The 57,671-nt window shown below is 51.0% G+C and carries 51 protein-coding genes, 1 tRNA gene and 1 other RNA gene (2 of these 53 running past the window's edge); 15 read left to right on the forward strand and 38 right to left on the reverse strand.

The window, feature by feature from the left end; translation table 11 throughout:
- The 6 genes from tviE to BZK42_RS11515 form a co-directional block, all read right to left on the reverse strand.
- A protein-coding gene (tviE, locus tag BZK42_RS11490) for a Vi polysaccharide biosynthesis glycosyltransferase TviE (RefSeq protein ID WP_080859183.1) crosses the window boundary here: on the reverse strand, positions 1–1,374 show its 5' portion. The gene continues 363 nt to the left of window position 1, outside the view; the window shows 1,374 of its 1,737 coding nt (coding positions 1–1,374); its start codon is at positions 1,372–1,374; its stop codon lies off the left edge, out of view.
- Positions 1,374–3,869: a Vi polysaccharide biosynthesis protein TviD gene (tviD, locus tag BZK42_RS11495; protein WP_143329696.1), complete on the reverse strand. Its 2,496-nt coding sequence runs from the start codon at positions 3,867–3,869 to the stop codon at positions 1,374–1,376. Before tviD ends, tviE begins: the two co-directional genes overlap by 1 nt.
- Before the next feature lie 29 nt (positions 3,870–3,898).
- Positions 3,899–4,939, reverse strand: a complete 1,041-nt coding sequence (gene tviC / locus BZK42_RS11500; RefSeq protein WP_080859185.1) for a Vi polysaccharide biosynthesis UDP-N-acetylglucosaminuronic acid C-4 epimerase TviC — start codon at positions 4,937–4,939, stop codon at positions 3,899–3,901.
- A gap of 2 nt (positions 4,940–4,941) precedes the next feature.
- Positions 4,942–6,219: a Vi polysaccharide biosynthesis UDP-N-acetylglucosamine C-6 dehydrogenase TviB gene (tviB, locus tag BZK42_RS11505; protein WP_016157409.1), complete on the reverse strand. Its 1,278-nt coding sequence runs from the start codon at positions 6,217–6,219 to the stop codon at positions 4,942–4,944.
- A gap of 257 nt (positions 6,220–6,476) precedes the next feature.
- Entirely contained in the window at positions 6,477–7,004 is a 528-nt protein-coding gene (locus BZK42_RS11510) for a Vi polysaccharide biosynthesis protein TviA (RefSeq protein ID WP_046274927.1), read from the reverse strand.
- Between the two features lie 1,383 nt (positions 7,005–8,387).
- Positions 8,388–8,954, reverse strand: coding sequence for a recombinase family protein (locus BZK42_RS11515; protein ID WP_080859186.1), 567 nt, complete (start codon positions 8,952–8,954; stop codon positions 8,388–8,390).
- A gap of 511 nt (positions 8,955–9,465) precedes the next feature.
- On the opposite strand from BZK42_RS11515, the gene BZK42_RS11520 reads away from it, so the two are divergent.
- On the forward strand, positions 9,466–10,665 hold the full coding sequence (locus BZK42_RS11520; protein WP_080859187.1) for a DUF4236 domain-containing protein: 1,200 nt from the start codon (positions 9,466–9,468) through the stop codon (positions 10,663–10,665).
- Positions 10,666–10,686: 21 nt separating this feature from the next.
- On the opposite strand, the gene BZK42_RS11525 is transcribed toward BZK42_RS11520, so the two are convergent.
- From BZK42_RS11525 to actS, 5 genes are all read right to left on the reverse strand, one after another.
- Positions 10,687–10,977: a helix-turn-helix domain-containing protein gene (locus tag BZK42_RS11525; protein WP_080859188.1), complete on the reverse strand. Its 291-nt coding sequence runs from the start codon at positions 10,975–10,977 to the stop codon at positions 10,687–10,689.
- Positions 10,978–11,714: 737 nt separating this feature from the next.
- A complete protein-coding gene (locus BZK42_RS11530; protein WP_080859189.1) occupies positions 11,715–12,029 on the reverse strand; it encodes a hypothetical protein in 315 nt (104 codons plus the stop codon).
- 17 nt (positions 12,030–12,046) lie between these two features.
- On the reverse strand, positions 12,047–13,597 hold the full coding sequence (locus tag BZK42_RS11535; RefSeq protein ID WP_080859190.1) for a site-specific integrase: 1,551 nt from the start codon (positions 13,595–13,597) through the stop codon (positions 12,047–12,049).
- A 109-nt stretch (positions 13,598–13,706) separates the two neighbouring features.
- A tRNA-Gly gene (locus tag BZK42_RS11540) sits at positions 13,707–13,780 on the reverse strand.
- A gap of 79 nt (positions 13,781–13,859) precedes the next feature.
- Complete coding sequence (gene actS / locus BZK42_RS11545; RefSeq protein WP_016157411.1) at positions 13,860–14,618, reverse strand: amidase activator ActS; 759 nt, start codon at positions 14,616–14,618, stop codon at positions 13,860–13,862.
- 166 nt (positions 14,619–14,784) lie between these two features.
- On the opposite strand from actS, the gene idi reads away from it, so the two are divergent.
- Positions 14,785–15,333: an isopentenyl-diphosphate Delta-isomerase gene (gene idi, locus BZK42_RS11550; protein ID WP_080859191.1), complete on the forward strand. Its 549-nt coding sequence runs from the start codon at positions 14,785–14,787 to the stop codon at positions 15,331–15,333.
- An 85-nt stretch (positions 15,334–15,418) separates the two neighbouring features.
- Here idi and lysS read toward each other — a convergent pair whose 3' ends face one another.
- The 5 genes from lysS to xerD form a co-directional block, all read right to left on the reverse strand.
- A complete protein-coding gene (lysS, locus tag BZK42_RS11555; RefSeq protein WP_005123357.1) occupies positions 15,419–16,936 on the reverse strand; it encodes a lysine--tRNA ligase in 1,518 nt (505 codons plus the stop codon).
- A 9-nt stretch (positions 16,937–16,945) separates the two neighbouring features.
- Positions 16,946–18,044 (reverse strand): peptide chain release factor 2 gene (gene prfB / locus BZK42_RS11560; protein WP_100250065.1). Its coding sequence is split into 2 segments (ribosomal slippage): positions 16,946–17,968 and positions 17,970–18,044, totalling 1,098 coding nucleotides; the frame shifts between segments, so codons are not numbered across the junction.
- 217 nt (positions 18,045–18,261) lie between these two features.
- Positions 18,262–19,995 carry a single-stranded-DNA-specific exonuclease RecJ gene (gene recJ / locus BZK42_RS11565; RefSeq protein WP_016157413.1) on the reverse strand — a complete coding sequence of 578 codons (1,734 nt, stop codon included), beginning with the start codon at positions 19,993–19,995 and terminating at the stop codon, positions 18,262–18,264.
- 5 nt (positions 19,996–20,000) lie between these two features.
- Complete coding sequence (gene dsbC / locus BZK42_RS11570) at positions 20,001–20,714, reverse strand: bifunctional protein-disulfide isomerase/oxidoreductase DsbC (RefSeq protein ID WP_047357820.1); 714 nt, start codon at positions 20,712–20,714, stop codon at positions 20,001–20,003.
- Between the two features lie 23 nt (positions 20,715–20,737).
- Positions 20,738–21,634 carry a site-specific tyrosine recombinase XerD gene (gene xerD / locus BZK42_RS11575; protein ID WP_016154346.1) on the reverse strand — a complete coding sequence of 299 codons (897 nt, stop codon included), beginning with the start codon at positions 21,632–21,634 and terminating at the stop codon, positions 20,738–20,740.
- A 113-nt stretch (positions 21,635–21,747) separates the two neighbouring features.
- On the opposite strand from xerD, the gene fldB reads away from it, so the two are divergent.
- Positions 21,748–22,269 (forward strand): flavodoxin FldB, encoded by a 522-nt coding sequence (gene fldB / locus BZK42_RS11580; protein WP_016154347.1) that lies wholly within the window; start codon positions 21,748–21,750, stop codon positions 22,267–22,269.
- A gap of 100 nt (positions 22,270–22,369) precedes the next feature.
- On the opposite strand, the gene BZK42_RS11585 is transcribed toward fldB, so the two are convergent.
- Together BZK42_RS11585 and sdhE are read right to left on the reverse strand one after the other, a co-directional pair.
- Positions 22,370–22,777: a protein YgfX gene (locus BZK42_RS11585; protein ID WP_047357821.1), complete on the reverse strand. Its 408-nt coding sequence runs from the start codon at positions 22,775–22,777 to the stop codon at positions 22,370–22,372.
- Complete coding sequence (sdhE, locus tag BZK42_RS11590; RefSeq protein WP_016154349.1) at positions 22,758–23,024, reverse strand: FAD assembly factor SdhE; 267 nt, start codon at positions 23,022–23,024, stop codon at positions 22,758–22,760. The genes BZK42_RS11585 and sdhE overlap by 20 nt, the downstream gene beginning before the upstream one ends.
- Before the next feature lie 257 nt (positions 23,025–23,281).
- On the opposite strand from sdhE, the gene ygfZ reads away from it, so the two are divergent.
- On the forward strand, positions 23,282–24,262 hold the full coding sequence (gene ygfZ / locus BZK42_RS11600) for a tRNA-modifying protein YgfZ (RefSeq protein WP_047357823.1): 981 nt from the start codon (positions 23,282–23,284) through the stop codon (positions 24,260–24,262).
- Positions 24,263–24,341: 79 nt separating this feature from the next.
- Here the strand turns inward: ygfZ and trhA are convergent, their stop codons facing one another.
- Together trhA and yqfB are read right to left on the reverse strand one after the other, a co-directional pair.
- The gene (gene trhA / locus BZK42_RS11605) at positions 24,342–25,001 is read right to left on the reverse strand and encodes a PAQR family membrane homeostasis protein TrhA (RefSeq protein WP_016154351.1); all 660 of its coding nucleotides are present in this window, start codon (positions 24,999–25,001) and stop codon (positions 24,342–24,344) included.
- Positions 25,002–25,164: 163 nt separating this feature from the next.
- Positions 25,165–25,476, reverse strand: a complete 312-nt coding sequence (yqfB, locus tag BZK42_RS11610) for a N(4)-acetylcytidine aminohydrolase (protein WP_016154352.1) — start codon at positions 25,474–25,476, stop codon at positions 25,165–25,167.
- Between the two features lie 52 nt (positions 25,477–25,528).
- Here yqfB and BZK42_RS11615 point away from each other — a divergent pair, with 52 nt between their 5' ends.
- Positions 25,529–26,257, forward strand: coding sequence for a MurR/RpiR family transcriptional regulator (locus BZK42_RS11615; RefSeq protein ID WP_003838265.1), 729 nt, complete (start codon positions 25,529–25,531; stop codon positions 26,255–26,257).
- 120 nt (positions 26,258–26,377) lie between these two features.
- The gene (bglA, locus tag BZK42_RS11620) at positions 26,378–27,811 is read left to right on the forward strand and encodes a 6-phospho-beta-glucosidase BglA (RefSeq protein ID WP_080859192.1); all 1,434 of its coding nucleotides are present in this window, start codon (positions 26,378–26,380) and stop codon (positions 27,809–27,811) included.
- Positions 27,812–27,905: 94 nt separating this feature from the next.
- On the opposite strand, the gene BZK42_RS11625 is transcribed toward bglA, so the two are convergent.
- From BZK42_RS11625 to BZK42_RS11660, 8 genes are all read right to left on the reverse strand, one after another.
- Entirely contained in the window at positions 27,906–28,649 is a 744-nt protein-coding gene (locus BZK42_RS11625; RefSeq protein ID WP_016154354.1) for an SDR family oxidoreductase, read from the reverse strand.
- 61 nt (positions 28,650–28,710) lie between these two features.
- Positions 28,711–31,584, reverse strand: coding sequence for an aminomethyl-transferring glycine dehydrogenase (gcvP, locus tag BZK42_RS11630; RefSeq protein ID WP_080859193.1), 2,874 nt, complete (start codon positions 31,582–31,584; stop codon positions 28,711–28,713).
- A gap of 176 nt (positions 31,585–31,760) precedes the next feature.
- Entirely contained in the window at positions 31,761–32,150 is a 390-nt protein-coding gene (gcvH, locus tag BZK42_RS11635; protein WP_003026965.1) for a glycine cleavage system protein GcvH, read from the reverse strand.
- Positions 32,151–32,175: 25 nt separating this feature from the next.
- Positions 32,176–33,270 carry a glycine cleavage system aminomethyltransferase GcvT gene (gene gcvT / locus BZK42_RS11640; protein WP_080859194.1) on the reverse strand — a complete coding sequence of 365 codons (1,095 nt, stop codon included), beginning with the start codon at positions 33,268–33,270 and terminating at the stop codon, positions 32,176–32,178.
- Between the two features lie 452 nt (positions 33,271–33,722).
- On the reverse strand, positions 33,723–34,925 hold the full coding sequence (gene ubiI, locus BZK42_RS11645) for an FAD-dependent 2-octaprenylphenol hydroxylase (RefSeq protein WP_016154357.1): 1,203 nt from the start codon (positions 34,923–34,925) through the stop codon (positions 33,723–33,725).
- Between the two features lie 139 nt (positions 34,926–35,064).
- Positions 35,065–36,243 (reverse strand): 2-octaprenyl-6-methoxyphenyl hydroxylase, encoded by a 1,179-nt coding sequence (gene ubiH / locus BZK42_RS11650; protein WP_016154358.1) that lies wholly within the window; start codon positions 36,241–36,243, stop codon positions 35,065–35,067.
- Complete coding sequence (gene pepP / locus BZK42_RS11655) at positions 36,240–37,565, reverse strand: Xaa-Pro aminopeptidase (protein WP_080859195.1); 1,326 nt, start codon at positions 37,563–37,565, stop codon at positions 36,240–36,242. The genes ubiH and pepP overlap by 4 nt, the downstream gene beginning before the upstream one ends.
- 24 nt (positions 37,566–37,589) lie before the next feature.
- Positions 37,590–38,168 carry a YecA/YgfB family protein gene (locus BZK42_RS11660; protein ID WP_016157420.1) on the reverse strand — a complete coding sequence of 193 codons (579 nt, stop codon included), beginning with the start codon at positions 38,166–38,168 and terminating at the stop codon, positions 37,590–37,592.
- A 167-nt stretch (positions 38,169–38,335) separates the two neighbouring features.
- On the opposite strand from BZK42_RS11660, the gene zapA reads away from it, so the two are divergent.
- The 3 genes from zapA (at position 38,336) to BZK42_RS11680 (ending at position 39,506) form a co-directional block, all read left to right on the forward strand.
- Positions 38,336–38,665: a cell division protein ZapA gene (gene zapA / locus BZK42_RS11670; RefSeq protein WP_003026980.1), complete on the forward strand. Its 330-nt coding sequence runs from the start codon at positions 38,336–38,338 to the stop codon at positions 38,663–38,665.
- 41 nt (positions 38,666–38,706) lie between these two features.
- Positions 38,707–38,890: non-coding RNA, 6S RNA (gene ssrS, locus BZK42_RS11675), on the forward strand.
- Between the two features lie 19 nt (positions 38,891–38,909).
- A complete protein-coding gene (locus BZK42_RS11680) occupies positions 38,910–39,506 on the forward strand; it encodes a 5-formyltetrahydrofolate cyclo-ligase (RefSeq protein ID WP_016154362.1) in 597 nt (198 codons plus the stop codon).
- A gap of 381 nt (positions 39,507–39,887) precedes the next feature.
- On the opposite strand, the gene serA is transcribed toward BZK42_RS11680, so the two are convergent.
- Complete coding sequence (serA, locus tag BZK42_RS11685; protein WP_080859196.1) at positions 39,888–41,120, reverse strand: phosphoglycerate dehydrogenase; 1,233 nt, start codon at positions 41,118–41,120, stop codon at positions 39,888–39,890.
- A 271-nt stretch (positions 41,121–41,391) separates the two neighbouring features.
- On the reverse strand, positions 41,392–42,051 hold the full coding sequence (gene rpiA, locus BZK42_RS11690) for a ribose-5-phosphate isomerase RpiA (RefSeq protein WP_016154364.1): 660 nt from the start codon (positions 42,049–42,051) through the stop codon (positions 41,392–41,394).
- A gap of 170 nt (positions 42,052–42,221) precedes the next feature.
- Here rpiA and argP point away from each other — a divergent pair, with 170 nt between their 5' ends.
- From argP to scpC, 5 genes are all read left to right on the forward strand, one after another.
- Entirely contained in the window at positions 42,222–43,115 is an 894-nt protein-coding gene (argP, locus tag BZK42_RS11695; RefSeq protein ID WP_003825477.1) for a DNA-binding transcriptional regulator ArgP, read from the forward strand.
- 226 nt (positions 43,116–43,341) lie between these two features.
- Entirely contained in the window at positions 43,342–45,486 is a 2,145-nt protein-coding gene (scpA, locus tag BZK42_RS11700) for a methylmalonyl-CoA mutase (protein ID WP_080859197.1), read from the forward strand.
- Positions 45,479–46,474: a methylmalonyl Co-A mutase-associated GTPase MeaB gene (meaB, locus tag BZK42_RS11705; protein WP_016154366.1), complete on the forward strand. Its 996-nt coding sequence runs from the start codon at positions 45,479–45,481 to the stop codon at positions 46,472–46,474. Before scpA ends, meaB begins: the two co-directional genes overlap by 8 nt.
- 10 nt (positions 46,475–46,484) lie before the next feature.
- Complete coding sequence (gene scpB / locus BZK42_RS11710) at positions 46,485–47,270, forward strand: methylmalonyl-CoA decarboxylase (RefSeq protein ID WP_016154367.1); 786 nt, start codon at positions 46,485–46,487, stop codon at positions 47,268–47,270.
- Between the two features lie 24 nt (positions 47,271–47,294).
- Positions 47,295–48,761, forward strand: coding sequence for a succinyl-CoA:acetate CoA-transferase ScpC (gene scpC / locus BZK42_RS11715; protein WP_016154368.1), 1,467 nt, complete (start codon positions 47,295–47,297; stop codon positions 48,759–48,761).
- Here the strand turns inward: scpC and srsR are convergent.
- The 3 genes from srsR to argO form a co-directional block, all read right to left on the reverse strand.
- On the reverse strand, positions 48,758–49,654 hold the full coding sequence (srsR, locus tag BZK42_RS11720; protein ID WP_046274941.1) for a LysR family transcriptional regulator SrsR: 897 nt from the start codon (positions 49,652–49,654) through the stop codon (positions 48,758–48,760). The two genes, scpC and srsR, sit on opposite strands and share 4 nt — an antisense overlap.
- Positions 49,655–49,841: 187 nt before the next feature.
- Positions 49,842–50,564: an oxidative stress defense protein gene (locus BZK42_RS11725; RefSeq protein ID WP_029139653.1), complete on the reverse strand. Its 723-nt coding sequence runs from the start codon at positions 50,562–50,564 to the stop codon at positions 49,842–49,844.
- 93 nt (positions 50,565–50,657) lie between these two features.
- Entirely contained in the window at positions 50,658–51,293 is a 636-nt protein-coding gene (gene argO / locus BZK42_RS11730) for an arginine exporter ArgO (RefSeq protein WP_016157426.1), read from the reverse strand.
- Positions 51,294–51,493: 200 nt separating this feature from the next.
- On the opposite strand from argO, the gene dctP reads away from it, so the two are divergent.
- Positions 51,494–52,540: a TRAP transporter substrate-binding protein DctP gene (gene dctP / locus BZK42_RS11735; protein ID WP_080859237.1), complete on the forward strand. Its 1,047-nt coding sequence runs from the start codon at positions 51,494–51,496 to the stop codon at positions 52,538–52,540.
- A gap of 41 nt (positions 52,541–52,581) precedes the next feature.
- On the opposite strand, the gene BZK42_RS11740 is transcribed toward dctP, so the two are convergent.
- From BZK42_RS11740 to BZK42_RS11760, 5 genes are all read right to left on the reverse strand, one after another.
- Positions 52,582–53,442: a small-conductance mechanosensitive channel MscS gene (locus BZK42_RS11740; protein WP_016154372.1), complete on the reverse strand. Its 861-nt coding sequence runs from the start codon at positions 53,440–53,442 to the stop codon at positions 52,582–52,584.
- Between the two features lie 191 nt (positions 53,443–53,633).
- Positions 53,634–54,713 (reverse strand): class II fructose-bisphosphate aldolase, encoded by a 1,080-nt coding sequence (gene fbaA / locus BZK42_RS11745; protein WP_003027029.1) that lies wholly within the window; start codon positions 54,711–54,713, stop codon positions 53,634–53,636.
- An 88-nt stretch (positions 54,714–54,801) separates the two neighbouring features.
- Complete coding sequence (gene pgk / locus BZK42_RS11750; protein ID WP_003027032.1) at positions 54,802–55,965, reverse strand: phosphoglycerate kinase; 1,164 nt, start codon at positions 55,963–55,965, stop codon at positions 54,802–54,804.
- Positions 55,966–56,004: 39 nt separating this feature from the next.
- A complete protein-coding gene (gene epd, locus BZK42_RS11755) occupies positions 56,005–57,033 on the reverse strand; it encodes an erythrose-4-phosphate dehydrogenase (protein ID WP_016154379.1) in 1,029 nt (342 codons plus the stop codon).
- A gap of 287 nt (positions 57,034–57,320) precedes the next feature.
- A protein-coding gene (locus BZK42_RS11760; RefSeq protein ID WP_016157432.1) for a nucleoside/nucleotide kinase family protein crosses the window boundary here: on the reverse strand, positions 57,321–57,671 show its end. Its footprint extends 360 nt past the window's final position; 351 of the gene's 711 nt are visible here — the last part of the coding sequence; the start codon falls outside the window, past its right edge; the stop codon is at positions 57,321–57,323.

The raw sequence follows: 57,671 nt of genomic DNA on the forward strand, positions 1-57,671 counted from the left end.
TAGTATTCTCTCCAGAATCCCCAACTGTTCGGCGCGTTTCTGCGCTTCAGCGCGCAAATCACCATCGCCTACCAGCACAAAGCGTGTGGCGGGGTGGTGCTGTAAATAGCGTGCTGCAAAATCAATCCATGCAAAAGGGTTCTTATCGCCTACAAAGCGGAAAACGCCACCAATAGTCGTGTCCGCATCCTGTGTTTTTTGCGTAAACTGCTGCCAGATTTTATGTGGCACCTCAGAAGAGGGTTCGGTAGATGGCGGTAAGACGCCGTTATATACAACCTGGAAGTGCTTCGCCTCCAACTTTAGCCAGTCGGCATAATGGCGGGTCACACAATGGTTGTTACTCATAAAATCAACGCCAGGCACGACCGCCAGCGCCTGGTAGAGAGGCTCATATTCCGGCTTGAACAGACGCTTTCTCACCACCGGCGGTAAGCCACGTAATCCCAGCTGAATTCTGGGCACGCCAGCAATCAGCGCTGCAAGCGCAATCATCAGACAAGCGCCATCCTGCCAAACGGAGAGATAATCCAGCTTGCGCTCGCATAAGTGGGGGACCAGATGCTTGATACCGTAGTTACACACCGGCGGCAGATGAGAGAGCAATAAGCGCAACTCCGGAGATTCTATTGTCGTATCGTCAAAGAAGTTTCCGGTAATCTTCGCGATTTCAAGCACCTCGACCTGTTCTTCCAGCACTTCTTTCAGGAAAAAGTCTTGCCTGAGTTCCGGTGCCAGGGAGCGAATAATGAGCTCTACCGGCTCTTCTACTTTCAGGCCGCCAATTTTCCCCTGTTGCCGATATTTTCTGGCGATCTCAATAGCCAGCCTGGAAATCTGACGCTCTGCACCGCCGCTACCTAGCGAGCCTGTACAGAGCGCAAGGCGACCAAAAGATCCGACGGGAAGCTGCCGCGGCTGACGATTTCGATAGAACAAGATGGCATGCTTCATTGCAATAATACGGGTGTTGGTCCCCACAGGGATCGCTTCCCCTTCAAGGCGTTCAAGCAAATCGCAGATCTTATTTATTTTGCCTAAATAATTGTTATATTTTTTCTGCACGCCGGTGCTAACCTTTTTAAGAATTAGCTGCGCATCTTTGGCTAGCCCCGTATTATATAAACGACGCGCATACTCATAACGTGCTTCGTCATTGTTTTGTGCAATCAGCGTTTCGTAGAGAGCGTATGCACGCGCCGTTTCATTGAAATCATGAAGAAATTCTGCTTTTTTTAGCATCGCTAATGAAGTTAAAGCCTCAGCCGGTAATTCGCTGTCAATTAACGCAACAGCTTGCGCAAGCTTCTTCTCTTGTTTCAATGTTAAAAGCGTTTTCCCTAGCGCAGCTAACTTTTCTTCCTGCATAATCATTACGACTTCCCTGATGTATTTTTTTGTAATGCGGTTATGCAGGTCGAGATCTGCCTTGTCACCGGCTCCGTTGGTCCATTCACTTTCTCCAGTCGCTGCCAATACTGCAAAGCCTGGGTGTAGTCGCGTAAATGCATTGCGTTTAATGCGGCATATTTCAAGGCATAGGCATTTTCACTATCAAAAACGAGTAATTTTTTCGCATAATCTAGATGTTCATAAGACGCGATAGTGCTACCGCCATCCTTCAGTGACTCATTAAATAATCTGATAATTTGCTTATATTCACGCATCAGGCGAGAAACATCAGGATCAATTCGTTTCAGGCTAATCAATACAGACAATGCTTCATCCAGACGCCCTTCAGTTTTCTTCTGGCGTACATATTTAAGGGCTCTGGTTGCAACATTGCGACACTCTTTCTCAAACAGCTCGTTCATCGAGGCATTCTGGAATGATGGAGAAATGCTCATGACGTTAGCAATCAAATCAATGAGGAACGGAATGTCGTTAATATGACGTATACTGCGTAACATAATCGACTGCAGGCTGGTAATATTCGAATTACGAATCAAGGTCATATGGGCCAACGTGCACGCGTCTTTCCAGGCACCAAGATTCACCAGCGTTCTTGCACAATATACGGTGCTAACGGGATCGAACTCCAGAAGCGGCCACACTATTTTCGCCCCTGCCAGGATATTTTCATAATCCTCACGCTCATACATTTCTCTTAATTTCTCGCGCCATGCCATTTTAACTTCATTATTAAAACGAGAAATACGTGCATGGGGATAAACCATAAATGCAGAGTAGCTGTAGACCAGCGAAGTACTCAGTGAGACAAAATCATCAACCGAATGTAGCGACAGCGCGGTATTGTTCCATGCCTCAAAAACGTCGTGGAGTTTATCTTTATACGAGGTGCTAAGCGCCTGATGATAGCTCATATTCTTGATGCAGAAAGCCGTGCGGATAACGAGACCGGTATCATGAATCGTCGACAATACCGTCAGCGCAAATTCTGACTCATGGCGGAGTAGCTGCTCGAGTGCATGCATGAAAATCAATTCATCACTGAATTTGATTGCCAAAGATAACGCTGTTTCCATAAACGCATCATTTAGGCGCTGCGATTGAATGCCGGCATGGAAAGCTTCGGAAAATGCGTTGCCATCATTGAAATATTGCGTGCTGCTCAGGAAATTAACCCATCCGCTTTGGGTTTCAGGATTCAATAACAGTACACGTTTCCAGTATTGATATGACTTATTAAACAGCTGTAAAGCATCGGCTGAGCCGGCGGCAACGGTAAGGACTTCTTCATCTTCAATTTCATTGGAAAGCATCATCTCGGCCGTCGATAAGGCTTCCCGCCAACGCGCTAATCCATGTAGAGACCTCAGCCGACAACGTAATGTACTGTCTGTCGTACCGATAATTTTCTCAACATCACTAATATCCTGATAAGCCTGTTCATAATAACCTAAACGGCTGAAGATTACGGACCGAAGTTGGATTAGAACAGGCTCTTGCTGCTGATTTCTTAATGCGGCAAAAAGTTGCTGTGATGCAGTAATAATGTCGCCATCGGCAAGCAGCTTAGTGATCGATAGGGTAATCTCACGTATTTGGTCCTGTTTCTCTTGTCGCCCCTCATCAAGATGATGATTAGTCTTATTGATCACTCCCTTAAAAATAGCCGCAACGATCGCGTCACCAAACATGTCGGTATAATGAGTAAGATCGTCGCCATTTTTTTCCAGGGCTCTTTTCTGTCCCCACTTTTCCATCAAATTTGTCGGATTAACGCAGGGAATATCCATCCTGGTGGCGATGGTCTCGACATTTTTAATCAATCGACTGCGGGACTGAATGACGGTTCCAGCACGAGTCACGGCATCAACATGGGTCATAAACATAACGCGATCGCGACCAAGCAGCTGAACGATTTCCATCATGTCCTGTTCGATAGCATGCTCATCCATCTGCTCAACATTGATATTGCTTAATAAGGCACGATCGTCTTCCGACATTCCGGCAAAACAGGGATCGTCTTTGAGATAGGCCAGCAGTTTGTGTTGATTTCCTTGCGTGGCCAGCGACCAGTACACACGCGCCCGCTCTGTTTGGCTAAAAAACTCATAGAAATGACGAGTTAAATAATTTATTTGTAAGCAGAACCCATAGGCCATAATCTTCTTCTGACTTGAAATCTCAACGATATAGAAATCAGAACGACTATGAACGTCGGTGTTTGAATAATTTACGGCAGGTCTAAAAATAAAAGGCCGGACCTTTTCAGGAATATCTATCAAGCCTAAAATAAAACGAACCTGCTGTAATGCCTCGCTGCTCGTATGCGTAAAACCATATATCCTTTTAAAATTAGCCTTGAAATTAAAATAAGGCTGAGCTCGTTTTACCGGACTCACAATACGGCAACTACCAATGGCTGTAAGCGTAAACATCCCTGACGATTTCATTAAATTCATCCACGTGAAAGGAAAGTGAGTAGTTTTACTCAGGAATACAAAGCAGTCTTTTTATCGATATACCATTTTAGAGTCTGCTTAAGTCCTTCTTTGATATCAAACTCAGGCTCATATGAAAGAAATGTTTTTATTCTGGTAATATCTGCCTGACTATGCTTAACGTCACCGTCACGAAAATCTTTATAAATTGGTTCAGCACTAATTTGTTCGTCCCGCCATAAATTCAACCCATCGCGGATGAGATAATAAAGCTCATTTAGCGAAGTTCTGTCTCCAACAGCCACATTATAGACTTTATTTTTTGAGGTTAAATCATTAGTCGTTGCTGATAATAAATTGGCCTGAATCACATTTTCTATATAGCAAAAATCGCGGCTTGTTGAACCATCGCCATTGATATAAATTGGTTCATCTTTAAGAAGCGATAGTATCCAGCGAGGAATGACTGCAGAGTATGCTCCGTTAGGGTTTTGGCGGCGGCCAAATACATTAAAGTAGCGCAGGCCAATAGTGTTAAAATCATAGCTGCGAGCAAACACCTCGGCGTACAATTCATTGACGTATTTTGTAACCGCATACGGGCTTAATGGCCGGCCGATCCGGTCCTCAATTTTAGGTAAATCGGGATGGTCACCATAAGTACTACTGCTTGCGGCATAGGTGAAACCAGATACATGTGCATCTCTCGCCGCCGTCAACATATTTAAAAAACCATCAATGTTAGCGCTATTTGTCGTGATAGGATCCTGCAAGGAACGTGGTACGCTTCCCAGAGCGGCCTGATGTAAAACGTAATCGACATTCTCACAAACAGCCTGACAATCGGCAAACGACCGGATATCCCCATGAACAAAGGTAAACCGCGACCATTGTTCTTCACTGACAGCGGCACGCACATCCTCTAAATTATGTTGATAGCCAGTTGAAAAGTTATCCAACCCAATTACTGTTTGATTTAAATAGAGTAGTTCTTCTAATAATCCGGAGCCGATAAAACCTGCTACGCCAGTAATAAGCCAACGTTTTGGTTCAAGAACGAGTTGTATTTTTAATTCATCATAGGCTGTCATGATTATAACCTCACATCTGACTGCTCAGGCGAAAGGATATACTTCAAATCATAAAGCACATGTTTATCTTTTCCAAAGCCACGAATATCAGTACTCCCCATCTTCTTAAACTGCTCATGGCCAACGGCAACAATAATGGCATCATAAGAAGCAGCCTTGATTTCCGATACAGGTATAATCCCATATTCCTCTTCGACTTCCTCAGCATCCACCCAAGGGTCAAAAATATCAACATTACAGCTGTAATTGCCCAACTCTTTTACAACATCGATAATGCGGGTATTCCTGATATCCGGGCAGTTTTCTTTAAAGGTGAACCCCAGAATCAGAACGTTAGAACCCTCAACATTAATTCCTTTTTTGATCATGGCTTTGATCAACTGTCCCGAAACATAGTTACCCATATTATCGTTCAGTCGACGACCCGCGAGGATAATTTCCGGATAGTAACCGATGCCCTGAGATTTATGAGTGAGATAATAGGGATCGACGCCAATGCAGTGACCACCAACCAGTCCCGGACGGAATGGCAGGAAGTTCCATTTACTTCCCGCTGCTCGCAGCACGGCTTCAGTGTCAATCTCTAATCGGTTAAAGATAATCGCCAATTCATTTACCAGCGCGATATTGAGATCGCGTTGGGTATTTTCAATCACCTTTGCCGCTTCCGCGATCTTAATGCTTTCCGTTTTGTACGTTCCTGCCGTGATGATCTGTCGATAGATCTCATCAACCAGACAGGCCGTTTCTGCAGTTGAACCTGAGGTAATTTTCTTGATAGTTGTCAGACGATATTTTTTATCGCCGGGATTGATGCGCTCTGGGCTATATCCGACAAAGAAGTCTTTGTTAAATGTCATCGCTGACATACGCTCAAGGATCGGCACGCATTCTTCTTCAGTACACCCTGGATATACCGTAGATTCATACACCACGATATCCCCCGGCCTCAGTACTTTGCCAACAGTTTCACTTGCCATAATCAAAGGGGTGAGATCTGGTTGCTTATAATCGTTGATCGGCGTCGGGACGGTAATGATGTAAAAATTGCATTCTCTGATTTCATCAATTGATGAGGTAAACGTCAGATGGCGAGCATCACGTAGCTCTTCTTCTGTGGTTTCGAGATTGACATCGATCCCTTCTTTTAGCTCGAGTATACGTTTATGATTAACATCAAAACCAACCACCTGACGAATTTTCCCAAATTCAGCAGCCAATGGTAAGCCAACATACCCGAGTCCAATAATGGCAATTTTTACATCATCTTTGCTGATCATTACTGATAAGTCCCTTATTTAATAATTATTAACTTTATATAAATCCCAGATGTTTTCTGGAACGCTACCGCCCCTGACGTTCTTAGTCAGCGTATCTATTCTTATCGAAATCACGACAGTTTCTAGTCTAAGCAAGGCTAGAAATTTTATATTTCCTAATTTTAGTTAAATGGAAGTCGTATGCAGTATCCGTTCTAAAACAACAATTAAAGATCGGATCTTTAATTGTAATTCTTAATGAGAAAACGCATAGCATTTTATTCTGGCAATAGAAGATATCGAGGGTCTCGCACGCCAAATTTAAGGGCGATCTCTTTTCTCCAACGATACAATGTTGACGGCGAGTTCATAAATCTATCCTGAAGCTCCTCCATACCGCTTTCGGTTAAGAAGTACTTCATCTTCATGATATCTTTGTTGCTAATCTTAAAGTTACATTCCCTTCGCCCTGCCGTTATCTTGTCACCATTTCGTCGATATAGGCTTATTTTCTTAATCATCTCCGACACAGATGTTGAGGTATCGAAAACAGCAATAACATTTTTGATATTATCCAGCCAAAAAAGAGCCAAAGGCATCAACCGTGAGCTGGAAATGATGATTATGATTTTATTGATATTTTTATTCCGTGAGAAAAAAACCAAGGTGCTACGTAAGCTATATTGATTAAGATTCACGAATAAATAATTTCTTTCGTTTGTAATCAGTGACATTTCATCAATAACACTAGCGACACCACCCCCAAAATAAATATCATTAGGTGGCCAGAAATGTTGATACTTCATGAAGCCTCCATAACCTCAAAAAACTCTATTTCATCCATGGAAAGGTAAGTGTGTACTTTTAAGCACACCGACCCTCTAAAAAATACCTAACAATCGAGTAATTGATTTTATTAATATTGCTAAATACATGAGATGAACTTTTACACAACAAGGATGTGATATCAACCCCTCGCCATTCATAGCTAAAAGCTATCAATCACTCATTCTTAGATTTGAATTACTAATGGATACCGGCATTTCAATACGATTATTGGTTGTATTATTAGCACCACCTGTGAAACCGCACTTTCATCTTTTATTCAAAATGAGAAAATTCTCAAAACACAATGAAACATTTTCTTACAAATTACCAGCATACATACTGGGGTTAAAGGTAGCCTGACTGAATTGTCACCCATATATCTACCTTTAAATTCGTAGCTATACCGTGTGAGATTTTAATCAGTACAACTGAAGTCTATCTAACTATATTTGCTATATTTTTCAACAACAATGCCAGAATATACACAAGGCTAACGAGCCCCCCGGCATAGCAAGCATTCAAAATGGTACAAAGTACTAAACTAACTCGTATATTTTTGTGTATCTACATAATTTCGTGACCGGATAATGAGAACAAAACTAGTCACCTTAAGAAATTATTACTAATGATAAAACTACTGAAGATATTTTTAACAAAATAGATGTCCACCATGTTTATCCAGGTAAGATCCTACCAAGTCTAAACCATTTAAAACCTGTTACTACCGATTAGAGAAAATTGACCTACAAAAAGAATACATTACTTATTTATGAAGAATGACCAATCTTATATCGTGTTCAAAAAAGATAACTATTGAATTATAATCTAACAATTAACTACGTGACCTATATTAGCGTTGATATATTTTCAGACAGACAATCAAACATACTCCTTAAAATTTCTTAAATAAATTCAATTGATTGATAGTTGATTTTTTGTACCACGGGAGAAATGCGATATTTAAGACACCAGTATCGCGAATTGAAAGGATTAACCAGCATATACAAAGCTCTACTATCCGAGAGCGTCAAAGATTTCTCTTTGGCCCCTGTGGATAGTTAGTTTCATATGAGGTATCTGAGGTATCTCCCGCCAGGGGAGCCTATCGTCTCCCACAATCGCTTTAGCCTGCATAGTCGTGCATTGAGTCCGTATGACCGTTAAACAAAGAAACACATTGAGATTACGAAGAATAATTGAATCAGGAGAGTCTGTGAGAAGTAAGTCGTGGAGCGGGCGAAGGGAATCGAAGTATCGAAGACAATCGGTCACTAACCATTTGATTCTTAAGCACCAAGGAATCCCTTGGGTTACATAGTAGGTTACAGTTTACTTGGTGATGTGTCTACGTGTTCTATTCCTCATTTATGCCAATGGCGCTTCACAGTGCGAACAGAGATGCCCAGATGATCGGCAGCCTGAGCCTGAGAAAGTCCCATAGCCTTACACTGTTGAACGCTCTCGGTTGTCTCAGTGGCTTCAGGTCGCCCCAGCTTAACGCCCTCCGCTTTCAGGCGATCAAGGGATTCCTGAGTACGCTCCCTGATTCTGTTCTTCTCAAATTCAGCAAAGACGGAGAACATTCCTAACATCATTTTGCCTTCAGGCTTGCTGAGATCAGGGACAGGTAAATCGAGGCTAATAACTTTCACGCCCATAGACCCTAAGCGTTCTACGGTAGATAACACATCGATAGCATCACGACCTAAGCGGTCAATCTTAAGAACAATCAGTTCATCCCCCGCTTCCAGTTTGTCCACCAGCTTACTGAACTCCTTACGGCTTGCTGTAGGAATCCCCCCTGAAATGGTCTCGCTAACTACACGACTGGTTGATACATCGTAGCCACGCAGACGGATAGCACTGAGTTGGTTCTCTGTCGTCTGTTCGCTGGTGGATACACGGCAATATATAAACTGTCTGGTCATGATGAACTCTTTAGGTGACATTTAAAGTGGGGACATCATAGTAATGGTGACAATTAATATCAACCACTACTTTATGACACCATAGAATGACCCTTAGCCTTAGTGACATCTAACGGATGTTTGTTGGCACCAAAAGGAATAGGCAGGCTTAATATCAGGAAATAAAGGTAGCCATGGAGACCACCTTAGGGCATACGGGGAATTCAGGAAGAGAGCGACTTTCATGGTATCCACACAGAAATTTTTGACAATTTTTCATAAGCGTCAACTGTCATCACAATACTCACTGCATGTTAGATTTGCTCATCATCAACATATTTTCTATGGAAATTAAATCAGTTGAATGTGAAAATCGCTTACGAAGAAGCGCGCTCGCCACTGTATTTACCTGAAGCAATAAACAATGACGATAAGCCAGTACGTGGGACGGGCTAAGGATTAGGCTTCTGTATCTGATTGATGTTAAGGAAAATTCTAACTTTGGTACGCATAACTATACAGGGAATACTTTATGCCTCTCCGCTTCAGACAAACCTTTACTCTTTTCCCCGGCGTTCGCCTCAACATTGGTAAGCGAGGAATAAGCGCGAGCATCGGTGTACCGGGTGCAACTGTCAATATTGGTCAAAGAGGAATCAGAGCGACAGTAGGATTACCTGGTTCTGGTTTGTCATATACAACACCGACCTTACCATACGAAGACAAGCACTCAGCTACCAATCTACTGAATCCGTCTTCTTCAGAGCCTCATTTTGATTTACCAGAGGCAGTGCCAAGCAACATTCCATCAAACGCTAAGATTTATATGCCCCAAGCTGGGATGAATGAAATTTCCAGCGCCTCGGTTGAAGTTCTGACAAGTACATCGCTTTTACCGCTGCGGGATTTGATCGCCAAAGCCCGAGAACAAAAGGCAGAGGTAAAAGCCGATTTACAAGAAGCACTCGCTGAAGAATCAAAACAAAAGAGCGAATTGGTTCGACGTAAATCAAGTCTCTTCCGCTGGTTTTACAAGCGCCGAATTGCAGAACTTGAAACTGAACTTCCTCAAACCCAAGCAGAAATTTCTCGCCTGGTATCTTGGGAGGACAACACTAAAATTGCTATCACCTTCGAAAGCAGTGATGCCTCACAGCGGGCTTATGCCTCAATGGTCCGTACATTCGACGCATTAAGATCGAGCATAAAAAAATGGGATATTACTGCGGATAAGGCTACAGACCAGTTTGCCGAAAGGACGTTAGCCACGAGGTCTGTTAATCGCCACCCTGTTACTTTCGATTTCAGTTCAACTGACCTCATTCAGTTTACAGGGCGTGCATTGCGGTTTGAAAACGTCAATGGTGACGACATCTTGCTTTATCCGGGTGTTGCTGTCATACCACGCCCCGATGGGGCATTCGCATTAATTGACTTACGGGAATTACAAATTACTGCAGAACATCGAGGATTCCATGAGGAAGATGGTGTTCCAAGTGATTGCAGGGTCGCTGGACATACATGGGCTAAAACGAATAAGAATGGCTCACCAGACCGTAGATTTAAAGACAACTATCAAATCCCCATATGTATTTATGGGAATATTACTTTTCAGTCTCAAACTGGAGTGACTGAAGAATACATGGTGTCGAATGCCGATGCAGCCGTAGCCTTCGCAGAAGCAGTCAAACGCTATCAGGTTTCGCTCACTGAGTCAGAGGCTTTGGTATGAGTTTAACTCTTACATTTTCCATTAACCTATTTGCGGAAGTGCCTTAAGAACAATAATAACCCGACTATCTAACATTTGGTCTGGGACAATTCGATTCTTCTGGTCACGCTTACCACAAGCGCTATTGATTATAAACTCACCATCATAGCGCTCACTCATATAGCTTTGGATTGCACCATCACGGCGCTGATATACACGTTCAAACCCTACAGACTCAATGATACCATTAGCACGGAGGGTGATATAAAGTTGTTCACGAGTCAGGCCAACAGCTTTGGCTACCTGAACAAAAGTCATTGCTTGAATAGACATAATTGATTCTCCTTCTATGAAAGTGTCTTTTCATCTGCTCCGAAAGGGCAAAGGCCAACCAGTCAGCGGATTTATGACCTCGCCAACAGACAAATAGACACGTTAATAAAGACTGGATTAAGATGATTTAAGTGATGCTTTCGGGCATCGATTGGGAGTCGTTAATCATAATCTCTCAAAAGCATGAGTCACCGACAACAGTAGGGATACTAATAAGATTAATAATGAATATCTTTATGAATTAATTACTTGTGTAAGTATAGTCGTATCCGATACCTGAGCGTATATCGACAATTCAATAGTGACATGGCTGTCCGGGGCATCGCTGCCATCCCTCATATCTGGCTGACTAAGCTCAGACGGGGAATCACTGAGTACCTTTTGGTCTGGCACTAACCTTTCTATTGATTAACATGGGTACCACCCCATGCTGTCACCAGATAGACCATTTCGATCACCCCTTCGGGCACTGGCAAAGATATACGCTGCAAGCCTCAGTATCCTTAAGGCCGGGCTCGGATGCCCTAAGGGAAAGCACTAAGCTCTCCCTATAGTGTCGGGTATTAAAATCGTACTAAGCCCAATGGTGATGACAATTGTTTCACTTATTGAGACTGGATTCGATTTCACATAGTTCCCTATAGTGTCCAGTATCAAAATCACCCTATTCCCGATAGTGATGACAATTAATACATCTCCCTATAGTGATTGGTATCAATTATTTTTAAACTCACTGACTATTTTTTACTATTGATACATTGATAAGTCACAGAATCAATACCTTCAATCGAACCGCCATTTTCCATGTATGAACCATCATCCAATGCTCTTGCAGTATCAAACTCCCATCCCTGACATATCACACTCGCTCTTGCCTGAGAGTCCTCTCCAAATTTCGGACTCCACCATATCGGAGTGGAAGAAGTATAATGATAGGCCATAGTTACCGTGCCTTCTGACTTATTCGCATCAGCGGTATACATTGAAGGATTCATATTGCACCCAGATAAAGCAAACACAGACGCTGTAATAAAAGCAATTTTGATATTCATTTCATCACCATTAACATTTAATTAAATAGAACTTTTTTTAGTATATTTTCCAAAGTCTCGACTTCGACATCCTTCGCGTATCTGTCATAGGTTATTGACCCTGAGCTATGACCAAGGACTGCCTGAGCGTATGCCAGTTCAACGCCTTTCTGCTTTAACTGAGTGGCAACTGTATGTCTAAACGAGTGGAACGCTAATCCCTCACGGTCAGCGATTACCTTGGGTAGCAGTGTTCTGTTAAACCACTTGCTGACTTGTTCACCGTAACCATTCTTCATCAAGCGAAGACCATCAAAGACCATCGCTGAATCGCCACCAGAAGCGCCCCTACGATCTTCTACGAGGCTCATGAAGTCAGCCAATACAAATCCATAGGCACCATCAACAAGCGGCACAGAACGCTCGCTGTGTGGGTTCTTGATGGACTTGCCATCCAGACCAGATTCATTGATATGGATATAGACCGCTCCGTTCTCAGTGGTCTTGATATCGCTCGCCTGTAGCTGTGCCACCTCATTAAGCCGAGCACCAGTGATAGCAGCAATAACAGGCACAAAGTAGTGGTAGGGTTTGCCCGATGGTTTCTCAGCGTACGTCTTTGCGGCATCAATAAGCTGACCTACCTGAGTCGCTGAAAACGCCCTACGAGCGTCTGACGCTTTACGTGAAGGAGTCTTGAGTTCAAGCCCTTCGGTGAGATTCCTCTCAAGGAGACCATTACGGACAGCCCATTTGAAGACAGCAGACATCTTGACCAAGTATTTATTATTGATGGTCACGACATCCATACAATCAGACTTATCAAGGCGAGCCAGCAGGTCAGACAATGTGGCATCTTTGAAACGTTGCTTACGATTCTTTGGGATTTGCTGGAGAACATCACGGACAGCGATCATATCTGCTCGTGTGGCATTGGTGAGGTCATTCAGGCCAAGGTGATTGAAGATTTCAATGAGGGTTGAATGAGATGCCCTATTCTCAGATAGGGTTGCTGGCTTCCAGTTCTGTATGTTCTCTCTTTCGTATTGCTCAATGAGATCACTAAGGATTATAGGATTGCTGGTGGATGACAATACAGATTGACGGTCACACACAGTCAAATGCGAATCATTATCAATATAGTCAAGTAGCGGCCTATTGTTCCCTTCAATCCTCGCTATACATGCCTTGAGGACCCCCATTGCTTCCTCAATGTAGCGGTGCTGGTCGATGGTCAAAGGTTCGCTGGCTACAGCATCAGACAGGTGTTGACCAAGTTCGGCGTACTGGTCTTTATACAAATCTCTCATATCAGTCTGGAACAGGTCTGAACGTCCCATAGACAGTTCCCACTCAGCGATGTCCCTGAGGTGTTCCCTCATATCCTCGTAGGTCATATCAGGGTTATCAGCATGGATGACCTTGAGTGCCGCTTTGATTTGCCGTGAGTGTGACATAGCCGTTCTTCGGTCTCGAGTATGCAAGGATAGTGAGATCATTTTATGACGGTTTTTCAACCGGAAATAATAGATACCGTTTCGCTGGTAAAGATAAACATTTGTCGAGTGAATAGTATTGCTTTGAATCATGCTTGTAAGCCCATAAGGGTTACACAGTAGGTTACAGTCAGCTACTGTAAGGAGGCGTTACGCCGTGTCCTCAAGGGATTCAATGAGATAGGTACTGAAAGAATGGTCGTGGAGCGGGCGAAGGGAATCGAACCCTCGTATAGAGCTTGGGAAGCTCTCGTTCTACCATTGAACTACGCCCGCATTGGAGTGCGTAAGGGATTATAAACCTTACGCTCTTCTTGGCAAGGGACTAACTGACTGATTGGCGATTAATTCACCGTCAGCATTTTGGCTTACTGCCCTGCGGTGGCAAATAACGCAGCGGATCGATAGCCGTCGCCCGATAGCGGATCTGGAAATGCAGCCGCACCGTGGTCGCATCTGAGCTGCCCATCGTCGCGATCTTCTGCCCGGCTTTCACGTTTTGACCGTTGTTCACCAACATGGTGTCATTATGCGCATACGCAGTGATGTAGTCCTCACTGTGCTTAATCATAATGAGATTACCGTAACCCCGCAGCTGATTACCGACATAAACCACCTTCCCGGCTCCGGCGGCATAAATCGGCGTACCACGCGCAGCTGAGATATCAATGCCTTTATTGCCGCCGTCCGCGGTTGAATAAGGCAGAATCACTTTACCGCTGGCAGGCCACTGCCAGCAGCGCTGCCCTACCGGAGGCCAGGAGGATTGCGGTACGGACGAAGATGGTCTGACCGCCGCCGTTTTGGTTGAGGATTTCGTCGTTGTTTTGCCAGAGCCTGAACTGGTTTTCGCGCCGCCGCTGACCTTCAGCTTTTGCCCCACTTCAATGGTATAGGGCGGTGAAATATTATTCAGGCGTGCAAGCTCTTTTACGCTGGTCCCGGTGGCGCGCGAAATACGGTATAGCGTATCTCCCCGCTTCACGGTATACACGGAGCCGGAATAACTTCCTGTATCAGACGACTTGCTCCCGGAACAGCCTGCTAACAGCAGACCGACACACAGCAGCATCGCGATACTCAGGCCATTTTTCTTCAGGCGTCCTGCACTCAAAACAATACCTCGCAACATTTTCAGACGCTTTATCATAGCAGCCAGAAACCGGATGCCAAATCATATCGCGCAACGAAGCGTCGACTCTGGCATTTCACACCCTCTGTTAATCATTCTGACTTAATAGAGCATATAATGTGAATGCTTAAGATTGATGGTGGACGCTATGCGACAGGAACATGTCATTTTATTGAATGAGCAGGGCCAGCCCTGTGGAACACTGGAAAAGTATGCGGCGCATACCGCCACAACCCCCCTGCACTCTGCTTTCTCATGCTGGATATTTAACGAGCAGGGTCAACTGCTGGTCACCCGCCGTTCGCTGCACAAAAAAGCCTGGCCAGGCGTCTGGACCAACTCTGTCTGCGGTCACCCGCAATTGGGTGAAAGCACCGAAGCCGCTATTATCCGCCGGGCTTGCTTCGAGCTGGGTGCAGATATCGACTCGCTCAGCCCCGTGTATGCTGATTTTCGTTATTGCGCCACGGATCCGAGTGGAATAGTGGAAAACGAAGTATGCCCGGTTTATGCCGCACATATCGTCAGTGAGCTACAGCTAAACCCAGATGAAGTGATGGATTCCCAGTGGAGCAATCTTGAGGATGTATTGAGCGGGATTGACGCGACGCCGTGGGCTTTTAGCCCGTGGATGGTAATGCAGGTTTCTGACGTTAAGGCGCGAGAGTTACTGCGTAAGGTTGCCAACGGGAATTGATTGCCTGACGGGGCTACGCTTATCAGGCCTACATAACGCATCGTAGGCCTGATAAGGCATCAGCCGCCATCCGGCATTTCACATATTATTTAACCGGGCGCATTGCCGGGAACAGGATTACGTCGCGGATAGTATGGCTGTTTGTGAACAGCATAACCATACGGTCGATACCAATGCCCAGGCCCGCAGTCGGCGGCAGACCGTGTTCCAGAGCGGTAACATAGTCTTCGTCGTAGAACATCGCTTCGTCGTCACCTGCATCTTTGGCGTTAACCTGATCCTGGAAACGCTGCGCCTGATCTTCTGCATCGTTCAGCTCGCTGAAGCCGTTACCGATTTCACGTCCGCCAATGAAGAATTCGAAGCGATCGGTGATTTCCGGATTTTCATCATTACGACGCGCCAGCGGAGAAACTTCTGCCGGGTACTCGGTAATGAAGGTCGGTTGAATCAGGTGCGCTTCTGCAACTTCTTCAAAGATTTCGGTCACGATACGGCCCAGACCCCAGCTCTTCTCAACTTTGATACCGATAGATTCCGCAATCGCTTTTGCAGAATCGAAGTTATCCAGATCGGCCATGTTGGTTTCCGGACGGTATTTCTGAATCGCTTCGCGCATCGTCAGTTTTTCGAACGGCTTACCAAAGTCAAAGACTTCTTCGCCGTAAGGCACTTCAGTCGTTCCCAGAACATTCTGCGCCAGCGTACGGAACAGCGATTCGGTCAGTTCGATCAGATCTTTGTAGTCCGCATAAGCCATGTAGAGTTCCATCATGGTGAACTCTGGATTATGGCGAACAGAGATGCCTTCGTTACGGAAGTTACGGTTAATTTCGAATACGCGTTCGAAACCGCCAACCACCAGGCGCTTGAGGTACAGTTCCGGCGCGATACGCAGGTACATGTCCAGATCCAGCGCGTTATGATGGGTGATAAACGGACGCGCTGCCGCCCCGCCAGGGATCACCTGCATCATCGGGGTTTCTACTTCCATAAAGCCACGACCAACCATGAACTGGCGGATACCAGCCATAATCTGTGAACGCACTTTAAAGGTATTACGGGATTCATCGTTAGAGATGAGGTCCAGGTAGCGTTGACGATAGCGCGCTTCCTGATCCTGCAGACCGTGGAATTTATCCGGCAATGGGCGCAACGCTTTCGTCAGCAGACGCAGCTCGGTGCAGTGGATAGACAGCTCACCGGTCTTGGTCTTGAACAACTTACCTTTCGCGCCGAGGATATCGCCCAGATCCCATTTTTTGAACTGCTCGTTGTAGACGCCTTCCGGCAGATCGTCGCGAGCAACGTACAGCTGAATACGGCCGCCAACATCCTGCAGCGTAACGAATGATGCTTTACCCATAATACGGCGGGTCATCATACGGCCAGCAACGGATACCTCAATGTTCAGCGCTTCCAGCTCTTCGTTTTCTTTCGCGTCGAAGTCAGCATGCAGTTGGTCTGAGGTATGATCGCGACGGAAATCGTTCGGGAAGGGGATCCCCTGCTCGCGCAGGCTCGCCAGCTTCTCACGGCGCGTTTTCAGTTCATTGTTAAGGTCGGCTACCGCGTCAGCGCCCTGTACGTGTTGTTCAGACATGTTGGTTCCTCATAACCCTGCTTTCAAACTTGCTTCGATAAATTGATCCAGGCTGCCATCCAGCACCGCCTGCGTGTTGCGGGTTTCAACCCCGGTACGCAGATCTTTGATGCGGGAGTCATCAAGGACATAAGAACGAATCTGGCTACCCCAGCCGATATCTGATTTAGTATCTTCCATCGCCTGTTTCTCGGCATTCTTCTTCTGCATTTCCAGTTCATAAAGCTTCGCTTTCATCTGCTTCATGGCCTGGTCTTTGTTCTTGTGCTGGGAACGGTCGTTCTGACACTGCGTCACAATCCCGGTCGGGATGTGGGTGATACGCACCGCAGATTCGGTACGGTTAACGTGCTGACCGCCCGCACCAGAAGCGCGGTAAACGTCAATACGCAGGTCCGCCGGGTTGATATCGATATCAATATCATCGTCAACTTCCGGGTAGACAAACGCAGAGCTGAACGACGTATGGCGACGACCGCCGGAGTCGAATGGGCTTTTACGCACCAGGCGATGTACACCGGTTTCGGTACGCAACCAACCGTAAGCATATTCGCCAGCAATTCTGATGGTCACGGATTTAATACCCGCCACTTCACCTTCAGATTCTTCAATAATTTCAGTCTTAAAGCCGCGCGCTTCAGCCCAACGCAGGTACATACGCATCAGCATGCTTGCCCAGTCCTGTGCTTCCGTACCGCCTGAGCCAGCCTGAATATCGAGATAGCAATCTGCGCTATCATATTCACCGGAGAACATACGACGGAATTCCAGCTGGGCCAGCTTATCTTCCAGCGTATCAAGTTCTGCTACGGCTTCGTTAAAGGTTTCTTCGTCGTCGGCTTCTACAGCCAGTTCCAGCAGGCCGGAGACATCTTCCAGGCCCTGGCTCATCTGATCAAGCGTATCAACGATGGCCTCAAGGGAGGAACGCTCTTTACCCAGCGCCTGCGCGCGTTCGGGTTCGTTCCATACGTCCGGCTGTTCCAGCTCGGCGTTTACTTCTTCCAGACGCTCTTTCTTGGCATCATAGTCAAAGATACCCCCTAAGAACGTTAGAGCGCTCCGTGAGGTCCTGAATGCGGTTATTTACCGGATTAATTTCAAACATTGTCTGATTTCTTTTATTGGACTAGTCAAAATGCGGTTATAAGAGCGGGATTGTAACTAATCCACACCCTTTTTTATAGCGAATATACACATCATCCTTCAAGCTGCCTCTTTGTTGGCTGCGCGATTTCGCCCCAGTCACGTACTACTCATACGCTCATGGAGACTCATCCACTTGCCGCCTCAATGCAGCTTGAATGATTTTGTGTAAAGTGACGCTAAAGTGGCCAGATATTATCGATTATAATCTGCAGGCTGCGGTTGCCGCGAAACTCATTAATATCCAGTTTGTAGGCAAGCTGAACTTCGCGAACACCGTTATCCGGCCAGCAGGTGGTATCAACGTTAAACGCAATACCGTCCAGCAACGGTCCACCACCGACGGGCTCCACCATCACCTTCAGATGACGCTCACCGACCAGACGCTGCTGGAGCAGACGGAAATGCCCGTCAAACAGCGGTTCCGGGAACATTTGTCCCCACGGTCCGGCATCACGCAGCATTTGCGCGACCTCCATGGTCATCTCCGCCGCGCTCAGAGCACCGTCTGACACCACTTCGCCCTGCAGTAAGGCGGGGTCCAGCCACTCGGTTACCAGTTCGCCGAAACGCTGCTGGAAACGCTCAAACTGCGCCTCTTCCAGCGACAAACCCGCCGCCATAGCGTGACCGCCAAACTTGAGGATCATACCTGGATGAAGAGTGTCCAGCCGCTCCAGCGCATCGCGCATGTGCAGCCCCTGAATCGAGCGCCCGGAGCCTTTCAGCGTACCGTCACCGGCCGGGGCAAACGCAATTACCGGACGGTGAAAGCGCTCTTTAATACGCGATGCCAGAATCCCCACCACTCCTTGATGCCACTCGGGATGGTACATCGCCAGACCGCCCGGTAGCGTATCGCTACTGCGCTCCAGCTTTTCACACAGAGTCAGCGCTTCCGCCTGCATACCCTGCTCGATCTCTTTGCGCGTCTGGTTGAGTGCGTCCAGCTCATTGGCCAGCACGCGTGCTTCACCAATGTTGTCGCACAGCAACAGCGCCACGCCAACGGACATATCGTCCAGACGCCCCGCTGCATTCAGCCGTGGTCCGAGGGCAAAACCTAAATCACTGGCAGCCAATTTGAGTGGGTCGCGATTGGAAATCTCCAGCAGCGCTTTTATACCAGGGCGGCACTTTCCGGCACGAATACGGCTTAAGCCTTGCCACGTCAGAATGCGGTTATTGGCATCCAGCGGGACCACGTCGGCCACCGTGCCAAGCGCAACCAGATCGAGCAAATCCGCCAGGTTCGGCGGCGCAATTCCTCGTTCATCAAACCAGCCTTTGTCACGCAGGAAGGTGCGCAGCGCCAGCATCAGATAGAAGGCCACGCCAACGCCAGCCAGCGATTTAGACGGGAATTCACAATCGTGCAGGTTAGGATTGATGATCGCTTCAGCGCCCGGCAGCGTGTCCCCTGGCAGATGGTGATCGGTCACAACGACCGGGATCCCCAGCGTTCTGGCATGTTCAACACCCGCGTGGGACGAGATGCCGTTGTCGACGGTGACAATCAGTTGAGCGCCACGGGCATGGGCCTGATCAACGACTTCCGGGCTTAAGCCATAACCATCTTCAAAACGATTAGGCACCAGGTAGTCCACGTTACTGCAGCCCAACGCGCGCATCGCCAGAATGCTGAGCGCGGTGCTGGTCGCGCCATCGGCGTCAAAATCGCCGACCACGATGATTCGGGTTCCTTCGCGAAAAGCGTTATAGAGGATTTCAACCGCTTTTTCGACACCGTTCAAATGCTGCCACGGCAGCATGCCTTTCACACTACGCTCAAGCTCCTGCGCGCTGCGCACGCCACGGCTGGCGTATAAACGGCGCAGCAATGGCGGCAAGTCGGCAGGTAGCTCGGCGGTCTCGTCGGCTTCACGCCGACGAAGTTGTATCTGTTGTTTCACGCGAATTATTTACCGCTGGTTTGTTTTGCATGTGCGTCGAGGAATTCTTTCATCTCTTTCGGGCCCTGATAGCCAGGCACTACATAGCCATTGCTCAGCACAATCGCCGGCGTACCGCTGACGCCGAACTGTACGCCCAGCGCGTAGTGGTTAGCGATGTCCACATTACAGGTCGCTGGCTTCACATCTTTGCCAGCCATGGCGTCGTCAAAGGCTTTGTTTTTGTCCTTCGCACACCAGATAGATTTCATATCCTGCTCGGCCTGGCTTTCCAGTCCCTGACGAGGGAAGGCCAGATAGCGTACGGTAATCCCTAACGCATTGTAGTCTTTCATCTCTTCATGCAGCTTGTGGCAGTAGCCACAGGTGATGTCGGTGAAAACGGTAATGACGTGTTTTTCCTGCGGCGCTTTGTAGACGATCATCTCGTTTTCCAGCGCGTTCAAATGCTTCATCAGCAGTTGGTTGGTGACGTTTACCGGGCTTGCACCGCTCACGTCATACATCGGTCCCTGAATAATATGTTTACCGTCTTCGGTAACGTACAACACGCCGCTATTGGTCAGTACAGTTTTCATGCCCGCAACCGGAGCAGACTGAATCTCGGTACTCTTAACACCCAGCTTCGCTAATGACTGGCGAATCGCCGCATCGTCTGCATGTACCATGCCGGAAAACGCCGTCGCCAGCAGGGTGAACATCATAAAACGTTTTTTCATAACCTATCCTTTCCTGTCAGCACTCACGCTCGCGGGTGATGCTGTTGATGTAGTTGCCGCAAGCGCTCCGTTGCGACATGAGTATAAATCTGCGTTGTCGAGAGGTCGCTATGCCCCAGTAGCATCTGCACCACGCGCAGATCAGCGCCATGGTTGAGCAGATGTGTGGCAAACGCATGCCGCAGAACGTGCGGGGACAGCTTTTCGCTGTCGATTCCAGCCAACACAGCATAGTGTTTGATACGATGCCAGAAGGTTTGACGAGTCATCTGTTGCGCCCGCTGGCTGGGAAACAGCACATCTATTGATACACCGTTGAGCAACCACGGACGCCCATGCTCCAGGTACGTTTCCAGCCAGTACACCGCCTCCTCACCTAACGGGACAAGGCGCTCTTTATTACCTTTACCGATCACCCGAACCACGCCCTGACGCAGGCTGACGTCACTCATCGTCAGCCCCACCAGTTCAGACACGCGCAGGCCTGTGGCATACAATACTTCCAGCATAGCTTTGTCGCGAAGTTCCAGCGGTTGTTCTATCAGCGGCGCCTGCAGAAGTCGTTCGACCTGTGCTTCGCTGAGATCTTTGGGCAGACGCTGCGGAAGTTTAGGTGATGCAAGCGAGGCGCTGGGGTCATCTTCGCGATATTTTTCACGGTACAGATGCTGAAAAAAACGCCGCATTGCACTGAGCAAGCGTGCGGAACTGGTGGCTTTATATCCCCCATCCATCCGCTCAGCCAACAATGCTTGCAGGTCATCACTCTGCGCGGTCGCAAGCGAGGCGCCGCGGTGATGTAGCCATTCAACAAGCATGGTCAGATCGCGACGATACGCACTTAGCGTGTTTTCCGCCAGATTTCGTTCCAGCCACAGGGCATCAAGAAACTGCTCGATGCGCGCCAGATCCTGTTCCACTCGCGCCCCTTATTTCACTCTCATTTTTGATGCATTATGCCTCATTGTGCCGAGAATTCGGCGATTCTGTTACACTACCCGCAACGCTACAGCAGAATTGAGATGTTTACGTCATGAACATGGGTCTTTTTTACGGTTCCAGCACCTGCTATACCGAAATGGCAGCAGAAAAAATCCGCGATATCCTGGGTCCCGAACTGGTGACACTGCACAACCTCAAAGATGATTCCCCGACCTTAATGGAGCAGTATGACGTGCTCATTTTAGGCATCCCAACCTGGGATTTCGGTGAAATCCAAGAGGACTGGGAAGCGGTCTGGGAGCAACTGGACGACCTCAACCTGGAAGGCAAAATTGTTGCGCTTTACGGTATGGGCGATCAGTTGGGATACGGTGAATGGTTCCTGGATGCGCTGGGTATGCTGCACGATAAACTGGTCACCAAAGGCGTAAAATTTGTTGGTTACTGGCCAACCGAAGGGTATGAATTTACCAGCGATAAGCCCGTCATTGCCGATGGACAGCTGTTTGTTGGCCTGGCACTGGATGAAACAAACCAGTACGATCTCAGCGATGAACGCATTCAGGCCTGGTGCGAGCAAATCCTTGGTGAAATGGCCGAACACTGGTCCTGATAACCATTTTGCCGGATGTAGGCGTAAACGCCATATCCGGCCTACATGCCGCACCGAACCGTAGACCTTAACGCTGCACGCCATCAGGCATTCATCAGCATTATCCCTGCCTCGCCTGTTGCAGTATTAACCGCCGCAAATCCCGCCACTCCGCGTCATCCATACTGTCTGCCGCCAGCCACAAATGCTGACGTTTTCCGGCATCGGAACGTAAACGCAGCATCATGCCTGTTTTGACCATCCAGGGTGCGCTAGCAATAGTCCACTCTTGCCCTTGCCAGCGCAGACGACCGTCCATCAACAGCCGAATCTCGCCCTGACAGGCATTGATTCGGCGCTGGCTACGGACGCTATCGAACACCACCAGAGAGAGCAGAACCAGCCATAATGGGGTGTAGCTCAATGGCCAGGGCATCAATAAAATAAATACCGCGACCAGCCCATGAATGAGCAACGAAAGCCATTGCGCGCGCCATGAAACGCGTAAATCAGATTGCCACTGGACCACGTTCCCGATTCCGTGTCTGGATAAGTCGCACCATCTGCTCTAGCTGAGCATCAGCCGGTTTCCCATGATTCATCAACCAGTTAAATAAGTCTGGATCATCACATTCTAGCAGACGGATAAAGATACGTTTTTCTTCATCACTTAAGCTGTCATATTCATGTTCGAAAAACGGCATGATCGAGATGTCCAGCTCACGCATACCGCGACGGCATGCCCAATGAATACGTGCTTTGTTGTTAATATCCATGTTCTTCTTCCTGTCTCGCGAAAACGAAGTATCCCGCTATTGTAACGTGTTTTTCCCTCATATTTACGGGAATATCAGCAAACGGAAGCGTGCTCGCTAAATAAAACCACATTAAGTCAAAGGATTCAGCATTTTTGGATGTCTCCTCGCAAAGCTTAATATATGGCACAAATAGCCTGTTTAAACCGCTTGCAATGGGCCATAGCTCTTTTACCATTAGTCATTATCACTGCGTTAAGCAAATCAGGACATTAATTATGGCTTTTATATCTTTTCCTCCTCGCCAGCCTTTCGCGTCAACGCGCTTGCCTCTGACGCTAATGACGCTCGATGAATGGGCGCTCGCCACCATCACCGGTGTCGACAGTGAGAAGTATATTCAGGGTCAGGTCACAGCGGATGTCAGCCAGATGACCGAGCATCAGCACGTGTTGGCAGCACATTGTGACGCCAAAGGTAAAATGTGGAGCAACCTGCGTCTGTTCCGCCAGGGTGACGGTTTTGCATGGATTGAGCGCCGTAGTCTGCGCGATGCGCAGCTCACCGAACTGAAAAAATATGCGGTCTTCTCGAAAGTGGCGATTGCCCCGGACGACGAGCGCGTACTGCTGGGCGTCGCGGGATTCCAGGCGCGCGCAGCGCTGGCCAATATCTTTAGCGAATTACCAAACAGCGATAAGCAGGTCATTACTGAAGGTTCTTCCACCATATTGTGGTTCGAACATCCCGCTGAGCGTTTCCTGCTGCTCGTTGATATTGCAACGGCGGAAACCCTGGTAGAGAAGCTGCGCGGTGAAGCGGAGTTAAATAACAGCCAACAGTGGCTGGCGCTGGATATCGAAGCAGGTATTCCGGTGATTGATACTGCCAACAGCGCACAGTTTATTCCGCAAGCCACCAATCTGCAGGCTCTGGGCGGGATCAGCTTTAAAAAAGGCTGCTATACCGGTCAGGAAATGGTTGCTCGCGCAAAATTCCGCGGAGCCAACAAACGTGCCATGTGGACGCTGGCAGGTGCGGCCAGTCGGGTACCGGCGGCAGGTGAAGACCTGGAGCTGAAAATGGGTGAGAACTGGCGTCGTACCGGCACCGTACTCGCCGCAGTGCAACTGGCGGATGGACAGGTACTGGTGCAGGTTGTGATGAATAACGACATGGAAGCCGACAGCGTGTTCCGCGTTCGTGACGACGCGAAAACGCTGCATATCGTACCGCTGCCGTATTCGCTGGAAGAGTAAATCGTCGGGTGGTGACTTTATCTTACCGGGTCGCGCGTTTTAAAGACCCGGTAAGCACAGCACCGCTGGGTAATGATAATTACGCCTGCCCCACGTACAGGTAGATCGCCAGGAAATGGCAAACGCTGCCACCCAGCACAAAGCCGTGCCAGATCGCGTGGTTGTATGGAATGCGCTTACAGACGTAGAAAATAACGCCCAGCGAATACACCACACCACCAACTGCCAGCAACGTCACACCACCCACCGCCAGCTTAACCGCCAGTTGATACACCACAATCAGCGATAGCCAGCCCATCGCCAGGTAGGTTACCAGCGACAGAACCTTAAACCGGTGCGCAATGGTCAATTTGAATAAAATACCGAGCAGCGCCAGGCTCCAGATAACAATCATCAGTCCACGTGCCAGCGGCGAATCCAGCCCCACCAGCAGAAATGGCGTGTAGGTCCCGGCAATCAGCAGATAAATCGCGCAGTGGTCGAACTTTTTCAGCCAGACTTTCGCTCTTTGATGGGGGATCGCGTGATATAAAGTTGAGGCAAGGAACAGCAGGATCATGCTGCCGCCATACAGGCTATAGCTGGTTATCGCCATGGCGCTGGCGTTGGTATCCACTGCCTGAACCAGCAACAATACCAGTCCGACAATCCCAAACACCAGCCCGATACCGTGACTGATGCTATTGGCTATTTCCTCTGCCAGCGAATATCCCTGCGCAATTAATGGCTTCTGAACCATATTTTACTCCCGAGAAACGAACACTATCGTGATTGCTCCTCTAGCGTAACTGAGAATGGTTCCAGTGAACACATGTTAGCTAAAATATTTGCCAACTAAATAATAATCAATAAAAATCATGACATTATATTTTAATATTCAGCTAACAGGCGTACCGTTAAAATCAAAGACATTTAAAATCAATCACATAAAATTGTGTTTGATCCGGGTAAATCTCGGCAATCACGTGTTTAAGTTCTTCTAGCGTCATGTTTTCCTGGCGAGCATGTTTCTCCGTCAGCGTATCCAGCGTGACGGTTGAGGTGCCAACAACCTCAATCGTGCAGAAGTACCCCTCATCTTCGAAGCGCCCAACCCGTAGAATGTCACCGGCTTTGAAGTGTGATTCGGACTCGTCACGAATCGTAATGGTTTTGCGTCCGGCCAGAATGTCATCCTGGAAACGCTGAAAAAAAGTGATGTCATTTGGCTGCATGTTATTATTCCCTGTAGATGAAGTCTGATGAGTGAGTTTTGCCATTGTGAGTATGTTCTCCCACGCTGCCATCGCCAGTCTCAACAATCTTGAGATGCTGGTCTACAACTATGTCATCAAAAACCGTGACAAAGTCATGTACATGACCATTCGCGAACTGGCTGATGCCGTGGGCGTTTCCACCACCACCGTACTGCGCTTTTGCCGCAAGCTTAAGTGTGAAGGTTACTCAGAATTTCGCGTACGCTTCAAATTATATTTAGAGCAGAATGAACCGCAACAGGCTAATTTCGGTGCCAGCGAAATTATCAGCTTCTTTAAAGGCGTCAATAACGACGAGTTCGACAAACTACTCGATCAGGCTGTTGATATTATATTATCTTCCGAGCGTATTATATTCGTCGGGGCGGGAACATCCGGAGCCCTGGCAAAATATGGCGCACGTTTTTTCTCAAACGTCGGAAAATTCAGTAACCACATCGATGACCCTTATTTCCCGGTAACTAATGATATGGCCAGAAACGCGCTGGCGATCGTGCTTTCCGTTTCTGGAGAAACCGAAGAGATCCTACGCTTTGCCAGCCAGTTCAGTCTGCATAACTGTAAGGTTCTGTCGGTCACCAGCCATGAACATTCGCGCCTCGCGAAACTTGCCGACTTTAATCTCTCCTGGCATGTTCCACAGACACGCATTGCCGGGGTATACGATATAACCACGCAGATCCCCGTTATTTATATTCTGGAATCACTCGGTCGCAAGCTGGCGAAAAGAATAGCGTAAAAAAACAATCTGTTTTTTTGATGTAACAAATCACATTAACGCTATTTTGTTATATCGTGACATTTATCTTTCCTTTGTTAGACTCAAAATCAGATTGTATTAATTTGAGACTGAGCGCAGATGAAAAAACTTACCTTACCAAACGATTTTTTATGGGGCGGCGCGGTTGCGGCGCATCAGGTTGAAGGCGGCTGGAATAAAGGTGGCAAAGGGCCCAGCATTTGCGACGTACTGACCGGGGGGGCACACGGCGTTCCGCGAGAAATCACTCAGGACGTCGTGCCAGGTAAGTACTACCCCAACCACGAAGCCGTCGATTTTTACGGTCATTACAAAGAAGACATTAAGCTGTTTGCCGAGATGGGCTTCAAATGCTTCCGTACGTCAATTGCCTGGACCCGTATCTTCCCCAAAGGGGACGAAACCCAACCAAACGAAGAAGGGCTAAAATTCTACGACGACATGTTTGATGAACTGCTGAAGTACAATATCGAACCGGTCATCACTCTTTCCCACTTCGAAATGCCTCTACACCTGGTTCAACAGTACGGTAGCTGGACCAATCGTAAAGTCGTCGATTTCTTTGTCCGTTTTGCTGAAGTGGTCTTTGAGCGCTACAAGCACAAGGTCAAATACTGGATGACCTTCAACGAAATCAACAACCAGCGTAACTGGCGTGCACCGCTGTTTGGCTATTGCTGCTCCGGCGTGGTGTATACCGAGCATGAAAACCCGGAAGAGACTATGTACCAGGTGCTGCACCACCAGTTTGTGGCCAGCGCTCTGGCGGTGAAAGCCGCACGTCGCATCAACCCTGAAATGAAAGTCGGCTGCATGCTGGCAATGGTCCCGCTATACCCGTACTCCTGTAAGCCTGAAGATGTGATGTTCGCGCAGGAATCGATGCGTGAACGCTATGTATTCACCGACGTTCAACTGCGCGGCTACTATCCATCTTATGTACTGAACGAGTGGGAGCGCCGCGAATTCAATATTCGAATGGAAGCTGGCGATGAACAAATCCTGCGTGAAGGTACCTGCGACTATCTCGGATTTAGCTACTACATGACCAACGCGGTAAAAGCGGAAGGTGGTAGCGGCGATGCAATTTCCGGTTTTGAGGGCAGCGTGCCGAACCCGCACGTCAAAGCATCCGACTGGGGCTGGCAGATTGATCCGGTCGGCCTGCGTTACGCCTTATGCGAACTGTACGAGCGTTATCAGAAGCCGTTGTTTATCGTTGAAAATGGATTTGGCGCTTACGACAAAGTGGAAGAAGACGGCAGCATCCACGACGACTACCGCATCGACTATCTGCGCGCCCACGTCGAAGAGATGATAAAAGCGGTAACGTATGACGGCGTAGATCTGATGGGCTACACGCCGTGGGGCTGCATCGACTGCGTCTCGTTCACCACCGGCCAGTACAGCAAACGCTACGGTTTTATCTACGTGAACAAACACGACGACGGCACCGGCGATATGTCGCGTTCGCGTAAGAAAAGTTTTGAGTGGTATAAAGCGGTGATTGCCAGCAACGGCGAGAATCTGTAATTTTTTGCCGGATGGCGCTGCGCTTATCCGGTTTACGGGAACTGAACCTGTAGACCAGAGCAGACATTTACGCCGCCATCCGGCAAGCAACGCATTACTTCCCGCCGGCCAGCTCCAAAAAACTGCCCGTGACGTAAGACGCCTTCTCACTCAGCAGCCAGGTTATCGCCTGCGCGACCTCTTCCGGCTGTCCGCCGCGCTGCATAGGCAACATGGATTTCACGCGATCCACCCTTCCCGGCTCACCGCCTGACGCATGCATTTCCGTGTAGATAAGACCGGGTCGCACGCAGTTCACGCGTATCCCCTGCGCCGCAACCTCCAACGCGAGGCCGGTGGTAAGCGTGTCCACCGCACCTTTTGAGGCTGCATAATCAACGTATTCGAACGGGGCGCCAAGCCGTGACGCCGCCGAAGAGACATTCACAATCGCCCCGCCCTGACCGCCGTGCTTAAACGACATACGCTTTACCGCTTCCCGACAACACAGAAAATAGCCGGTAACATTAGTCGCCAGGACGCGATTAATACGCTCAGCGGTTAGGCTTTCCACCGTGCTCTGTTCAAACAAAATCCCGGCATTGTTCACCAGAGCAGTCAGCGGCTCACCCTCGCGGTCAATGGACTCAAACATCGCCCCGACCTGGCTTTCATCGCTGATATCTGCCCGCAGAGCAAACGCCTTTCCTCCCGCAGCGGCGATATTGTTCACCACCTCCGTTGCCGCACGAATATTGTGATGAAAGTTAACGGCGACCGTGTAACCCTCTAGCGCTAACTGCAGCGCGGTTGCCCGGCCAATACCGCGACTGCCCCCCGTAACCAGTGCTATAGCCATCACTATTCTCCCCAAAAATAAAGGCGCCGAAGCGCCTTTAAAAGATAGCTGAATCAGTCGATTACTGATAATCGCTCAGCGGCACGCAGGAGCAGAACAGGTTACGGTCACCGTAAACGTCATCAAGGCGTTTCACGGTCGGCCAGTATTTGTTCGCTACGCCCGCCGGGAAGACGGCGATTTCGCGGCTGTAACCGTGATTCCACTCTGCGACCAGCTCATTTTGCGTGTGCGGGGAGTTAACCAGCGGGTTATCTGTAAGCGACCATTCACCGGCTTTCACGCGATCGATCTCTGCGCGGATTGCCAGCATCGCATTGATAAAGCGATCCAGTTCCACTTTGCTTTCCGATTCAGTCGGTTCCACCATCAGCGTACCCGCTACCGGGAACGACATGGTCGGCGCATGGAAACCGTAATCGATCAGACGCTTGGCAATATCCAGTTCGCTGATGCCGGTCTCTTCTTTCAGTGGGCGAATGTCGAGAATACATTCATGTGCCACGCGACCATCGCGACCGGTATACAGCACCGGATAGGCATCTTTCAGACGGCTGGCAATATAGTTAGCGTTAAGGATCGCCACCTGGCTTGCCTGCTTCAGACCTTCTGCGCCCATCATACGGATGTACATCCAGCTGATCGGCAGAATGGATGCGCTACCGAACGGTGCCGCAGAAACCGCGCCCTGACGGGTGAGCATCCCTTCAATCTGTACTACGCTATGACCCGGCACGAACGGCGCCAGATGCGATTTAACACCGATTGGTCCCATACCTGGGCCGCCGCCGCCGTGCGGAATGCAGAATGTTTTATGCAGGTTAAGGTGTGAGACATCGGCACCGATAAAGCCCGGTGTGGTGATCCCAACCTGAGCATTCATGTTCGCGCCATCAAGATAAACCTGGCCGCCAAACTGGTGCACAACGTCGCACACTTCACGGATCGTTTCTTCATACACGCCATGAGTAGAGGGATAGGTCACCATGATACAGGAGAGGTTTTCACCCGCCTGCGCCGCTTTTTCACGCAGATCGCCAAGATCGATGTTGCCGTTTTTATCACAGGCGACAACCACTACCTGCATACCCGCCATCTGTGCGGAGGCCGGGTTGGTACCGTGGGCAGAGGCCGGGATTAGACAGATATCGCGATGGCCTTCGTTACGGCTTTCGTGATAATGGCGAATCGCCAGCAGACCCGCATACTCGCCCTGCGCGCCGGAGTTCGGCTGCATGCAGACTGCGTCATAACCGGTCAGTTTTACCAGCCATTCGGAAAGCTGGCCGATCATCTGGTGATAACCTTCTGCCTGCTCTGGCGGGCAGAACGGATGCAGTTCAGCGAATTCCGGCCAAGTGATAGGGATCATCTCGGCGGCAGCGTTCAGCTTCATGGTGCAAGATCCCAGCGGGATCATTGCCTGGTTCAGGGCCAGATCTTTGCGCTCCAGCGAGTGCATGTAACGCATCATCTCGGTTTCGCTGTGATAGCGATTAAACACCGGATGGCTGAGGAGCGCATCATCACGCAGCATACTGTCCTGAATGGAACGGCTGTCGAGCGCCACGTCTTTGTCCAGCGTTTCGATGTTAAGACCGTGGCTGTCTCCCAGCAGAACATTGAACAACTGCACCACGTTTTCACGGGTGGTGGTTTCATCGAGCGTAATACCTACCGCGTTATGGATATCGCTACGCAGGTTGATTTCTGCCGCTTCAGCACGCGCCAGTACCGCAGCCTTATCGGCCACTTCAACACACAAAGTGTCAAAGTAGTGCGCATGACGCAGCTTCAATCCTTTCTGTTGCAGACCGGCTGCCAGAATATCGGTCAAACGATGGATACGATTAGCGATACGTTTCAGGCCAACCGGGCCATGATAAACGGCATACAGGCTGGCGATGTTGGCCAGCAGAACCTGCGAGGTACAAATGTTGGAGTTCGCTTTCTCGCGGCGGATATGCTGTTCGCGAGTCTGCATCGCCATGCGCAGGGCGGTATTACCCGCTGCATCTTTGGAGACGCCGATAATACGGCCTGGCATGGAGCGTTTGAATTCGTCTTTAGCGGCAAAGAATGCCGCGTGCGGGCCGCCGTAGCCCATCGGTACGCCGAAGCGTTGCGCAGAGCCGAAAACGATATCCGCGCCTTGTTTGCCCGGTGCAGTCAGCAGTACCAGCGCCATAAAGTCGGCAGCGACGCTGACCACTATTTTACGGGATTTCAGCTCAGTCATCAGGGCGCTGTAGTCGTGCACTTCACCGGTGGTGCCAACCTGCTGCAACAGCACGCCGAACACATCCTGATGATCCAATGCTTTTGCCGCGTCATCAACAATGACGTCAAAACCAAAAGTTTGCGCACGAGTACGCACTACGTCCAGCGTTTGCGGATGAACATCAGCCGCCACAAAGAAACGGTTGGCGTTTTTCAGTTTGCTGACGCGTTTGGCCATCGCCATGGCTTCAGCTGCAGCAGTAGCTTCATCCAGAAGAGAAGCGGAAGCCATGTCCAGGCCGGTCAGATCCAGCGTCACCTGCTGGAAGTTCAGCAGTGCTTCCAGACGGCCCTGGGAGACTTCCGGTTGATACGGGGTGTAGGCGGTGTACCAACCCGGGTTTTCCAGCATGTTACGCAGGATAACCGGTGGCAGCTGCACGGCGGTGTAGCCCATGCCAATGTAGGACGTGAAGCGCTTGTTACGCCCGGCGATGGCTTTTAATTCAGCCAGCGCAGCGTATTCGGTCGCCGCCTCGCCCACCTGTGGCGGGGTTGCGAGCTGAATGTCTTTCGGCACAATCTGGCCGATCAGCGCGTTTAACGACTCGGCGCCAACCGCATTCAGCATCTCTTGCTGCTGCGCGGCGTCCGGTCCGATGTGGCGTTCAATGAAAGCGCCGCTATTTTCAAGCTGGCTTAACGTCTGTGTCATGGGCGATGGTTCCTGAAACGTGCAGTGAATCGTAGGTGTCTCTACTTACCTGAATACGCAAAAAATTCGCGTTGCAGGAAGGCGGCGACGCAGCACATCCCCAGGAGCTTACATCAGTAAGTAACTGAGGTGTGCAAGAAAGCCAACACACCTGCAACGTGAAGAATGAAGCGTATTTATTCGTCTTCTAACAAAGCTTCATATGCAGTCGCATCCAGCAGCGATTCAATTTCGCTTTCATCGCTGGCTTTGATTTTGAAGATCCAGCCCCCTGCATACGGCTCGCTGTTGACCAGTTCCGGGGAGTCGCTGAGCGCGTCGTTAACCGCAACAATCTCACCGCCTACTGGCGCATAAATATCGGATGCCGCTTTTACGGATTCCGCAACGGCGCAGTCATCGCCCGCGCTGACGGTTGCGCCAACTTCGGGCAGGTCAACGAAAACCATGTCACCTAACAGCTCCTGAGCATGTTCGGTGATCCCAACGGTGTAAGAGCCGTCAGCTTCTTTGCGCAGCCATTCGTGTTCTTTGCTGTATTTCAGTTCTGCAGGTACGTTGCTCATCAATCAATCTCCAAAAAAGGATGAATTACGCGACGGCTTTGCCGTTACGCACAAAAACAGGTTTAGTCACTTTTACCGGCATTTCGCGGTTACGGATCTGTACGATCGCATTCTCACCAATACCCGCAGGGACACGCGCCAGCGCGATGCTGTAACCCAGGGTTGGGGAGAATGTCCCGCTGGTGATAATGCCTTCCTGCTGATTGCCGGAAGCATCAGTGAAACGCACCGGCAGTTCATTACGCAGTACGCCTTTCTCGGTCATCACCAGTCCAACCAACTGTTCGTGGCCTTTTTCACGCTGCATTTCCAGCGCTTCCCGACCGATAAAGTAGCGGTCAGTCGGTTCCCACGCGATGGTCCAGCCCATGTTGGCCGCCAGCGGAGAAATGGCTTCGTCCATCTCCTGACCGTACAGGTTCATGCCGGCTTCCAGACGCAGCGTGTCGCGCGCGCCAAGACCGCAAGGTTTGACACCTGCTTGTACCAGCGCACGCCAGAAGTCTGCCGCCTTTTCACTCGGCATAGCAATTTCATAGCCTGCTTCGCCGGTATAACCGGTGGTTGCGATAAACAAATCACCCGCCTGAACGCCGAAGAACGGCTTCATGCCTTCTACCGCCTGACGCTGCTCGTCAGTAAACAATGTGGCTGCTTTTTCCTGCGCGTTTGGACCCTGCACCGCAATCAGCGACAGATCGTCTCGAACGGTGATGTCGATGGCGTAAGGTTCAGCGTGTTGGGTAATCCAGGAGAGGTCTTTTTCGCGGGTGGCGGAGTTTACAACGAGGCGGAAGAAATCTTCAGTGAAGTAGTAGACAATCAGGTCATCTATCACGCCGCCCGAAGCGTTGAGCATACCGGAGTAGAGGGCTTTACCCGTCTTCGTTAGCTTCGCGACGTCGTTTGCCAGCAGATAACGCAAGAACTCCCGGGTGCGGCTACCGCGCAGGTCGACGATGGTCATATGTGACACATCAAACATTCCGGCATCGGTGCGAACAGCATGGTGTTCATCAAGCTGAGAACCGTAATGCAGTGGCATCATCCAGCCATGGAAATCTACCATGCGCGCGCCACATAGCGTGTGTTGTTCGTACAAAGGAGTCTGTTGAGCCATCTTTTCCTCGTTGAATAAGCGGGGCTACCAACTCTTTCGCGGTGAAATTTTCGCCACGAAACCCAGCACCGCAGCCGCTCCAGGGGCCACGACGCAAACGTTCTCTTTGTCCTGAACTTACCACCGAAACAGACGCTAAACCATAAGGCAAAATTAACCATCACATTAGCTTATGGCCAAAAACAGCAAAATCACCGACAGAACAAAAGTCCATCCATACGGCAAATAATCAGAATAAAAAATAAATACAAGCTGGAATTAACAGCACCAACCAACATTAAATGTGGAAAAATTGTCAAAAATGGCGTTATGAAAAAAACGTAATATTAAAAAAACTAATGCGAAAAAAGGCGTGGAATTAGATTATTTCAAATGAGAGAAGCACCCCGACGCGCAGGCCGGGAGTGGAAAGTGTGACGGGTCTCAAACTCTTAAGATTGTCCTTACGGACGCTAGCGTAACCACTCAGGAAGATCGTTCAGTCCCATCGCCTGGCGGATGAGCTGTGGTTTTACGCCTGGCAGGGTATCGGCCAGTTTCAGACCAATATCACGCAGCAGTTTTTTCGCCGGATTCTCGCCTGCAAACAGTTCACGAAAGCCCTGCATACCGGCCAGCATCATCGCTGCGCTGTGCTTACGGCTGCGCTCGTAGCGGCGCAAATAGAGATACTGACCAATATCTTTGCCCTGACGCTGGAGCCGCTTCAGCTCATCGATCAGCTCCGCCGCATCCATAAATCCAAGGTTAACCCCCTGACCCGCCAGCGGGTGGATGGTATGCGCCGCATCCCCCACCAGCGCCAGACGATGAGCAGCGAACTGACGGGCATAGCGTCCCGTCAGCGGAAACGCCTGACGCTCGCTTTCAAGGCTGCACAGCCCCAGGCGATTATCAAAAGCGATATTCAGCGCCTGATTAAACTCGTCAACGCTTGCCTGCTGCATGCGTTCTGCTTCTTGCGGCGAAAGCGACCAGACGATAGAGCACAGGTGCGGGTCACTGAGCGGCAGGAACGCCAGGATCCCCTCACCGTGAAACGCCTGCCGCGCAACCGCGCCGTGAGCTTCCTGCGTACGGATAGTCGCCACCAGCGCATGATGACGGTAATCCCAGAAAGTGAGCGGAATATCCGCTTTGTTGCGCAGCCAGGAGTTAGCGCCATCGGCGCCGACCACCAGGCGAGCTGTCAGCATTGCGCCATCTTTCAGGGACAGAAATGCCTCATTCTCACCCCAGGCTACCTGCTGTAACTCAGCGGGCGCCATCAGCGTAATATCCGCTGAACGCTGCGCTTTTTGCCAGAGTGCGTAATGGATCTCTGAGTTTTCAACGATGTGGCCTAAATGGCTGTAACCCATGCTCTGGTCATCAAACGCAATACGCCCAAAGCTGTCTTTGTCCCAGACTTCCATGCCGTGGTAGCAACAAGCGCGACGGGCAACAATGTCGGACCAGACGCCCAGTCGGCTAAGCAGTTTTTCACTGGCGGCATTAATGGCCGATACGCGAAGCTGAGGAGGTGCATCCGCCGCCAAAGGCTGCGGAACATGTTGTTCTAACACTGCAACGCGCAACCCGCTGCCCTGCAAGCCGCAGGCAACCGCCAGTCCCACCATGCCGCCACCAACAATTGCTACATCAACACTTTGCACTGTTTGCTCCTGAAAATAGGACAATCAAAAACCGTAGGCCGGATAAGGCAAAGCCGCCATCCGGCATTACTTCCGCGACATTGCCTGATGGCGCTGCGCTAATCAGGCCTGCTTTTTTAATTCGGCCTACAGGTTATATCTATCGCGCAACCCAACCGAGGGTCCGCTCCGCCAGCGCATCGCGCGCAGGCGTGAATAATTCCATCGCCATCAGCCCGACATTACGCCCAACGACCAGTGGGGCCCAGCGATTGGCAAACAAATACACCAAATTGTTGGTCACACCAATCGTCGTTTCGCGATCGCGTTCGCGGCGCTGCTGATAGCGTGCCAGCACCGCATAATCACCGATATCTTCCGCGCAGTTTTGCGCTTGCGTCAACGTCTCAGCCAGGCTCATCACGTCGCGCAGACCAAGGTTGAAACCTTGTCCGGCAATGGGATGCAGCGTCTGTGCTGCGTTCCCCACCAGCACAGTACGATGGGTAATGGCTTTTTGCGCCGAGGTTAATGAAAGCGGATAGGCGTTGCGTTTACCGGCCTGGGTAATACGCCCCAACCGCCAGCCAAACGCAGTTTGCAGTTCGCGGCAAAATTGTTCGTCGGACCAGGCCATAATCTCATCACGCCGCTCCAGCGGATGGCACCACACCAGCGAGCAGCGACCATCAGACATCGGTAGCATTGCCAGCGGACCATATTGTGTGAAACGTTCAAACGCTCGCCCGTCATGCGCAACGGAGGTCGTGACGTTGGCAATCACCGCCAGTTGTTCATAGGGTTGTTGCTGCCAGTCAACGCCGCAGGCGGTAGCCAGCGCGGAGCGCGTGCCATCGGCGGCCACCAACAGGCGACCATTAATCATCTCGCCATTTTCCAGCGTAACCTCAACGCGTTCCTGCGTGCGTGACACGCTGGCTACACGGTCGGGGCAGTGCAGCGTGATGCCCGGCGCTTTACGCAGCAGCGCAAACAAACGCAGCCCGACATCGTGCAGTTCTACCACCTGGCCCAGCGCCGGAATACGGTATTCCTGCGCATCCAGCGTCACAAATCCGGCATGGCCGCGATCGCTGACGTGAACCGTTTTGATCGCCGTTGCGCAATCGGCAATCGCCTGCCATACGCCAATTCGCGCCAGCTGTTGGCAGGTCCCTGCCGCCAGCGCGATCGCCCGGGCGTCAAACCCTGGATGGCGGTCAGTTTCAGGTTCGCTCGCTTCTATCAGGTGAACAGGCAGAGTCCCGTGGCTGAGCTGAGAAATGGCCAGCGCCAGCGTCGCACCGACCATACCGCCACCAACGATAATCACGCTCATTGCAGTCGCGCCGCAGCCATTAAGGCTTCAATGTCATCCGCTTTCTTCACCACGCTGGCGGTCAGGTTCTCATTGCCGTCCTCGGTGATGAGGATGTCATCTTCAATACGAATGCCGATACCACGATAAGCAGGCGGCACATCGGCGTCCGGCGCGATATACAGCCCCGGTTCGACGGTGAGCACCATTCCTGGCTCGAGAGTACGTGAGCGGTCCTGACCATAAACGCCAACATCGTGCACATCCAGTCCCAGCCAATGGCTAAGACCATGCATAAAGAATGGGCGATGCGCATTTTCGGTAATCAGTTGGTCGATCTCGCCGTGCAAAATGCCAAGCTTCACCAGACCCGTAATCATGATGCGCACCACTTCGCCGGTGACTTCCTGGATGGACGTCCCCGGGCGATACAGGCGCAGACTGGTCTCTAATGACTCCAGTACGATGTCGTAGATTTCACGCTGAGCAGGGGAAAATTTGCCGTTTACCGGGAAGGTACGCGTAATGTCGCCCGCATAACCTTTGTATTCACACCCGGCGTCAATTAACACCAGATCGCCATCGCGCATTTCACTTTCATTTTCGGTGTAATGGAGAATACAGCCGTTTTCGCCGCTGCCGACAATCGTGTTATAGGATGGGTAACGCGCGCCATGGCGAGTAAACTCGTGGTGAATCTCCCCTTCCAACTGGTATTCAAACATTCCCGGACGGCATTTTTCCATCGCGCGCGTATGCGCCAGCGCACTGATCTCTCCGGCACGACGCATGACCGCAATTTCTTCTGGTGATTTGAACAGGCGCATTTCATGGACCATTGGACGCCAGTCGATGCTCGCGGCGGGTGCGTGCAGATTTTGTCTGGAGCCTTTACGCAGTTTATCCAACGCCGTACACACTATCTCATCTGCCCAGGCATATTCGCCCTGCGCGTGGTACACCGCGTCCAGGCCATTGAGCAACAGGTGCAGTTGTTGGTTGATTTCACTGAAGGCCAGCGCCCGGTCAACGCCGAGTTTTGCCGGTGCGGCATCCTGGCCCAGACGGCGGCCAAACCAGATCTCCGCCGTCAGATCGCGAACCCGATTAAACAAAACGCTGTGGTTATGAGTGTCATCACTTTTAATCAGCACCAGCACGGCTTCCGGTTCGTTAAAACCGGTGAAGTACCAGAAATCACTGCTTTGGCGGTACGGGTATTCACTGTCCGCGCTGCGCGTCGCTTCAGGCGCGGCAAAAATCAGCGCGGCGCTGCCGGGCTGCATTTGTGCCAGTAAAGCCTGGCGACGACGCTGGAATTCTTGCTGAGATATCTCGCTCATCACACTCTCCTTTGCGTTTCGTTCTTAGTGCAGAGTCGGTTTACGGACTTCCGGCGCGGTCGGCTGCTGACGCGTAAACGTGTCATGACACAGCAAGGCGGCTACGCGCACGTATTCGATAATCTCTTCGAGCGACATTTCCAACTCTTCCTGATCTTCGTCTTCGTCATATCCCAACTGAGCGATATTGCGCAGGTCGTCAATCGCTTCACCGGTTTCACCGGTCACTTTGTCGAGCTTTGGCTGCGTAACGCCAAGGCCCAGCAAAAAGTGGTTTACCCATCCCGCCAGCGCATCGGCACGATCAAACACGCTAACGTCGTCGCCTTCAGGCAGATAAAGCTGAAAAAGGAAGCCGTCGTCCTCGAGGGCATCGCTGGTGGCAGAGTGCATTTTCATCAGTGCCTGAGCCAGCTCGTGACCGAAGGCCAAACCTTCGTTCGTCAGGTCGTGCAGCAGCGGCTGCCATGAGCTGTCGTTGTTGCCGCCGCAAATCATCCCGCTGATCAAGCCGTGCATTTCGGCCGGGGTTAATCCAGCCCCTTGTTGGTTCAAAAACTGGCTAACGTCGTTGTAGCCAGGCATTTCGTTCTGTATAGACATAAGCATTCGTCATCAAAGGGAGGAATATTCATGGTATGCTACCACTTTGGGCCCTGGTGGACCAGAAAAGGGCTTGTATCTTGATACCAGGGTAGCTATAGTGTCGCCCCTTCGCGGACCCAAGGTCTGGAGACGAAGGCAGCGCAGTCAATCAGCAGGAAGGTGGCATGTCTGCACAACCCGTCGATATCCAAATATTTGGCCGTTCACTGCGAGTGAATTGCCCGCCTGAACAAAGGGATGCGTTGAATCAGGCTGCGGACGATCTCAATCAGCGATTGCAAGATCTGAAAGTTCGCACTAGAGTCACAAATACTGAGCAGTTGGTTTTCATCGCCGCGTTGAACATCAGCTATGAATTAACTCAGGAAAAAGCGAAGACGCGTGAGTACGCGGCGAGCATGGAACAACGTATTCGGATGCTACAACAGACCATCGAACAGGCGTTGCTTGATCAGGGTCGCATAACCGAAAAAACTGGCCAAAACTTTGAATAACACTTTTCGGTTTACTGTGGTAGAGTGACCGTGAAGACAAAATTTCTCTGAGATGTTTGCAAGCGGGCCAGTCCCCTGAGCCGATATTTCATACCACAAGAATGTGGCGCTCCATGGTTGGTGAGCATGCTCGGCCCGTCCGAGAAGCCTTAAAACTGTGACGACGCATTCACCTTGAACCAAGGGTTCAAGGGTTACAGCCTGCGGCGGCATCTCGGAGATTCCCTTCTACCTGGCAACAGCCATGACACTACTTTCTGAACTCCCTTTATCCCGGCAAGAAATTCGTCAACTGATTCGACAGCGTCGTCGCGCGCTGACCTCTGAACAGCAACGACAATACGGTCAGCAAGCCGCGACCCGAATGCTCAGTTTTCCCCCTGTTGTACTCGCGCATACTGTGGCGGTATTTCTCTCGTTCGATGGCGAACTCGATACCCAGCCGCTGATAGATCAACTGTGGCGAGCGGGCAAGCGCGTTTACCTTCCGGTTCTTCATCCCTTCAGTCCCGGTAATTTACTGTTCCTGCACTATCATCCGCGCAGCGACCTGGTGACCAATCGCTTAAAGATCCAGGAACCACGGCTTGATGTACGCGACGTATTGCCGCTGTCAAAGCTGGACGTACTGATTACGCCGTTAGTGGCATTTGATGAGGACGGGCAACGCCTGGGCATGGGCGGCGGATTTTATGACCGCACGCTACAAAACTGGCAACAGCATAAGATCCAACCCGTGGGCTACGCGCATGACTGCCAGTTAGTAGAAAAATTGCCGGTTGAAGAGTGGGATATCCCGCTGCCAGCGGTGGTGACGCCGTCCAAAATCTGGGAGTGGTAGCCGTTTTTTGCCGATTGACAGCGTCGTTTTTTTGACCTAAATTCCTCGGTGAAGGGTGAGGGAGGCGAACCTCCCTCCTGCGTACTCTCTGTTAATATGCTGGCCAAGCGATGATTAACAGGATCAGCAGCATGATGACGTATCTCATCATCGTCCCTTTCCTTTTTAGAGCCCCTGCTTCGGTAGGGGCTTTCCCGTTTCAGCGCTATGCTGCGCCCCTATCGTAAATTCCTTTTATTGCTGTACAACACGCAATGCTGCCTTTAGTTGCCAACTGCGGCAAAGCTCGAAAACAGAATGTATGCGTTACAGAAAGAGATTTTGAGGCAGGGAAATCAGAGGAAAGATGGGCAGGTCAACCGCCTGCCCATGTAGAGGAAATCAGTACAGCAGACGAGCGCGAATGGTTCCCGGAAGGGCTTTCATCGCCAGCAGCGCTTTCTCCGCCACTTCTTCATCCGCTTCAATATCGATAACCACATAACCTACCTGCGCGGAAGTTTGCAGATACTGCGCGGCAATGTTGACGCCCTGCTCGGCAAAAATCTGGTTCAGTGCCGTCAGTACGCCCGGACGGTTTTCGTGAATGTGCATCAGACGACGACCACCGTGCAGCGGCAGCGAAACTTCCGGGAAGTTTACCGCAGACAGCGTAGACCCGTTGTCGGAATACTTGGTCAGTTTCCCAGCTACTTCCAGACCGATGTTTTCCTGCGCTTCCAGCGTTGAACCACCAATGTGCGGCGTCAGGATCACGTTATCGAAATCACACAGCGGCGAAGTGAAAGGATCGCTGTTAGTTGCCGGTTCGGTTGGGAATACGTCGATTGCAGCCCCCGCCAGATGTTTAGTCGCTAACGCGTCGCACAACGCAGGAATATCAACAACCGTACCGCGTGCGGCGTTAATCAGCAGCGCACCCGGTTTCATCAGCGAAATCTCACGCGCGCCCATCAGGTTTTTGGTGGAGGCATTTTCCGGCACGTGCAGACTCACCACGTCGCTCATATTGAGCAGGTCGGAAAGATGCTGTACCTGCGTGGCATTGCCAAGCGGGAGTTTATTTTCAATATCATAGAAAAAGACATGCATCCCGAGCGATTCCGCCAGAATGCCCAACTGAGTACCAATGTGGCCGTAGCCGATGATCCCCAGTTTTTTACCACGCGCTTCAAAAGAGCCGGTAGCCAGTTTATTCCACACGCCGCGGTGCGCTTTGGCGTTCGCTTCGGGTACGCCACGTAGCAGTAGCAGCAGTTCGCCAATCACCAGCTCAGCAACGGAACGTGTGTTAGAGAATGGTGCGTTAAACACAGGGATCCCGCGCTTTGCCGCTGCACTTAGATCAACCTGGTTGGTGCCAATGCAGAAGCAGCCAATCGCGACCAGTTTCTCTGCGGCGTCAATCACATCTTCAGTCAGATGGGTACGGGATCGCAGGCCAATGAAGTGGGCATCACGGATGGACTCTTTCAGTTGTTCAGTGTCCAGAGCACCTTTGTGAAACTCGATGTTGGTATAACCTGCTGCACGAAGGCTTTCGAGTGCTTTTTGGTGCACGCCTTCAACCAGCAGAAATTTAATCTTATCTTTCTCCAGTGATACCTTTGCCATTTCCCCGACCCTGTCTTTTTTTGTTCAAACTGATGTGTTGTGTGTGGGATTTTCATCCGTCTCTTCAACATATCAAAAAATAATATTGCGGCAATATGAACGTTTGCGTCGCCGTGCTGAAGAAATGTCATTCAACGGGAAATGTCAGAGGAAAATACTGGCGATAACTTTTTCTTTGGAGAGATCGGCAGGACAATATTATAAACGTGACACAAGTCACCAAATTTGCCCTGCCAAAATTTTTTTAACGGGAGAAGACGCTCCCGTCAGATCATTTTACGATAGTTTTCACGCCGTCAGGCGTACCGATCAGCGCGACATCCGCGCCACGGTTGGCAAACAGGCCGACGGTTACCACACCTGGAATCGCATTGATGGCATTTTCCAGCGCGATGGCGTCGAGGATCTCCAGACCGTGCACATCGAGGATCACGTTGCCGTTGTCCGTCACGACGCCCTGACGGTATTCAGGACGACCGCCCAGCTTCACCAACTGGCGAGCCACAGCGCTGCGCGCCATTGGGATCACTTCGACCGGCAGCGGGAAGTTGCCGAGAATATCGACTTCTTTAGACGCATCCGCGATGCAAATAAATTTCTTCGCCACGGAAGCAATGATTTTTTCACGGGTCAACGCTGCGCCGCCGCCCTTGATCATCTGCATGTGACCGTTGATTTCATCCGCGCCGTCAACGTATACGCCGAGGCTATCCACTTCGTTAAGATCGAACACGTGGATGCCAAGGCTTTTGAGTTTTTCAGTCGATGCGTCCGAACTGGATACCGCACCTTCAATCTGACCTTTCATTGTGCCCAGCGCATCAATAAAGTGTGCGGCTGTTGAACCTGTACCTACGCCCACAATGGTGCCGGGCTGTACATACTGAAGTGCCGCCCATCCTACTGCTTTTTTCAGTTCATCCTGCGTCATGATCGTTTCGCCTGTGGTGTGAATATGGTGGGAAAATTCACGCGCATTATAGAACATTGTGCAGAAAAATGTCCCCACACCCGCTCGCAAGCGGCGGATTTCGTCTTTACCCAATCAAAAATTGTGTCATAGTGCAGAACAAGCAAAAATTTCAGGAGTGCGTCAAAGCAATGAAACGTCCGGACTACAGAACACTACAAGCACTGGATGCGGTTATTCGTGAACGAGGATTTGAGCGCGCGGCGCAAAAGCTGTGCATCACGCAATCCGCGGTTTCACAGCGCATAAAACAGCTTGAGAATATGTTCGGACAACCGCTGCTGGTGCGCACCGTACCGCCGCGCCCAACGGAACAGGGACAGAAACTACTGGCGCTTCTGCGCCAGGTTGAACTGCTGGAAGATGAGTGGCTGGGCGATGAACAAACCGGCTCGACGCCGCTTCTGCTTTCGCTGGCGGTGAACGCCGACAGTCTGGCGACCTGGTTACTTCCGGCACTGGCCCCGGTACTGGCTAATTCACCGATTCGACTGAACCTGCAGGTTGAAGATGAAACCCGAACCCAGGAACGTCTGCGTCGGGGTGAAGTAGTCGGCGCGGTGAGTATTCAACATCAGGCGCTGCCAAGCTGTCTGGTGGATAAACTGGGCGCGCTGGACTACCTGTTTGTTGGCTCTAAACCTTTCGCCGAGCGTTATTTCCCAAACGGCGTCACCCGTTCCGCCCTGCTGAAAGCCCCGGCGGTCGCGTTTGACCATCTTGATGATATGCACCAGGCGTTCTTGCAACAAAACTTCGACCTGCCGCCGGGCAGCGTACCGTGCCATATCGTTAACTCGTCTGAAGCCTTCGTCCAGTTAGCCCGTCAGGGAACAACCTGCTGCATGATCCCACACTTACAGATTGAGAAAGAGCTGGAAAGCGGTGAGCTTATCGACTTAACGCCAGGCCTGTTCCAGCGTCGGATGCTGTACTGGCACCGTTTTGCACCAGAAAGCCGCATGATGCGCAACGTCACCGACGCGCTGCTGGCCTATGGCCACAACGTACTGCGTCAGGATTAATTCCTCGAACAGAGGCCGGATAGCGGCGTAACGCTTTATCCGGCCTACAAGCCTTTCCCCTCATTTCATGCTATTCCCGCCACGTCTTTGAAATACATCACAAAATAAAACACGCCACACGGCAAAAAACGACGTCCTGTTGGCTATTTTTTGCTGGCGACAAGCCAAATGAAAAAGCACACCGTATTCGCAAAGATTCAACTTATTGCGTAATACGGAGCAAAAAATGGCAAACGTGCAGGAGTGGCAAACACTCGCCAATAAAGAACTCAGTCGACGGGAAAAAACCGTTGAGTCGCTGGAAAGACAGACGGCGGAAGGGATTGCCATCAAGCCGCTGTACACTGAAGCGGATCTCGATAATCTGGAAGTCACGGGCACCCTGCCCGGCCTGCCGCCTTACGTGCGTGGCCCGCGCGCCACTATGTACACCGCGCAGCCGTGGACGATTCGCCAATACGCCGGTTTCTCTACCGCCAAAGAGTCCAACGCCTTTTACCGCCGTAACCTCGCCGCAGGGCAAAAAGGGCTTTCCGTTGCCTTTGACCTTGCCACTCATCGTGGCTATGACTCAGACAACCCGCGCGTAGCGGGCGACGTCGGCAAAGCCGGCGTGGCGATCGATACCGTCGAAGATATGAAGGTGCTGTTCGACCAGATCCCGCTGGATAAGATGTCGGTATCGATGACCATGAACGGCGCGGTGCTGCCGGTACTGGCGTTTTATATCGTCGCGGCGCAGGAGCAAGGCGTGACGCCGGAACAGCTCACCGGGACCATTCAGAACGATATTCTGAAAGAGTACTTGTGCCGCAACACCTACATTTATCCGCCAAAACCCTCCATGCGCATTATCGCCGACATCATCGCCTGGTGCTCAGGCAACATGCCGCGCTTTAACACCATCAGCATCAGCGGCTATCACATGGGTGAAGCCGGGGCAAACTGCGTACAGCAGGTGGCGTTTACGCTGGCAGACGGTATTGAATACATCAAGGCCGCGCTTTCCGCCGGACTGAAAATTGATGACTTCGCCCCGCGCCTGTCATTCTTCTTCGGCATCGGCATGGATCTGTTTATGAACGTCGCCATGCTGCGCGCTGCACGGTATCTGTGGAGCGAAGCGGTCAGCAGTTTTGGCGCGACCAACCCGAAATCTCTCGCTCTGCGTACCCACTGCCAGACCTCAGGCTGGAGCCTGACCGAGCAGGACCCGTACAACAACGTGGTACGAACCACCATTGAGGCGCTCGGCGCTACGCTTGGCGGCACTCAGTCTCTGCATACCAACGCTTTTGATGAAGCGCTCGGTCTGCCCACCGATTTCTCAGCCCGTATTGCGCGTAATACGCAGATCATCATTCAGGAAGAATCAGAGATCTGCCGCACCGTCGATCCGCTGGCCGGATCGTATTACGTCGAATCACTCACCGATCAAATCGTGAAGCAGGCGCGCACGATCATCAAGCAGATTGATGAGGCAGGCGGCATGGCGAAGGCGATTGAAGCCGGGCTTCCTAAACGGATGATCGAAGAAGCGTCCGCGCGCGAACAGTCGCTGATCGACCAGGGTAAGCGCGTTATCGTCGGGGTGAACAAATACAAGCTGGATAAAGAAGACGACACGTCGGTGCTGGAGATCGACAACGTGAAGGTGCGCAACGAGCAGATTGCCTCACTGCAGCATATCCGCGCCACCCGCGACAATGATGCGGTTAAAGCCGCGCTATCCGCGCTGACCCACGCCGCGCAACAGAATGAAAATCTGCTGGCAGCCGCCGTCAACGCCGCCCGCGTTCGCGCCACGCTCGGCGAAATCTCCGATGCGCTCGAGGCCGCCTTTGACCGTTATCTGGTTCCCAGCCAGTGTGTTACCGGGGTGATTGCGCAAAGCTATCACCAGTCCAACAAATCCGCCGATGAGTTCGATGCCATTGTTGCGCAAACCGAACAGTTCCTCGCAGAAAATGGCCGCCGCCCGCGTATTCTGATCGCCAAGATGGGTCAGGACGGCCACGATCGCGGCGCAAAAGTGATCGCCAGCGCCTACTCCGATCTCGGCTTTGATGTCGATCTCAGCCCGATGTTCTCCACACCGGAGGAAATTGCCCGTCTGGCGGTAGAAAACGATGTGCATGTCGTTGGCGCATCATCGCTGGCGGCGGGTCATAAGACATTGATCCCGGAGCTGGTCACCGCGCTCAAAGGCTGGGGACGCGAAGACATTTGCGTCGTCGCCGGTGGGGTTATTCCGCCACAGGATTACGCTTTCCTGCACGAGCATGGCGTGGCAGCCATTTATGGCCCAGGCACGCCAATGCTCGACAGCGTCCGCGATGTGTTAACCCGTATCAGTCAGCATCATGATTAACGCCGCCACGCTTGAGGATACCGTCCGCCGCTTGCGACTCGGTGAACGGGCTACGCTCGCCCAGGCGATGACGCTGGTCGAAAGCAATCACCCGCGCCACCAGCCGCTGAGTACGCAATTGCTGGACGCGATTATGCCGTTCACCGGTAACGCCCTGCGTCTGGGGATCACCGGCACGCCGGGCGCGGGTAAAAGCACATTTCTGGAAGCATTCGGCATGCTGTTAATTCGCCGCGGGTTACGGGTAGCGGTGATCGCCGTCGATCCCAGCAGCCCGGTTAGCGGCGGCAGCATTCTTGGTGATAAAACCCGCATGACGGAACTGGCTCGCGCAGAATCTGCGTTTATACGTCCGGTTCCTTCCAGCGGTCATTTAGGCGGCGCCAGCCAGCGCGCCCGCGAATTAATGCTGCTGTGCGAGGCCGCGGGCTTCAACGTGGTGATTGTGGAAACCGTCGGCGTTGGACAGTCAGAAACCGAAGTCGCAGGCATGGTGGATTGCTTTCTCTCACTGCAAATCGCCGGCGGTGGCGACGATTTGCAGGGCATCAAAAAAGGCCTGATGGAGATGGCGGATCTGGTCGTCATCAACAAGGACGACGGTGATAACCGTACCAGCGTTGCCATCGCCCGCCATATGTACGAATCCGCCCTGCATATTCTGCGCCGCAAATATGACGAGTGGCAGCCGCAGGTTCTGACCTGTAGCGCCCTGGAAAAACGCGGCATTGAGGAGGTTTGGCAGGCGATAACCGACTTTAAAACGTGCCTTACCGCCAGCGGTCGACTGGAAAAAGTCCGCCAGCAGCAGGCGGTGGAATGGCTACACAAGCAGGCTGAAGAAGAAGCCCTGCATCTGCTGTTTGCCCGGGCTGATTTCGACCAGTATTTCCAGCAGACGCTGCTGGCCGTCAAAAACAATGATCTTTCGCCGCGCACCGGCCTGCGGCACATCAGCGAATTTATCCAGCATCATTACTTTCAATAAAGAGAACATTATGTCTTATCAATACGTCAACGTGGTCATCATCCAGAAAGTCGCGGTCATTGAGTTCAATTACGCCCGCAAGCTCAATGCCCTGAGCAAAGTGTTTATTGACGATCTGATGCAGGCGCTGAACGACCTCAATCGTCCGGACATTCGCTGCATCATTCTGCGCGCCCCGAGCGGGGCCAAAGTGTTCTCTGCCGGGCATGATATTCATGAACTCCCCACCGGACGTCGCGATCCGCTCTCTTATGACGATCCGCTGCGTCAGATAACTCGTATGATCCAAAAATATCCGAAGCCGGTGATCTCCATGGTTGAAGGCAGCGTCTGGGGCGGCGCGTTTGAGATGATCATGAGTTCCGATCTGATCATCGCAGCCAGTACGTCTACCTTCTCCATGACCCCGGTCAACCTCGGCGTGCCCTATAACCTGGTGGGCATCCACAACCTGACCCGCGACGCTGGTTTTCACATCGTTAAGGAGCTGATTTTTACCGCCTCGCCCATCACCGCTCAACGCGCCATGGCGGTCGGGATCCTCAACCATGTCGTTCCAACCGAGGAACTGGAAGATTTCACCCTGCAAATGGCGCATCACATCTCGGAAAAAGCGCCGCTGGCAATCGCCGTCATCAAAGAAGAACTGCGCGTGTTGGGCGAAGCACACACCATGAACTCTGACGAATTCGAGCGCATTCAGGGCATGCGCCGCGCGGTGTATGACAGCGAGGATTATCAGGAAGGGATGAACGCGTTTATGGAAAAACGTAAACCTAATTTTGTTGGCCATTAATCACGTCCGACGAAGGAGACGGCCATGAAACGGATGAGCGCCGAACAGGCGGCAGAAATTATCCAGCACGATGATATGGTGGCGTTCAGCGGCTTTACCCCCGCGGGTTCGCCAAAAGCGTTACCCACCGCAATTGCCCAACGCGCCTGCGAACGGCATCAGGACGGGCAGCCTTTTCAGATCCGCCTGCTGACCGGGGCGTCAATTGGCGCCGCCGCTGATGATGCACTATCCGCGGCGGATGCCGTTTCCTGGCGTGCGCCTTATCAAACCTCATCTGGCCTGCGCGAGAAAATTAACCAGGGCCAGGTGAGGTTTGTCGATCTCCATTTGAGCGAAGTCGCGCAGATGGTTAATTACGGCTTTTTTGGCGATATCGATGTTGCCGTCATTGAAGCTTCCGCCATTGCGCCGGATGGCCGGATTTGGCTTTCCAGCGGTATTGGCAATGCACCCACCTGGCTGCTGCGGGCGAAAAAGGTGATTATCGAGTTGAATCATTACCATAATCCACGCGTGGCTGAGTTTGCCGACATCGTAATACCCGGCGCACCGCCGCGGCGTAACAGCGTGCCCATATTTCATACCATGGATCGCGTGGGCAGTCAGTGCGTGCAGATAGACCCCAGGAAAGTGGTCGCGGTGGTGGATACCGAGCTGCCCGATGCCGGGAATGTGTCGGATAAAACCAATCCGGTCAGCCAACAAATTGCCGATAACGTAGTCACTTTTCTACTGGCAGAAATGGCGCACAAACGCATTCCAGCAGAGTTTCTGCCCTTACAAAGCGGCGTGGGCAATATCAATAACGCGGTAATGGCGAGACTGGGAGAGAATCCGGATATCCCGCCCTTTATGATGTATTCAGAGGTGTTACAGGAATCGGTGGTGCATCTGCTGGAAACGGGCAAGATCACCGGTGCCAGCGCCTCCAGCCTGACCATCTCAGCCCCGTCACTACAGAAGATTTACGACAACATGGACTTCTTCGCCAGCCGAATTGTGCTGCGCCCGCAGGAGATCTCCAATAACCCGGAAATCATCCGCCGGCTGGGGGTCATTGCACTCAACGTTGGGCTAGAGTTTGATATCTACGGCCATGCCAATTCCACGCACGTTGCGGGCGTGAACCTGATGAACGGGATCGGCGGCAGCGGGGATTTCGAGCGCAACGCCTACCTGTCTATCTTTATGGCGCCGTCGATTGCCAAAGGCGGGAAAATCTCAACCATCGTGCCGATGTGCAGCCATGTCGACCACAGCGAACATAGCGTTAAAGTGATCGTGACCGAACAAGGGATTGCCGATCTGCGTGGGTTATCTCCGATGCAGCGGGCGCACACGATTATCGATAACTGTGCGCATCCCCTTTACCGGGACTACCTGCACCGCTATCTGGAAAAAGCGCCCGGCGGGCATATCCATCACGATCTCAGCCATGCGTTCGATCTGCATCGCAACCTTCTCGAGACAGGATCGATGCTCGGTTAACTTGCCGTACCGTCACGATCTTCAGCAATATGCTGGAGCATGGTGCCGGTATAGCGATGATTTTTCAGAGAATAGAGAAACTCCTGCATATACATGGGGCTGCCGGGCGCGTCGAAATACTTTAGCGTCGACGGATTCACCAGCCGCCAGGCAAAATGAGGGATCACCGTCAAAAACTGCCCGCGCTCCACCGCGCTAATCTTGGCCATAAAGCTGTACGGACGGTAGATAATCGTCGGATTGATCCCGCAGGGCCGCATATAAGCATCCAGCATTGCCTCAAAGTTGGCGCGATTCTGGAAGCGCATTTGCAGCCAGGGTAGCTCGCGCAGCAGATCCTGCGGCTGTTTCTCTTCGTAGCGCCGGGAAACGAGAAACCCCAGACGTAGCGGAGGCAGTTCGCTGATCGCCAGATTTTCCAACTCCTGTACGCGGGGAGAAACGTGCTGTGGCGAGATAATGAAATCCAGTTTGCGGTCGAACAGATTATCAATCACCCCATTCTCACTGAATTCAACGGCCTGGGCCGTCACGCCGTCATATTTATCGCCAAGGCTAATCAACTGGTCAAAAATAATCGTTGGATAAGTATTATCGATACCGATGACGATTTCCCGCGAGCGACAAGAGGCGTTATGGATTTCATTATCAATGGCAGAGAGGCGCTGATAGACGGGAAACAGCTTCTGATACAGCTCCTGTCCGGCTTTATTCAGGCTGATGTTGTTATCTTTACGGGTAAACAGCGTATAGCCGATTTGATCTTCCAGTGCAGCAATGCTTTTACCGAAAGGCGATGCGGTCATATGTATTTTTTCTGCCGCTCTGGCGATGTTATTGGTTTGCGCCAGCAGAATGAAATTACGCATCTTTTTCGAGATAAAAATATCCATAGCGTCCCCTTAAAAATCGCTATGGCCTATCCTCATTACCACGAAAAAAAAGACTGAATGTGAGGTCTCATTTTTACAGTTGCTCACAGAAAAAACCGGCTGGAATGTTTTGTCGGCCTGATGAGACGCGTAAGCATCGCCATCAGGCTAAAAACTTGCCGGATGGCGACTTACGCCTATATCAAGACTACTTATTGGTTACTGTAGGCTCTATCTGGAAGACGACATCAACCTGATCGTCAAACTGAATAACCGGCTGTTCGTAGGTTTCCTGAGCGGAGGTTGCAGGCGCTGCATCTGCTTTCATCATCCGTACCATCGGGCTCGGTTGATAATTGGAAACGTGGTAACGCACACTGTAAACGGGACCCAGTTTGCTATTAAAGCCCGCGGCCAGCTGTTCAGCCTGATGAACCGCATCATCAATCGCCGCTTTACGCGCTTTGTCTTTGTAAGCATCCGGCTGGGCAACGCCCAGCGATACCGAACGAATCTCATTCAGACCGGCCTTCAGCGCGCCATCAAGCAGAGCGTTGAGTTTGTCCAACTGACGCAGCGTGACTTCAACGGTGCGCACTGCACGATAACCTTTGAGGATGCTTTTGCCGTTCTGGTAGTCGTAGTCCGGCTGCGTACGCAAGTTTGCAGCGCTAATGTCTTTCTTCGCTATCTGGTTCTGTTCAAGGAAAGACAGATATTGCGCCACGCGCTCATCGGCCTGCTTCTTCGCGGAAGCCGCATCCTTTGCAGCAACGTTCACTTCAATCGCCAGGGTGGCGATGTCTGGTGTTGCATCTACGCTTGCCGTTCCGGAAGTCACGATGTGCGGTCCATTTGGCAACTCATTTGCCTGTACCGATAGTGCGCTGAATCCGACTAATGCCGCCAGGGCCATTATTTTGAACTTCACGGTCGTTCCTCCATGTTTCATTAATTACCCCAAAACTCAGGGCATATGCAGGCAAGCTTAGCCGATCTCGCTGCGTTGTCCATCAGACAACACTTAGTTGAACAGCGCTTGAACGTGCGCAACACCTTCTTTTGCCAGCTGAAAAGCGATAAACCACATCACTAATCCTACCAGCGTATTGATGATGCGCTGTGCTTTCGCAGTTCGCAGACGCGGTGCCAGCCAGGCCGCCAGCAATGCCAGACCGAAGAACCACAGGAACGAAGCGCTGACGGTTCCCAGTGCAAACCAGCGTTTAGGCTCAACGTCCAGTTGTCCCCCCAGACTCCCGAGCACCACAAAGGTATCCAGGTAAACATGTGGGTTGAGCCATGTCACCGCCAGCATAGTGGCGATGATTTTCCAGCGCCCCTGCTTCATCACCTCGGCGCTGGCCAGTTCCAGATTACTGCTCATCGCCGTTTTTAGCGCACCGAATCCGTACCAGAGTAAAAATGCGACCCCGCCCCAGGTGACCAGCGCCATCAGCCATGGCGACTGCATCAGCAAGGCGCTACCGCCGAAGATACCCGCGCAAATCAGCACTAAATCGCTGATGGCGCAGAGTAAAGCAATCATGATGTGATACTGACGACGGATCCCCTGATTCATCACGAAGGCATTTTGTGGACCAAGCGGAAGTATCATGGCTGCACCAAGCGCAAGCCCTTGAAAATAGTAGGATAACATGTAAAACATCTCACATAATTGTCTTGTGGGCAGACTATACTGCGCGGGATTCATTAGAGGAAATGGATAATATTAATCAGTAATTAGCATTATTAATAATACCGTGCACACTCCCCTCCATATTCAGTCTCTGACAATAGCGATTGTGCGTTACCCGGGGTATGCTGAAAGATAAATCTGTCTATACCAAAGGAATGGGTATGAAGCATAACGCGAACATTTTTCTCTTCTGTGCCTCGCTGATAGTTACCAGTTTGTGGCCCACTGTCGCCAGCGCAGACAGAACGCTGCGCTATACCGATCACGAGCCATATGGCAACATGCGTACCCGGCTCATAAAAGAGACTTTTTTTCGTGCGATCGAACAAGAGTCGCTTGGACGTTTGAAAATCGACGCTCACTGGAACGGCGAGCTGTCCACCAGCTATGACGCCTTAAAAACGATCGGCCAGGGCAGCGTGGCGGATATGGGGATCGTGGTCCCTGAGTACACGCCCGAACAACTGCCGCGACACCAGATTTTTAAGAGCTTCCCCCTCGGACCGGGCCGTGGTGAAGCGCAGGTTAACGCCTTTCAGCGGATTTTCCGCGAGTATCGCCAGTTTGGTCGCGAGCTGGAAAACAACAATCTGGTGAATCTTCAGTTTTTCCTCGGCTATCCGGTTGGATTTTTTACTACCAGGCCGAACGTCGATTTGGCACAGCTGAATGCAAGCCAATGGCGGACCGCCAGCTTTTGGCATCAATCATTTTTACGCAACGCGGGCGGCGTGCCGGTCAGCATGCCATGGAATGAAAAAATTACCGATGCGCTTCAGACCGGACAGCTTGACGGCCTGATGGTTAACCTCGACAGCGGAGATGATATCCATGCCCAGCGGGCGGCCCCCTATATTCAGCTCTCCCCTTCGCTCTGGCTCGGACACGTTTATCTTCTGGTGATTAATAAAGACGTCTGGGATAGCCTGGACGTGAAAGATCGCGCAGCCATCAATCGGGCCGCCGCCATGACGCAAAAACGTATTGGCGCAGTGCAGGACGCAAGCCTGACCGCAATGGCGAAAAAGATGGCAAAAGAGGGTGCACACGTTCATTACCTGAGCAACAGCGAGCTGAATGCGTGGCAAGCCGCTACCGGTTATCAGCACGTTCAGGCCGAATGGATTGCCCAACAGGAAAGTAAAGGAATAAACGATGTTGGCGAGCTGATGCAGGGTGTCAGCGCAATTCTTAACAAGACGAGATAAATCAACGCCCGCCTCTCTCTGGCGGGCGTTTTTAGCTGAAGTTACTCGGTCGCGTTTTCTTTCACGCGTTTAAAGTTCACATCCATCTGCGGGTACGGGAAGCTGATACCGTTGGCGTCAAACTCGCGCTTAATACGCTCCAGTACATCCCAGTAGACGCTTTGCAGATCGCTGCTGTTGCTCCAGACGCGTACGACGAAATTAATCGAGGAAGCGCCCAGCTCATTCAGGCGTACCGTCATTTCACGGTCTTTTAGGATGCGATCTTCAGACTGGATGATATCAGTGAGGATTTTTTTCACCTGATCGATATCGGAGTCGTAGGCCACGCCGATAATAAATTCGTTACGACGGACCGGCTCGCGAGAGAAGTTAATGATGTTCCCGGCAATGATTTTACCGTTTGGGATCACCACAATCTTACCGTCTACGGTACGCATAGTTGTGGAGAAAATCTGCACGTTAAGCACGGTTCCCGCAACGCCGCCAAGGTCTACATATTCACCCGCGCGGAACGGACGGAACATCACCAGAAGCACGCCTGCGGCGAGGTTGGACAGCGACCCTTGCAGTGCCAGACCGACAGCTAAACCTGCAGCACCGAGAACGGCGATCACGGAGGCAGTTTGCACCCCAACGCGACCCAGCGCGGCAATCAGCGTGAAAGCGATAATACCGTAGCGCACCAGTGCAGAAAGAAAGTCGGCAACGGTGGCATCAATTTTACGCGCCAGCATCAGGCGATTAACGGTGTTTGATACGATACGCGCCACGATCATACCGATAATGACAATCGCGATGGCCGCAACGATGTTGACGGCATAGCTCAACAGTAGCTCCTGATTGCGGACCAGCCAGGTGCCCGCACCGTTTATGCTGTCGACAACATTCAAATCTTCCATTCAATATTCCTTTTTTGCTTACCCAAACGGGAGAAATAAAGCCGCCCTAACGGGACTGGCAACCTGACAAGGGTAAACAATAAACTCAGATTTTGCCAAACAGATCACAGAATTCTCTGTCAGCAGCACATTGAAATGGCAATAAAAAAGGCCCGCATTTGCGGGCCTCATGTCACGTTGGACGGCGTAAATTACAGAACGTCAACCGCGTTCAGTTCTTTGAAAGCCTGTTCCAGACGGGTGATCATAGTTGCCTGACCAGCACGCAGCCATACGCGCGGATCGTAGTATTTCTTGTTCGGCTGATCTTCGCCTTTCGGGTTGCCCAACTGACCCTGCAGGTAAGCTTCGTTTGCTTTGTAGTAGTTCAGAACGCCTTCCCAGGTAGCCCATTGGGTATCGGTATCGATGTTCATTTTCACTACGCCGTAGCTTACGGAGTCTTTGATTTCCTGAGCAGTAGAACCGGAACCACCGTGGAAGACGAAGTTCAGGCTGTTATGCGGCAGGTTATGTTTCTTAGAAACATAGTCCTGAGAGTCGCGCAGGATGGTCGGGGTCAGAACTACGTTACCCGGCTTGTAAACGCCGTGTACGTTACCGAAGGACGCTGCGATGGTGAAACGCGGGCTGATTTTGCTCAGCTCGGTGTATGCGTAGTCAACGTCTTCCGGTTGGGTGTACAGTGCAGAAGCGTCCATGTGGCTGTTGTCCACGCCGTCTTCTTCACCACCGGTGCAACCCAGTTCGATTTCCAGAGTCATGCCCATTTTGGACATGCGCGCCAGGTATTTGGAGCAGATTTCGATGTTCTCTTCCAGAGACTCTTCAGACAGGTCGATCATGTGAGAAGAGAACAGCGGTTTGCCCGTTGCTGCGAAGTGTTTTTCACCCGCGTCCAGCAGACCGTCGATCCACGGCAGCAGTTTCTTCGCGCAGTGGTCAGTGTGCAGGATAACCGGAACACCATAGTGTTCAGCCATCTGGTGAACGTGATGCGCACCAGAGATAGCACCCAGGATTGCAGCGCCCTGAGGAACGTCAGACTTCACGCCTTTACCCGCGATGAAAGAAGCACCACCGTTGGAGAACTGGACGATGACCGGCGCTTTAACTTTTGCAGCGGTTTCCAGAACGGCGTTGATGGAGTCGGTACCAACGCAGTTAACAGCTGGCAGAGCAAAGTTGTTTTCTTTAGCTACCTGGAAAACTTTCTGTACGTCATCACCAGTGATTACGCCTGGTTTTACGAAATCAAAAATTTTAGACATGTTGCGAGTCCTGTATCTTCGGCCTTGGAAAGGGGGCGCGCTCGACAGCGCGCTAATAATTGGGCAGGTTTCCCTGCCCATCAATGTCTTACTTTTTAGCACGCTCTTCGAGCATGGCTACTGCTGGCAGTACTTTGCCTTCCACGAATTCGAGGAATGCGCCGCCGCCAGTAGAGATGTAGGAGATTTTGTCAGCAATGCCGAACAGGTCGATTGCTGCCAGGGTGTCACCGCCGCCTGCGATAGAGAATGCTTCGCTGTCTGCGATAGCATTAGCAACGATTTCAGTACCTTTGCGGAAGTTCGGGAATTCGAACACGCCAACCGGGCCGTTCCACAGAATGGTTTTCGCATTCTTCAGAATGTCAGCCAGCTGCTGTGCAGAAGCGTCGCCGATATCCAGGATCTGCTCGTCTTCTTTTACATCGCTAACGGATTTAAGCGTAGCCGGTGCAGTTTCAGAGAATTCTGTCGCTACGCGAACGTCAGTCGGGACCGGGATATCGCAAGTCGTCAACAGACGCTTAGCTTCATCAACCAGGTCAGCTTCGTACAGGGATTTGCCGACGTTGTGGCCTTGAGCAGCAACGAAGGTGTTCGCGATACCACCACCAACGATCAGCTGGTCAGCGATTTTTGACAGAGAGTCCAGAACGGTCAGTTTGGTAGAAACTTTAGAACCACCAACGATAGCCACCATCGGACGAGCAGGTTCTTTCAGCGCTTTACCCAGCGCATCCAGCTCAGCAGCCAGCAGCGGACCAGCGCAAGCTACGTCGGCGAATTTACCGATACCGTGGGTAGAAGCCTGCGCACGGTGAGCGGTACCGAAAGCGTCCATTACGAATACGTCGCACAGCGCAGCGTATTTTTTGGACAGCGCTTCGTCATCTTTCTTCTCGCCCTTGTTGAAGCGAACGTTTTCCAGAACAACCAGTTCACCGGCAGCGACTTCAACGCCGTCCAGGTAATCTTTTACCAGGCGAACCGGAGCAGACAGTTTGTCTTTCAGGTAGTTAACAACCGGCAGCAGAGAGAATTCTTCGTTGTACTCGCCTTCGGTAGGACGACCCAGGTGGGAAGTTACCATCACTTTAGCACCCTGTTTCAGGGCCAGTTCGATGGTCGGCAGGGAAGCACGGATACGCGCATCGCTGGTTACTTTCCCTTCTTTAACTGGTACGTTCAGGTCCGCACGGATAAAAACGCGTTTACCAGCCAGATCCAGATCGGTCATCTTAATTACAGACATGGTGAATCCTCTCGTTGATTCATAAAGTTTTGTCGACGCTCAAGCGTCGAGCCTGAAACCAATAGCAGCCATCGCTAACGTTGTGTCGAGCATACGGTTAGCAAAGCCCCATTCATTATCACACCAGACCAGCGTTTTGATCAGGTGAGCGCCACTCACGCGCGTTTGCGTACCATCAACGATGGCGCTGTGCGGGTCGTGGTTAAAATCTACAGAGACCAACGGTAATTCCGTATAGTCAACTATACCATGAAATGCACCTTGTGCTGCTTTTTGCAGCAACTGGTTGACTTCACTGGCTTTTACTGGTTTTTTCACCGTCACGCTTAAGTCGATCGCCGTCACATTTATGGTCGGTACACGCACCGCAATCGCTTCAAAACGATCGTTAAACTGCGGGAAAATTCGCGTGATGCCCGCCGCCAGTTTGGTATCAACCGGAATAATAGACTGGCTGGCCGCTCGCGTGCGACGCAGGTCAGGATGATAGGCATCAATAACCTGCTGATCGTGCATCGCTGAGTGGATCGTGGTGACGGTACCAGACTCAATGCCGTAAGCATCATCCAGCAATTTTATGACGGGTATTATGCAATTCGTGGTGCAGGAGGCGTTGGAAACGATCCGGTGTTCAGCGCGCAGCTGATCCTGATTAACGCCATACACAACGGTTGCGTCGATGTCGTGACTACCAGGATGTGAAAAGAGCACTTTTTTTGCACCAGCGGCAATATGCGCCTCGCCGTGTTCGCGGTTGCCGAAGACCCCCGTACAATCCAGCACAACGTCGACACTTAGTTCGCGCCAGGGAAGCGCATCGAGCGTTCGCTCATGCAGAATGCGGATCGCGTCATCGCCAACGATGAGCTGGTCACGTTCCTGACGAACATCCCAGGCAAAACGTCCATGGCTGGTGTCATATTTCAACAAATGCGCCATGCCTGCAGCATCCGCCAGTTCGTTGATTGCCACCACGGTGATTTCCGCCCGACGCCCGGATTCATACAAAGCACGAACCACGTTGCGTCCGATGCGACCGAAACCATTAATCGCTACGCGTACGGTCATAGGTCTCCTGCAAGGATTTCTCAGAAACGATGTGGCAGACAGAGTAATGCAGCAAATCGCTCAGGGAAACCTTACCTGTCGCAAACTGCGACTAATTGGTTAATTGTCGAACATTTAATCGACTGAAACGCTTCAGCTAGAATAAGCGAAACGCGGAATAAAAGGAATGATTGTCCAGCCAAAGAAAACAGTTATCTGACGTACATCACATTTTTCCCGCTGAGACCGGGGGAAATTATTCCAGTAAGCCGTAATAATCATTACGGCTTAACAGGAATAATTGGCCTTCACGCAATCCGATATTCACCAGATTCCAGCATCTCCAGCGTCAGGTCACCAGGCAGACTCGCTTCCAGTACCCGACGAACATTCGGTCCGTCGGTACGCTCATAAAACGCCTCAGCGTCAGCTTGTGATAGTCCGCCCGCCAGTTTACGGCCTACCAGTCGTGTACGGAGCGCGTTTGCAGGTGCACGAATAAACAGCGAGTAATCACAAAACTCAGCTAACGCCCGCCACCTTTCATCATCGCGTAATAACCAGTTTCCTTCCACAATCACAATCGGCGCGGTCACTGTTATGGCCGCTTCTACCGGATCGTGTTTTTGCCGGTCGTACTGAGGCCAGGTGCCCTCCCC

This window comes from Citrobacter braakii (assembly GCF_002075345.1).
Taxonomy (GTDB): domain Bacteria; phylum Pseudomonadota; class Gammaproteobacteria; order Enterobacterales; family Enterobacteriaceae; genus Citrobacter; species Citrobacter braakii.

What these genes read in the sequence shown, in the direction of transcription:
- tviD (WP_143329696.1), bottom strand. Translation starts at nt 3,869, where the DNA reads ATGAATTTAATGAAATCGTCAGGGATGTTTACGCTTACAGCCATTGGT.
- BZK42_RS11525 (WP_080859188.1), bottom strand. Translation starts at nt 10,977, where the DNA reads ATGTCTATTCAAGCAATGACTTTTGTTCAGGTAGCCAAAGCTGTTGGC.
- gcvT (WP_080859194.1), bottom strand. Translation starts at nt 33,270, where the DNA reads ATGGCTCAACAGACTCCTTTGTACGAACAACACACGCTATGTGGCGCG.
- dsbC (WP_047357820.1), bottom strand. Translation starts at nt 20,714, where the DNA reads ATGAAAAAACGTTTTATGATGTTCACCCTGCTGGCGACGGCGTTTTCC.
- BZK42_RS11660 (WP_016157420.1), bottom strand. Translation starts at nt 38,168, where the DNA reads ATGTCTATACAGAACGAAATGCCTGGCTACAACGACGTTAGCCAGTTT.
- BZK42_RS11520 (WP_080859187.1), top strand. Translation starts at nt 9,466, where the DNA reads ATGCCTCTCCGCTTCAGACAAACCTTTACTCTTTTCCCCGGCGTTCGC.
- BZK42_RS11615 (WP_003838265.1), top strand. Translation starts at nt 25,529, where the DNA reads ATGTTCTCCCACGCTGCCATCGCCAGTCTCAACAATCTTGAGATGCTG.
- sdhE (WP_016154349.1), bottom strand. Translation starts at nt 23,024, where the DNA reads ATGGATATTAACAACAAAGCACGTATTCATTGGGCATGCCGTCGCGGT.
- dctP (WP_080859237.1), top strand. Translation starts at nt 51,494, where the DNA reads ATGAAGCATAACGCGAACATTTTTCTCTTCTGTGCCTCGCTGATAGTT.
- serA (WP_080859196.1), bottom strand. Translation starts at nt 41,120, where the DNA reads ATGGCAAAGGTATCACTGGAGAAAGATAAGATTAAATTTCTGCTGGTT.
- BZK42_RS11515 (WP_080859186.1), bottom strand. Translation starts at nt 8,954, where the DNA reads ATGACCAGACAGTTTATATATTGCCGTGTATCCACCAGCGAACAGACG.
- gcvH (WP_003026965.1), bottom strand. Translation starts at nt 32,150, where the DNA reads ATGAGCAACGTACCTGCAGAACTGAAATACAGCAAAGAACACGAATGG.
- BZK42_RS11535 (WP_080859190.1), bottom strand. Translation starts at nt 13,597, where the DNA reads ATGATTCAAAGCAATACTATTCACTCGACAAATGTTTATCTTTACCAG.
- ygfZ (WP_047357823.1), top strand. Translation starts at nt 23,282, where the DNA reads ATGGCTTTTATATCTTTTCCTCCTCGCCAGCCTTTCGCGTCAACGCGC.
- idi (WP_080859191.1), top strand. Translation starts at nt 14,785, where the DNA reads ATGCGACAGGAACATGTCATTTTATTGAATGAGCAGGGCCAGCCCTGT.
- pgk (WP_003027032.1), bottom strand. Translation starts at nt 55,965, where the DNA reads ATGTCTGTAATTAAGATGACCGATCTGGATCTGGCTGGTAAACGCGTT.
- rpiA (WP_016154364.1), bottom strand. Translation starts at nt 42,051, where the DNA reads ATGACGCAGGATGAACTGAAAAAAGCAGTAGGATGGGCGGCACTTCAG.
- BZK42_RS11680 (WP_016154362.1), top strand. Translation starts at nt 38,910, where the DNA reads ATGACACTACTTTCTGAACTCCCTTTATCCCGGCAAGAAATTCGTCAA.
- zapA (WP_003026980.1), top strand. Translation starts at nt 38,336, where the DNA reads ATGTCTGCACAACCCGTCGATATCCAAATATTTGGCCGTTCACTGCGA.
- scpA (WP_080859197.1), top strand. Translation starts at nt 43,342, where the DNA reads ATGGCAAACGTGCAGGAGTGGCAAACACTCGCCAATAAAGAACTCAGT.
- epd (WP_016154379.1), bottom strand. Translation starts at nt 57,033, where the DNA reads ATGACCGTACGCGTAGCGATTAATGGTTTCGGTCGCATCGGACGCAAC.
- scpC (WP_016154368.1), top strand. Translation starts at nt 47,295, where the DNA reads ATGAAACGGATGAGCGCCGAACAGGCGGCAGAAATTATCCAGCACGAT.
- scpB (WP_016154367.1), top strand. Translation starts at nt 46,485, where the DNA reads ATGTCTTATCAATACGTCAACGTGGTCATCATCCAGAAAGTCGCGGTC.
- srsR (WP_046274941.1), bottom strand. Translation starts at nt 49,654, where the DNA reads ATGGATATTTTTATCTCGAAAAAGATGCGTAATTTCATTCTGCTGGCG.
- lysS (WP_005123357.1), bottom strand. Translation starts at nt 16,936, where the DNA reads ATGTCTGAACAACACGTACAGGGCGCTGACGCGGTAGCCGACCTTAAC.
- pepP (WP_080859195.1), bottom strand. Translation starts at nt 37,565, where the DNA reads ATGAGCGAGATATCTCAGCAAGAATTCCAGCGTCGTCGCCAGGCTTTA.
- BZK42_RS11625 (WP_016154354.1), bottom strand. Translation starts at nt 28,649, where the DNA reads ATGGCTATAGCACTGGTTACGGGGGGCAGTCGCGGTATTGGCCGGGCA.
- yqfB (WP_016154352.1), bottom strand. Translation starts at nt 25,476, where the DNA reads ATGCAGCCAAATGACATCACTTTTTTTCAGCGTTTCCAGGATGACATT.
- gcvP (WP_080859193.1), bottom strand. Translation starts at nt 31,584, where the DNA reads ATGACACAGACGTTAAGCCAGCTTGAAAATAGCGGCGCTTTCATTGAA.
- tviC (WP_080859185.1), bottom strand. Translation starts at nt 4,939, where the DNA reads ATGACAGCCTATGATGAATTAAAAATACAACTCGTTCTTGAACCAAAA.
- meaB (WP_016154366.1), top strand. Translation starts at nt 45,479, where the DNA reads ATGATTAACGCCGCCACGCTTGAGGATACCGTCCGCCGCTTGCGACTC.
- argP (WP_003825477.1), top strand. Translation starts at nt 42,222, where the DNA reads ATGAAACGTCCGGACTACAGAACACTACAAGCACTGGATGCGGTTATT.
- fbaA (WP_003027029.1), bottom strand. Translation starts at nt 54,713, where the DNA reads ATGTCTAAAATTTTTGATTTCGTAAAACCAGGCGTAATCACTGGTGAT.
- BZK42_RS11530 (WP_080859189.1), bottom strand. Translation starts at nt 12,029, where the DNA reads ATGAATATCAAAATTGCTTTTATTACAGCGTCTGTGTTTGCTTTATCT.
- ubiH (WP_016154358.1), bottom strand. Translation starts at nt 36,243, where the DNA reads ATGAGCGTGATTATCGTTGGTGGCGGTATGGTCGGTGCGACGCTGGCG.
- argO (WP_016157426.1), bottom strand. Translation starts at nt 51,293, where the DNA reads ATGTTATCCTACTATTTTCAAGGGCTTGCGCTTGGTGCAGCCATGATA.
- tviB (WP_016157409.1), bottom strand. Translation starts at nt 6,219, where the DNA reads ATGATCAGCAAAGATGATGTAAAAATTGCCATTATTGGACTCGGGTAT.
- bglA (WP_080859192.1), top strand. Translation starts at nt 26,378, where the DNA reads ATGAAAAAACTTACCTTACCAAACGATTTTTTATGGGGCGGCGCGGTT.
- trhA (WP_016154351.1), bottom strand. Translation starts at nt 25,001, where the DNA reads ATGGTTCAGAAGCCATTAATTGCGCAGGGATATTCGCTGGCAGAGGAA.
- BZK42_RS11510 (WP_046274927.1), bottom strand. Translation starts at nt 7,004, where the DNA reads ATGAAGTATCAACATTTCTGGCCACCTAATGATATTTATTTTGGGGGT.
- fldB (WP_016154347.1), top strand. Translation starts at nt 21,748, where the DNA reads ATGAACATGGGTCTTTTTTACGGTTCCAGCACCTGCTATACCGAAATG.
- BZK42_RS11740 (WP_016154372.1), bottom strand. Translation starts at nt 53,442, where the DNA reads ATGGAAGATTTGAATGTTGTCGACAGCATAAACGGTGCGGGCACCTGG.